This is a genomic window from Caulobacter sp. 05T431 (assembly GCF_056665975.1).
The window spans coordinates 219,674-273,552 of the sequence record NZ_JBFTKU010000002.1; the positions used below are offsets into that span (position 1 = coordinate 219,674).

Consider the following 53,879-nt stretch of genomic DNA (forward strand, 5'->3'; position numbering starts at 1 on the left):
TCGGGATCGATGGCCACCACGAAGCCGGAGTTGGCGTTGCGCTCGTTGCGCGAATACTGGCTCATGCCGTTGGTGACGACACGGTTCGGCTCCGACGTCGCCGCCACCACCGTGCCGCCCGGGCACATGCAGAAGCTGTAGACCGTCCGCCCGTTGCTGCAGTGGTGCGACAGGCTGTAGTCGGCCGCGCCCAGGTCCGGATGGCCGGCGCAGGCGCCGAAGCGGGCCTTGTCCATCCACGACTGCGGATGCTCGATCCGCACCCCGATCGAGAACGGCTTGGCCTCGATGTGGACGCCCCGGTCGTACAGGGTCTGGAAGGTGTCGCGCGAGGAGTGGCCGACGGCCAACACCACGTGCTCGGCCGCGATGTAGTCGCCGCCCGCGATGTGCAGGCCCTTCAGCCGCCGCGTCCCGTCGGCGGCGGTCTCGATGTCGAAGTCCTCGACCCGGTGCTGCCAGCGGTATTCGCCGCCCAGGCTCTCGATCAGGGCGCGGATGTTCTCGACCATGTGCACCAGGCGGAAGGTGCCGATGTGCGGGTGGGCCTCGGTCAGGATCTCCTCGGGCGCGCCGGCCGCGACGAACTCCTCCAGCACCTTGCGGCCCAGATGGCGCGGGTCCTTGATCTGGCTGTAGAGCTTGCCGTCCGAGAAGGTGCCCGCGCCGCCCTCGCCGAACTGGACGTTCGACTCCGGGTTCAGCTCACTCTTGCGCCACAGGCCCCAGGTGTCCTTCGTGCGCTCGCGCACCACCTTGCCCCGGTCCAGGATGATCGGCTTGAAGCCCATCTGCGCCAGGATCAGCCCGGCGAACAGCCCGCAGGGACCCGCGCCGATGACTACGGGACGCGGACCGTCGAAACCTTCCGGCGCCTTGGCCACCAGCCGATAGTCGGTGTCCGGCCGCGGCCGCACCTGGCTGTCCTTGGCGAAGCGCTCCAGCACGGCCGCCTCGTCGCGCAGCTCGACGTCGACCGTATAGACCATCAGGATCGCCGCCTTCTTCCGCGCATCATGGGCGCGGCGGGCGATGGTCCAGCCGATCAGGTCGCGCTCGGGAATGCCCAGGCGCTTGCAGATCGCGGGCCCGATGTCTTCGAGCGGGTGGTCGAGGGGCAGGCTAAGGTTCGAGAGGCGCAGCATGGCGCTAACTCAGCTCCCTCGGATCAATCCTCGTCCATCTTCAGCGCGGCGATGAAGGCTTCCTGCGGGATCTCGACCTTGCCGAACTGGCGCATCCGCTTCTTGCCGGCCTTTTGCTTGTCCAGCAGCTTGCGCTTGCGGCTGGCGTCGCCGCCGTAGCACTTGGCGGTCACGTCCTTGCGCAGGGCCCGCACGGTCTCGCGGGCGATGATCCGGCCGCCGATGGCCGCCTGGATCGGGATGACGAACATGTGCTGGGGGATGAGTTCCTTCATCTTCTCGCACATGCCCCGGCCGCGGCTTTCGGCGCGGTCGCGGTGGACCAGCATCGACAGGGCGTCGACCGGCTCGGCGTTGACCAGGATCGACATCTTCACCAGGTCGCCGACGCGGTAGTCCTCCAGCTGGTAGTCGAAGCTGGCGTAACCCTTGGAGATCGACTTCAGGCGATCGTAGAAGTCGAACACAACCTCGTTCAGCGGCAGGTCGTAGATGATCATGGCGCGGCTGCCGACGTAGGAGAGCTCGCGCTGCACGCCGCGACGGTCCTGGCAGAGCTTGATGATGCCGCCCAGGTATTCGTCCGGGGTGAAGATCGTGGCCTTGATCCAGGGCTCGGCGATGCTCTCGATCTGCATCACGTCGGGCAGGTCGGCCGGATTGTGCAGCTCCATATGGGAGCCGTCGCGCATGTTGATCTTGTAGACCACCGACGGGGCGGTCGCGATCAGGTCGAGGTCGAACTCGCGGCTGAGGCGCTCCTGGATGATCTCCAGGTGCAGCAGGCCCAGGAACCCGCAGCGGAAGCCGAAGCCCAGGGCGGCGCTGCTTTCCATCTCGTAGGTGAAGCTGGCGTCGTTCAGGCGCAGCTTGCCGACGGCGGCGCGCAGGTCCTCGAAGTCGGCGGCGTCGACCGGGAAGAGGCCGCAGAACACGACCGGGACGACTTCCTTGAACCCCTTGAGGGCTTCGGAGATGGGCTTCTTCTCGTCGGTGATGGTGTCGCCGACGGCGGCGTCGGCCACTTCCTTGATCGAGGCGGTGAAGAAGCCGACCTCGCCCGGGCCCAGCTCGGCCACGTCGGTGGCCTTGGGCGTGAAGACGCCGACCTTGTCCAGCTTGTGGGTGGCGCCGGTCTGCATCATGCGGACCTGCTGGCCGGCCTTCAGCGTGCCGTCGAAGATGCGCACCAGCACGACCACGCCCAGATAGGCGTCGTACCAGGCGTCGACCAGCAGGGCCTTCAGCGGGGCGTTGCGGTCGCCCTTGGGGGCGGGCAGGCGGGTGACGATGGCTTCCAGCACGTCGGGGATGCCGAGGCCGGTCTTGGCCGAGCATTCGACGGCGTCCGAGGCGTCCAGGCCGATGACCTCCTCGATCTGGGCCTTCACGCGGTCGACGTCGGCGGCCGGCAGGTCGACCTTGTTGAGGACCGGGACGATCTCGTGATTGTTGTCGATGGCCTGGTAGACGTTGGCGAGGGTCTGGGCTTCCACGCCCTGCGAGGCGTCGACGACCAGGATCGAGCCTTCGCAGGCGGCCAGCGAACGCGACACCTCGTAGGCGAAGTCGACGTGACCGGGGGTGTCCATCAGGTTCAGGACATAGGTCTCGCCGTCATCGGCCTTGTAGTTCAGGCGCACGGTCTGCGCCTTGATGGTGATGCCGCGCTCCTTCTCGATGTCCATGTTGTCCAGCACCTGGGCGCTCATCTCGCGCGCGGTCAGGCCGCCGGTGGTCTGGATCAGACGGTCGGAGAGGGTGCTCTTGCCGTGGTCAATGTGGGCCACGATTGAGAAATTGCGGATCTTGTCGAGAGGCGTCGAAGTCATGGGCGTGCGTCTAGCACATTTGCGGCCATTCGCGAGGGTCGTTGCGAAGTCCCTCCCCCTGTGGGGGAGGCGGCCGGAGGCCGGTGGGGGGAGTTTTGGGATCGACGATGCGGAACCCGGCCGTCATCCGATCACTTCCCCCTCCGTCGCCCTGCGGGCGACACCTCCCCCACAGGGGGAGGGATGGTTAACTCGCCATTAAGTTCCAGGCCGCAAACCCGACTCAAAGGGTTGAGACAGTCAAGGCTGTCAGAATCGCGAGAGAAAACATGGACCGCCGCAAGCTGATCCTTTCGGGCATCGCCACCGCCGGGCTGAGCGCCTGCGCCAGCACCGCCCAGGAGCAACCGGGCGCTCCGCCGGCCAAGTCGCAGTACGACACCGGCCGGGCCCAGACCTATTCGGCCGACGAGATGATCCGCAGCGGCTCGGACTTCCTGGGCGTGACCGCCGAGAGCATCGGCGCGGTGATCGAGCGCGCCTTCCGCGACAACGGCCAGCCCACCGGCTACGTCGCCGGCGAGGAGGGCTCGGGCGCCATCGGCGTGGGCCTGCGCTACGGCCGGGGCCTGCTGTACATGAAGGGCCGCGACACCCAGGAGGTGTTCTGGCAGGGCCCGTCGGTGGGCTGGGACTGGGGCGGCAACGCCAGCCGGGTCTTCACCCTGTGCTATAACCTGCAGTATCCGGACGCCATCTTCCGCCGCTTCCCGGGCGTCGAGGGGTCGGCCTACCTCGTGGGCGGCCTGGGCGTGAACTACCAGAAGGCCGACACCATCACCCTGGCCCCGATCCGCGCCGGCGTGGGCCTGCGCCTGGGCGCCAATGTCGGCTACCTGGCCTACAGCCGGCAACGGAACATCCTCCCCTTCTAGTCGTCGAGCTTCCTCCGCCCCCCATGGGGGCGGACAGACCGCGAGGCGGTCAGGTGGGGGCAAGGGTGTGTGATCCCGCGCCTGGACCTAGCGCTTGGATTCGCGCGAGTTCCCCCGCAATATCAATCCCAACGAGACTGAGTCCGCCCGGAGCGGTCCGTCGGTCGACGGCCGACCCTTCGCCCTCGGCGCGCTCGCCCGCAGGGAAGCGCCATGTTCGAGCGGCTGAAGCGTACCTGGTTCGTCTGGCTGCTGCTGGCGCTGGTCTGCGCCGTCTTCCTGCCCCGGCTGATCGACGCCCGGACCCGGTCGACCGCCCCGCCCACCGCCCAGATCGCCGCCGCCTCGCGCTTCGTCGTCCACGACCCCAGCGGCGCGACCATCGGCTGGCTGAACATCAAGTACCCCCGCACGATCCGCGAGAACGAGGAGGGGGTGCTGGAGGCCGAGTACACCACCGGCGACACCCACTGGACCAGCGCGGCCAAGGGCGGGTCGGGCGACGTCTACGACAAGGCCTATGACGACGCCTACGGCGGCGTCCAGCCGCCGGCCGGGATGAAGGTCGAGCTCAGCGGCGCCGACCTGGCCCTGACCCCCGCTCCGAGCCACGAGTTCGACGTCCAGCGCATCGCCGCCACCGGCGTCGAGCGGGTGAAATGGATCGTCTCGCCCAAGGCCGAGGGCGACCACGTGCTGCTGGTGCGGTTCAACGTCAGCCCGGCCACGTTCAAGGCCATCCCGATCTCGGCCAACGGCCAGCCGCAGGGGGCGGACCCGCAGATCCTGCTGCCGGTCAAGGTGTTCACGATCTACGGCGTGCCCAAGGCCACGGTGCTGATCGCCAAGGGCGGGGCGGGGCTGGTCTCGTTCCTGCTGACCCTGCCGGCGGCCTTCGTGCTGTTCGAACGGTTCGTGAAGAAGAAGCCGAAGGCGCGGCGGAAGAAGGTGGCATGATCCTTCTCCCCCTGCGGGAGAAGGTGTCGGCGAAGCCGACGGATGAGGGGTCTCTCAAAACTTCAGCCGTGCCAGGCTGACTCTTCCATCAACCCCTCACCCGACCCGCTTCGCGGGCCACCCTCTCCCGCAAGGGGAGAGGGATTACGCCGCCGTCACCGTCACGCTCTGCGTCACCATCGTCGCCTTGCCGAAGATCGTCAGGAACGCCACGTCGGCGGCGTCGCGGCCGTAGGCGATGCGGACCAGGCCGTCGATGGGGGCCAGGCCCGTCGGGTCCAGCAGGCGCCAGCGGCCGCCGATGAAGACCTCGACCACGGCGTGGAAGTCGGGCGGCTCCAGGGTCAGGGCGTAGACGCTGGCCACCCGGGCGGGGATGTCGCTGGCCCGGCACAGGGTGATGGCCAGGTGGGCGAAGTCGCGGCAAACGCCCGCCCGCTGGACATAGGTCTCCAGCGCGGTGGTGCGGGCGTCGCTGCAGCCGATCCGGTATTCCACATGGCCGGCGATCCAGGCGGCGACGGCGGCCACGCGCGCGCCGCCGCGCAAGGCGCCGAACTTCTGGTCGGCGATGGTCTCGAAGGTGTCGGACGGGCAGTAACGGCTGCCGCGCAGATAGGGCAGGGTGTCGATCGGCAGCTCGGCGATGGGATGCTGGCCGACGTCGACCAGGGCCATGTCGCGGTGGTCGATCTCGACGACGGCGTCATAGGCGATCGCCAGCCGGCCCTGGTGGGCGAAGGCCACGCGGCGCTCGCCCGAGACCGAGTCGTCGCGGCGGGTGACCTGGACCGGCGGGTCGAAGACAAGACGCTCCTCGACCACTGTCTGGTCGTCGGCCACGGCGGCCTCGATCTGCAGCAGGGATTCCACGCGTTCGGGGAAGTCGTAGTCCAGCCGCGTCTCGACACGTACGCGCATGGTCGTCTCCCGGCGGGCCAGCCGGCACAACGGCTGGCGGGCGACGAAGGTTCAGTGCCGGGTCACCTTGCCGGAAATCCAGTCCATCGTGGCCATCAGCACGCCGGAAACGATGAACGCCACGTGGATCCCGACCAGCCAGCCCAGCCGGATCTGGTCGAACTCCACATCGGGGTCCTCGCTCATCTTCAGGCACAGCTTGAGCACCGAAACGGCGGAGATCGCGGCGACCGACGCGATCAGCTTCATCTTCATGCCCGAATAGTCGACCCGGCCCATCCAGCTGGGCCGGTCGCCGGAGTTGGTCTCGATCTGCGAGACGAAGTTCTCGTAGCCGGCCAGGATGACGATCAGCAGCAGGTTGCCGGTCAGGGACAGGTCGATCAGCGACAGGGCCAGGATGATCGCGAACTCGGGCTTGGAGCCCAGGGCCTTGGGCAGGTCGTGGGCCAGCTCCCGGAAGAAGACGACGACCAGCAGGCCCAGCATGAAAACCAGGCCCAGATAGATCGGGACCATCAGCCACCGCGAGGCGAACAGCCCCTTTTCCAGCGTGTGCTCGAACGACCGCTTTTCCAGGGGCATGTGCGATCTCCAGCCTTCGTCCAGCGGCGCGTTTGCTGGACGTACTCCGGAGCCAAGCGGCCTGAGCGTCAATCAGGGGAACCCCTGAGTTTCCGGGCGGTCGGCGCCAGGCTCAGCGCTGGCGCGTGCGCCGAAGGGCGAGGGTCTTGCGCAGGAACTTCACGCCCTGCCAGACCAGGAAGACGCTGAGGGTCAGCAGCCAGGCGTTCTCGCTCCACGATCCCCGCGGTTCGGGCGGCAGGGACGCCACCTCATGACTCCAATCAGGATGGCCGGCGACGGTCGTCCAGACCAGGAAGATCGGAAAGGCGCAGCCCAGCAGGACGACCATCGCCGTTCAGGAGGCTCGCGCTGATGTCTTCGAGGCTGGCGGACGGCGTGTCGGGTTCAACCATGGATCGACCCTCGCACGCGCGGGCCCAAGCGCCACCTTGATGCGACGACGTCTAGCCGCCCCACACCTGCTTCAGCCGCAGGTCGCGACCGCAGCCCATGCGGTAGGCGTGGTATTCGATCGAATGGTTCCGGGCGTAGTCGCGGTGATAGGCCTCGGCCGGCCAGAAGGTCTTCAGGTCCAGGATTTGGGCCTTCATCGTGCCGGTCTTCAGGCGCTTGGCCGCCTCGGCGCGCGACTTCTCGGCGATCGGGCGCTGTTCGGGGGTGACGAAGACGGCGGGACGGTACGAGGGGCCGCGGTCGCAGAACTGGCCGCCGTCGTCGGTGGGGTCGACCAGCTTCCAGTACTTGTACAGCAGGAAGCCGTAGTCGAGCTTGGCCGGGTCGTAGGTGACGCGCACCGACTCGTAATGGCCCGAGGTCTCGCTGGTCACGTCGCGATAGGTGGGCCGGTCGACATGGCCGCCGGTGTAGCCGCTCTCGACCTTCAGCACGCCGGGGATGCCGCGCATGTCGTTCTCCATGCACCAGAAACAGCCGCCGGCGAAGACGGCGGTGGCGGGCGGGGCGGGCTTGCCGGCCGCCAGCACGTCGGCGGGCAGCAGGATGGCGCCGAAACTGGCGATCAGGACGAGCAGGCGGCGGATCATGGGGGGACTCCGGGGAGGACGTACCTCTGGATACGGATGGCGCGGCCTAAAGGTTACACCCTAGCGCCAGCCGAATCCGACGCCGCGCACCGACGGGCAGGCCGAGAGGCGCGCGGCCAGGGTCTGGGCCCGCTCGTCGCCCTGGTCGTCCAGCTCCAGCCGGATCGACAGGCCCGCCCCGTCCGGCTGGGCGGTCAGGGCGCGCAGCCGGGTCTGCTGGACGTTGGCCACGCCCAGCACCCGCATCAGGGCGTCGGGCGTGTCGTCGGCGATCACCAGGAAAAGGCGGCGTTTGTCGCCCTCCGGTTTGGCGGCCTCCGCCAGGCTCACGGCCGCACCCACTGATGCTCGACGCTGGCCGAGGTGACGCCCGGCCAGGCGGCCAGGTCGCGGGCCAGCAGGCGGGCGGCCTGGTCGCTGAGGTGGCGGACGCGCAGGCTGCCTTCGACGATCTGGCCGACCGGCTTCATCGACAGGGCGCACAGCTCGGCGCCGCTGTCGGCCAGGCCCTGGCGGACGGCTTCCAGCGCCGAGGGCGCGTCCTGGGCGGCCAGCAGCAGCTGGTGGACGGTGACGCCCTCGTGGTCGGAGTGGAAGGCGGGTGGGGAAGGCAGGTAGCTCATGGGTTTTCAGGGTCCTTTGGGTGTGAGGGAGGACCGAAGACCGCACAGCAAAAACCCCGCTCCTGGTGGGAAGCGGGGCTTTGCGGATCTTGCGATCTTTCGGCTTGTTGGTCGTCTAGTCGACCGCGCGCCTGTGCTGCCCCGTTCGCACACGAACGGTTTTAATCTTGGCCTGCATCATAATGGCGCGCGCGCACGAGATCGCGACGCCGGCGGTGAGGCCGGTGGCGATCAGAACGTTCATGGCCAGCTGCGAGAGCATGATGGCGCGGAAACTCCGTGTGCGATTACACAGGTAGCGTGGGCTTGGGGCGAGCGCAAGGCTTTGCCGGGCCTGGCGGCGTTCGGCCGCGCTTAACGGCCTGTTTTCCTTAAATCGGGCTGCGGCGCCTAAAAGACATGCACCGCGGTCCGTTTCCCCTTGAACGAAGAAGGGGCCGCACGGCTTTCGCCGGTGCGACCCCTCATCCGTCAGCCTCCGGCTGACACCTTCTCCCGCAGGGGGAGAAGGACGCTAGCCTCGCAGCTTGCCGCCGGCCTTCTCGACCGCCGCGACGATCTTGGCCGACAGGGCCTCGATCTCGGCTTCGGTCAGGGTCTTGTCGCGCGGCTGGACCACCACCTCGAGGGCGACCGACTTGGAGCCGTCCGGCACGCCGGGGCCCTCGTAGACGTCGAACACCCGCACAGCGTCGATCAGCGCCTTGTCGGCGCCGGCCGCGGCCTTGACCAGGTCGCCCGCCGCCTTGGCCTTGTCGGCCACGAAGGCGAAGTCGCGGGTCAGGGGCATCAGGGGCGAGGGCGAGAACGCCGGACGCGACTTGATGGCCTTCTTCTTCGGCTCGGGCACGGCTTCCAGCGTGATCTCGAAGCCGTAGACCGGACCGGCCACGTCCAGGGCCTTGAGGACCGCCGGATGCAGCTCGCCGAACTCGGCCAGCACCGCCTTGGGGCCCAGCTGCAGGCGGGCCGAGCGGCCGGGGTGCCACCACGACGAGGCTGAACCCTGGGCGGTCTGCAGCGAGGCGACCGGCGCGCCGATCTCCTCCAGCAGGGCCAGCAGGTCGGCCTTGACGTCGAACACGTTCTCGGCCGGCGCCTTGTCCCAGCCGCGCGGGGCGTGAGGGGCCAGGATGGCGGCGACGGCGGTCTTCTGGTCCTGCGGGCGGTCGCCGAAGAAGACCGGGCCGATCTCGAACAGGGCGATGTCCGGGAAGCCTTGGCGGGCGTTGCGGCCGGCCGCGTCGATCAGGTTGGGCAGCAGCGACGGGCGCATGCAGTCCAGCTCCGAGGCGATCGGATTGGCCAGCACCAGCACGTCCTGGCCGCCGCCGAACAGCTCGGCCGTCTTGCGGCTGGTGAAGCTGTAGGTCAGGGCCTCGGCGTAGCCGCCGGCCGCCAGGGCGCGGCGCGCCGTGCGGGCGCGGGCCTGCTTGGCGGTCAGCACGCCGCCGACGGCGCGCGGGACCTCGGGCAGGGGCGTCGAGGGCAGCGCGCCATAGCCGGCGATGCGGGCGACCTCTTCCACCAGGTCGGCCTTGCCTTCCACGTCGCGGCGGAAGGTGGGCGGGGTCACGCAGACCACGCTCTCGGCGTTGGTGGCGAAGGCCGCGGTCGAGACGTCCTTGGGCGGCTCGATCGTGAAGCCCAGGTCCGTCAGGATCTTCAACGACCGCTCGGGGGCGATCTCCAGGCCCGACAGCTGGCCGACATAGGCCGGGTCGAACAGGATCGGGCCGGGCGCGGCCGGGGCCTCGCCGGCGACGACGACGTCCGACGGCTGGCCGCCGCACAGCTCCAGGATCAGCTTGGTGGCCAGCTCCAGGCCCGGCACGACCGAGCCGGTGTCGACCGTGCGGGCGAAGCGGTACTGGGCGTCGCTGGCGATGCCGGTGGCGCGGCCGGTCTGGGCGGTGCGGATCGGCTCGAACCAGGCGCATTCGACGAAGACGTCGACGGTCTCGTCCGAGCAGCCGGTGCTCTCGCCGCCCATCACGCCGCCCAGGCCGATCGGCCGTTCGCCGGCGGCGTCGGCGATCACGCTCATCTCGGGGGTCAGCTCGTAGGTCTTGCCGTCCAGGGCGATCAGGTGCTCGTCGCCGTTGACGCCGTGATGGCCCAGGCGCGCCTCGATCACCGTCCCGACCAGCTTGGCCGCGTCATAGACGTGCAGCGGCCGGGCGCGGTCGTACGAGATCAGGTTGGTGACGTCGACCAGGGCGTTGATCGGGCGCAGGCCGATGGCCTTCAGCCGATCCTGCAGCCACTTCGGCGAGGGGCCGTTCTTGACGCCCTTGATCAGGCGGCCGGCGAAAACCGGGCAGGCGTCGCCGTCGACCTTGATCGCGATCGGGCAGGGGAAGGTCCCCGGCACGGGCGCGATCGACAGGTCCTTCAGCGTGCCCACGCCGGCCGCGGCCAGGTCGCGGGCGATGCCCGCCACGCCCAGCCAGTCGGGGCGATTGGGGGTGACCTCGAAGTCGATGACGGCTTCCAGGCCCAGGGCCTGGGCGGCGGGGGTCCCGACGGCCAGGTCGTTGGAGAGCTCCAGGATGCCCTCGGAGCCGTCGTCGGCCTCGAGCTCGGAGCCCGAGCACAGCATGCCGTTGGACACCACGCCGCGCACCGGCTTCTCGACCAGGGTCACGCCCAGGCCCGGCACATAGGCGCCGATCGGGGCGTAGACGGTGGTCAGGCCCGGACGGGCGTTGGGCGCGCCGCAGACGATCTCCTTGCGGCCATCGACGGTGTCGACCTGGCAGACGCGCAGGCGGTCGGCGTTGGGATGCTGCACGGCCTCGACGATCTTGGCCACGGTGAAGGCGGCCAGCTTCGACGCCGGATCGGTGACGTGTTCGACCTCGAGGCCGGCCATGGTCATGGCGGCGACGACGTCGGTGGCGGACGCCTCGGTGTCGAGGTGGTCCTTGAGCCAGGAGAGGGTGAATTTCATGGGTCTACCGGTTCTTCAGATACTTGCGGGTCGCGCTCACGATCGTGTCGGCGCAGACGGGCAGGGTGGCTTCGGTGCAGGCGGCCTCGCCGACGAGCGGCGCGGCTCCCGCGCGGGAGATCGCATAGGGCGCGGTGACGTGGAGCGCGGCGTCGGAGCGGAGGTGATTGGTGATCTCCACCTTGACGGCGCCTTCGCCGGACCGCGCCAGACTAAAGTCCGGCGCGTCGCCGAAAGCCTTTTCCAGCGCGTCGAAGGCGCGCAGGGTCAGGCCGTCGTCGCCCGTCCGCCAGAGCTCGACCGGCACGGCGGCCGCGGCCTGGCCGGCGGCGGTCAGGCCGATGGCGCAAGCCCAGGCCATGGCGACGACCGAGGACATCACCGGGATTCCAGCGCCATCAACTGATCAAGGAATTGGTCGGGTCCGGTGAAGCCCAGGCCGAAGAACTCGCAGTTGATGAATTGGCAGTCCTCGACGGGGATCGTGCCGACGACAGAGGTGGGGCCGGCGGGACGCAGCACGAGGTTGCGCACGTCGCCGCCGTTGGGACCGAAGTTGGTGGCGTCGAAATTGACCTTGTCGAGCACCAGCATCACCGCCGGACCCTCGATCCGGCAGTTGCGGAACGTGCGGCCGGTGATGGTCCGCTGGCCCGCCGCGAAGTTGGCGCGGTACAGGTCGAAGAGCGACAGGTCGAGGTTCTCGAACACTTTGGCCAGGGCGTCGGTCGGGATGCGGCCAGGGCGGCCGCCGGGTTGGAAGCTCTGGGTCATCAGCTCAGTCCCGAGGCGGCGTTGGGGGCGGCGAAGGCGCTGAAGCCGTAGTGGCTCAGCCAGCGGCTGTCGGACGCCCACATGTCGCGCAGGTCGGGCATGCCGTACTTCAGCATCCCCAGGCGGTCGACGCCCATCCCGAAGGCGAAGCCTTGGTACTCGTCCGGATCGATGCCGCAGGCGCGCAGCACGTTCGGATGGACCATGCCGCAGCCCAGGATTTCGAGCCACGACGTGCCCTGGCCGATCTTGATCTCGCCGCCCGAGCGGTCGCACTGCACGTCCATCTCGGCCGAGGGCTCGGTGAACGGGAAGTGGTGCGGCCGGAACTGGGTGGTCACCGCGTCGGTCTCGAAGAACCGCGCCAGGAAGGTCTCCAGGGTCCACTTCAGGTGACCCATGTGGATGCCCTTGTCGATCACCAGACCCTCGACCTGGTGGAACACCGGCGTGTGGGTGGCGTCGTTGTCGACGCGATAGGTGCGGCCCGGGGCGATGATCCGGATCGGCGGCTTCTGCGACACCATGGTCCGCACCTGCACGGGGCTGGTGTGGGTGCGCAGCAGCATGCGCTCGCCGTCCTCCTTCGTGTTGAAGAAGAAGGTGTCGTGCATCTCCCGCGCCGGGTGCTTGGGCGGGAAGTTCAGGGCCGTGAAGTTGTGGAAGTCGTCCTCGATGTCGGGGCCCTCGGCCACGGCGAAGCCCATCTCGGCGAAGATGGCGATCATCTCGTCCATGGTCTGCATGGTCGGGTGGACGCTGCCGCGGCGGCGATACGGGGCCGGCAGGGTCAGGTCCAGGGTCTCGCTGGCCAGGCGCGCGTCGAGGGCGGCGGTTTCCAGCGCGGCCTTCTTGTCGTTCAGCGCCGTCTGCACGCGGTCGCGCAGGACGTTGATGGCCGCGCCGCGCTCCTTGCGCTCTTCCGGGCTCATCGACCCGAGGGTCTTCAGGAGGCCCGAGATCGAGCCGGTCTTGCCCAGGGCGGAGACGCGCACGGCGTCGAGGGCGGCGAGATCGCCGGCGGCGGCCACCTGGGCCAGCACATCGGCTTCGAGAGTGGTGAGATCGGTCATGACGGGGTTCCGTCTAGGCGGTTTTGGGGCTTTCCGAAACCCTCTCCCCTTGCGGGAGAGGGTGGCGGGCGAAGCCCGACGGGTGAGGGGTCTCTCAGAACTGTCCGGCAAGGCCTTTCGACCCCTCATCCGGCCCTTCGGGCCACGTTCTCCCGCAAGGGGAGAAGGACAGGGATCAGACAGCAAAAAGCCCCCCGGCTCGCACCGGGGGGGCTCTTACAGATCGCAATCGGGACGAACCCGATAGAAGACCTTAAGCGGCCAGGGCGGCGCGGACCTTGTCAGCGATGGCCTTGAACGCGACCGGGTCGTTGCCCGCGATGTCCGAGAGGACCTTACGGTCGATCACGATACCCGCCACGTCCAGGCCGTGGATAAACTGCGAGTAGGTGAAGCCCTCGGTGCGAGCGCCGGCGTTGATGCGTTGGATCCACAGCGAACGGAAGGCGCGCTTGCGCACCTTGCGGTCGCGATAGGCGTACTGGCCGGCCTTGTCGACCGCGGCCTTGGCCGTGCGGATGGTGTTCTTGCGGCGGCCGTAGAAGCCCTTCGCCTGTTCAAGAACCTTCTTGTGCTTGGCGTGGGCGGTGACGCCACGTTTAACGCGAGCCATGTGTCAGCGCTCCTCTTAAAGGCCGTAGGGCAGGTACGAACGGATGGTCTTGGCGTCAGCCTCGCTCATCACCTTCGTTCCGCGGTTTTGGCGGATGTACTTGCCGTTGTGGCCGATCAGACGGTGGCGCTTGCCGGCGACGCCGGCTTTGAGCTTGCCCGTGGCGGTGATCTTGAAGCGCTTCTTAGCGCCCGACTTCGTCTTCAACTTAGGCATTTCGCGTCGGAGCGTTTAACGGCCCCGTCCTCTGGATAGCATGACGAACCGCCATGGCATGCCAAACTGGCCAGGCGGTTCCGGAAAGGCGGGGTTAGTACGGGAAAGGGGCGGAGAAGGCAAGCGCCGTCTCCGCCCCTCGCGTAGGTCCGCCGTCGGACTAGTTCGGCGGGTTGTTCTTCTCGAGGAAGGTGACGGTCGCGGCCAGCATCTGCTGCCGCGTCGCCTCGCGCGACAGCCAATGGTCTTCGTCGCGCAGGTCGACGAATTCGACCGGCTTGCCGGCCTTCTCCAGGGCGCGTCGCATGCCCGTGCTCTGCTCGTAGCGCACGACGGTGTCTTCCTTCCCGTGGATCAGCAGCACCGGGCCGTCGGCTTCGGCGGCGTGGCGTTCGGGCGAGCGCTCGTCCAGCTTGGGATCGGAGACGGAGGTGGCCCCGAAAATGCGCTTGTAGTAGCGGATCGTCGGGTTCTCCTCGCCGGCGCGAAGCTGCTTGAACGTCAGGAATTGGCGCAGATCGCCGATGCCGGCCACCGACACGGCGCAGCGATAGACGCCCTTGTCCATGGTAATACCGGCAAGGGCGGCGTAACCGCCGTAGCTGCCGCCAACGATGCAGACGCGCTTGGGATCGATCAGGCCCTTTCCAGCCAGGAAGCGCACGCCGTCCGACAGATCTGTCTGCATCTTGCCGCCCCACTCGCCATCGCTGGCTCGGATGAAGCGCTGGCCGCGTCCCGTGGAGCCGCGGAAATTGGGCTGCAGCACCGCATAGCCCCGCGACGCCAGGGCTTGGGCCCACCAGTCGAACCCGGCTTCGTCGCGCGCTTGAGGTCCCCCGTGGGGCAAGACGATCAGAGGCAGGTCCTTGGCCGCCTTGCCCGCAGGCAGGGTGAGGTAGCCTTCGATCATCAGGCCATCGGCGGCCGCGTATTTGATCGCCCGCACCTCGGCCACGTCGGTTCCCGCGAGACCGGGATAGGCCGAACCGATCTTGCTCAGCTTCTTGGCGGAGAGGTCCAGCAGGTAGTAGCCGCCGGGCTCGCCAGTGCCTTCGACGAAAGTGACGATCTTGCCGTAGTCAGGCGTATGCGATTGCAACGTCAGCTGACGGCCGGGGAAGACGCTGGTGATCGTCGCCCAGGCGGCGGCCAGGCGAGGTTCGTCGAAGTGATACTGCCTGAAGCCGGTGTCGACGACCGTGCCGATGACGTGGTTCGCATTGTCGGTCATGACGTTGAACGGCTGGTCGGGCCCGTACAGCTCGCCCAGCTTGCCGTCGGCGATCGACACGTTGGCCAGGCGATACTCGGTCGTCTTCTCGTCCTGAATCCACATCACGACGGACTTCTCGTCCAGCGACAGGCCGATCATGCCCGGGCCGTCGAGCGGCGCGGTGACGACATAGGCGTCGACCCACTTGCCGTCCTTGCGCAGTTCCATCGACCAGCGCGAGGTCTCGCGGTGATAGCGTGTGCGGGCCACCACCGTGCCGTCGGTCTTGAACAGATAGTCGTTGGTCTCGAAGTCGCCCATCTGGACCATCGCGGCGATGCCGGTGTCGAGATCGACGCGGTAGAGGTCGAAGCGACCCAATTGCCACGACTTGGCTTCCTCGCCCGCGTAGAACTGGGTGAAGACCGTCGGCTTGCCGTCGACCACGCCGCCGATCGGGTCGGAGCTCAGGACGTTGTTGATCGTCTCGTAGGAGCGCTTGGGAATCTGGACCGAGGCGCCTGTCTTGATGTTGATGCTGGTGGCCTGGAACTGCTCGCCCACATAGGTGACGTATTCGATGGCCTGGGTGCGCGACACCTCGGCCACCACGTGGAGCGGATCGGCCCACATGATCCCGCGCATCTTGACCGTGCCGAAGTCCACGCTCTGGATTTCGCCGCCGTTCAGCGGCTGGATGACGACCCGGCTTTTCCCGCCTTCGTGGGCGATATAGGCCAGGTTGGCGCCGTCGCTCGAGATCTCGACGTCGGTGATGGCCGGCAGGCGGCCGTAAGCGTCGAGCGAGGCGCCCAGGGCGGCGCCCGACGAAACCAGCGCGGCCAGGGCGGCGCCGGCGAACAACTTCAACATGAACTTCCCCAACTCAATGTTGAGAGGGTTAGCGTCCCAAGGCGAAGCTGTCGAGACTCAGGCCGCGGCCTTGACGCGATGCTCGATGGTCAGGGCGAAGGCGACGGCCGGCAGCATCAGCACCGCGCCCAGCCAGTAGGGACCGCCGATCGCCAGGCCGAACAGGGGTCCGGCGATCATCGGACCGGTCATCCGGGCCAGCGAGCCGGCGGCCATGTTCAGGCCCAGCATGGCGCCCTGCTTGTCGGGCGGGGTGGCGCGCGAGATCAGGGCGGCCACGCAGGGGAAGACCAGCGACTGGCCGAAGGCGGTGCAGCCGACGGCCAGGGGCACGAAGGCGGCGGTCGGCACGAACGGGGTCAGGGCCAGGCTCAGCGCGATGATCCCCAACCCCGTGGTCAGCACCTTGGCCTCGCCGAACCGGCGGGCGAGGCGTCCGGTGATCAGCCCCTGGCCGACCGAGGCGATCACCCCGATCACCGCGAAGCACAGGCCCACCTGGCGCGGTCCCCAGTCGAAGCGGGCCTGGGTCCACAGGCCGAAGACCGACTCCATGCCGGCGAAGGCGGCGGTCGAGACCAGGGTGACCAGCAGCACGCGCGACAGCACCGGGTGGGCGGCGGCGGCGGCCAGGTGGTCGCGGCGGCGGACCACCGGCGCGTCCTTGTGGCTGGGGGCGCGGCTCTCGACCACGAACAGGAACACGCCCAGCGAGGCGATCGCCGCCAGGGCCGCGGCGGTCAGCAGCGGGATCTGGAAGGCCAGGCGGCCGGTGTCGGAATGGCCCAGCAGCCGGGCGACGTCCGGCAGGAACGCGCCCAGCACCGGGCCGCACACGAAGCCCATGCCGAAGGCCGAGCCTAGCAGGCCCATGCGCCCGGCCCGCTTCTCGGGCGGGGTGACGTCGGCCATGTAGCCCTGGATGGTCGAGATGTTGCCGCCGCCGAAGCCGCTGAGCAGACGCACCAGGAAGGCCACGCCTATGGTCGGGGCGAAGGCCAGGGCCACATAGGACAGGGTGTTGGCCAGGATGGTGACGATCAGCACCGGACGGCGGCCGATGCGGTCCGAGAGCCGTCCCCAGAACGGCTCGGCCAGGAACTGGCCCAGCGAGTAGGCCGCGAACATGGCCGTCACCTGCCACGGGCTGGCGTTCAGCGACTTGGCGTAGAAGGGCAGCAGCGGGATCACCAGCCCGAAGCCGACCAGGTTGATGAACACCACCAGCAGCAGCACGTAGAGCGCGCGCGGACTGGCGTCCGCCGTGGTCTTGAGGCCGGCGGGGGCGGTCGGGGCGTCGGGGGCGGAAACCGTGGTCATCAGGCCGCGCGGTTTACGCCTCATCGCGCGTCCTGGCGACCGCTATCTGAAATTTCAGAGGCGGCGTGCGCGGCGCAAAGAAAAACGCCCCGGCCTTGGGGACCGGGGCGTTTTCTCGAGAGCATGTCCGGTGCGCTTAGCGCGGCGCCAGGATCATGATCATCTGGCGGCCTTCCATGCGGGGCTCGTATTCGACCTTGGCGACCTCGTCGAAGTCGGCCTTGACCTTGAGCAGCAGCTTCATGCCCAGTTCCGGGTGCGCCATTTCACGGCCGCGGAAGCGCAGGGTCACCTTGACCTTGTCGCCCTCCTCGAAGAACCGGTGCATCGACTTGGCCTTCACGTCATAGTCGTGAATGTCGATGTTGGGGCGCAGCTTGATTTCCTTGAGCTCGACGATCTTCTGCCGCTTGCGAGCCTCGTTCTTCTTCTTCTGCTCCTGGAACTTGAACTTGCCGTAGTCCAGGATCTTGCAGACGGGAGGGTTCGCGTTGGGAACGATCTCGACCAGGTCCAGGCCAGCTTCCTCTGCCGCTTCCAGAGCGGCGGAAATCGGCATCTCGCCTTGCTTCTCGCCGTTCTGGTCGATCAGCAGGACGCGGGGGACCCGAATGTCTTCGTTGATACGCGGACCATCCTTGACGGGCGGCGTTTGCATAGGACGGCGAATAGGGCGGCTCCGGTGTTGTTAAAGGGCGCTGTGTATTAAAGCGGTATCGTTGAATGAGTTCGCGCGGAGTCCGGGGGACGCCGCGTTCGCAAGTGATATATGACGAAGGAGTCCCGCGCTATCAAGGCGCATGCGCGACAGAACCCGCCTTTTAACGGGCCGGGCGCTTTAAAAGGGACCAGGGGAGCGGAACGCTGGGGTCGGGTCGACCTCCATCCCCAATCCTGGCCCGTTCCACGCCTTCATGAGCACCCCGACTTCCGCCGCCCGCCACACCCCGATCGAGGACGTCCACGCCCTGCTGATCGGCTCCAGCTTCATCGCCGTGGGCCTGACCCTGCTGAAGGCGGCCGGCCTGTCCACCGGCGGGGTGGCCGGCATCGCCCTGATCGTCTCCTACGCCACCCACTGGCCGGTCGGGGTGCTGTTCCTGCTGATCAACATCCCGTTCTACGTCCTGGCCCAGCGCACCATGGGCTGGACGTTCACGGCCAAGACCCTGGTCACCAACCTGCTGCTGGCGGGCCTGGCCCTGGGGCTGCCCAAATGGCTGCGCGTGACCGACGTCGACCCGGTCTTCGCCGCCGTCTTCGGCGGCACGATCATCGGCATGGGCATCCTGGCCCTGGCCCGCCACAAGTCCAGCGTCGGCGGCATCGGGGCCCTGGCCCTGTGGCTCTACGAGAAGCGCGGGATCAGCGCCGGCAAGGTGCAGATGGGGTCGGACTGCCTGATCCTGGCCTGCGCCTTCGCGGTGCTAAGCTGGGACAAGCTGCTGCTGTCGATCCTCTCCGCCGTCGCCTTGAGCATCGTGATCATCGCGAACCACAAACCTGGTCGTTACGAAGGCTATTGAGGCGCGCCCCCGCCTCCCGGTGAAGCTCCCTGTTAAGCTTGGTTAATTTCGTGTAAAGGTGACGCTTTAATCGCCGAGTTTGGGCGCGACCTTGGTCTGATCGAGCGCTGCACGTCGGAAGCCTGCGCGCTTGGTCCTTTGGGGGCTACGAACGTGCGAAAGATCCATCTCCTCATTGCGTCCGCGTGCCTGGTCCTGGGCGCGGCCACGGCCTATGCGGGCCAGTCCGGCCGCGGGCGCCACGCCGAGCCCAGCGTCGGCGACCAGGCCCTGGCCATGATGGCCAAGGGCAACAACTGGCTGGGCACCAATGTCTTCAAGCGCCTGGCGGCCAAGGACAACTCGCCCTTGAACCGCTTCAACCTGGCGACCGGCTACCAGCGCACCGGACGCCTGCAGCAGGCCGAAAGCATCTATCGCGACCTGCTTGTCGAGGGGCGGAACACCTCCGTCGTCGCCACGCCGTCAAAGAACGCGCCGGGCGTGCGGGTCTTCAACCTGGCCGAGGAGGCCGCCTCGCGGCTGCTGTATTTCGACTGGCTGAAGTCGGAGAACGGGCGGCGGGCGATGGCGGCGCGGTCGGGCCAGGGCGCGCCCTCGGCGGAAGCCTTCGGCGCCGAGGCCTCGGTCACGGTCGGCGGGCCCACCTACGGCGACGTGTCCGACGAAAAGGCCATGGCGCTGGACAGCCAGTCGGGGCAGGGCGCGACCGAGTAGCTCGACCCCGTTGCGGCGCGGCGCGTAGGTCGCGCCGCTAAGGCTTATCGCGGGCGATCTACACTTGCGATCACTTGCACATATCGGTGTTCCAAAGGCGAGAAATGCAACCTCAAAAGGATTGCATTTCAACCTGAGGGTTAATCTGGCGCCTATCGCAGGGTTCCCTTCGGCATTATTAACAAGGTGTGAAACTATTCAGCGCCTCGCGCGCTCCTCCAGCCTCGCCAAGTATCCACGCGTCGGAAGCCTGTGGACTTGGAATTTTGGGGAGAGCGCACGTGCGAAAACTTCACGCTATTCTTGTGTCCGCATGCGTAGGCCTTGGCGGCACGGCCGCCTATGCGCAACAGACGCCCGTCAATCCAGCGGCCCAGGCGGCCGTCGAGGCGAAAAGTCTCGGCGAAATGTCCCCGGTCGAGGCCGTGGGCCTGATGGCCAAGGGCGACAACTGGACCGGTACCAACGTCCTCAAGGCCAAGCTGGCCAGGAACGACACGCCGCTCAACCGGTTCAACCTGGCGACCGGCTATCAGCGCACGGGCCGCATCGATCAGGCCGAGGTTCTCTACCGGGACCTGTTGAAGAGGGGGCGGACCACCAACGCCGTCGGGACGCCGCCCGCCGGACCCGCGGCCGGCGCGCAGCGGATGTTCAACCTGGCCGACGAGTCCGCGTCGCGGCTGCTCTACATTTCCTGGCTCAAGTCCGGACAGACGTCGAACGCGCCCGCCTCGGCCGATACCTTTGCCACCGACACCTCGGCCAGGGTCGGCGGGCCGACCCACGGCGATGTGACCGACGAACAGGCCTTGGCGCTGGATCGCCTGGCGCACGAGGCGTCGCACTGACGCCAGGGGCTACTGCGGCAGCAGGGCGATCGCCGCGCTGGCCACGGTGCTGACCGGCAGGGCCTTCAGGTCCGGCGAGCGGATCACCGCCACGTGGCCGCGCGGCCCGCACAGCTCGGGGTCCGAGGCGTCGGAGAACAGGGCGATGGTCGGCGCGCCGGCGGCCGCCAGCAGGTGGGTCGGGCCGGTGTCGTTGCCCACGGCCAGGGCCGCTTTGGCGCCCAGCACGGCCAGCTGGGCGAAGTCGGTGCGGCCGGTCAGGTCGCGGGCCTGGCCCACGGCCTTCTGGATTTGGCGGGCCATGGCGCTTTCCTGCGGGCCGCCGATGATCACGATGTCCAGTCCGCGCGCCTTCAGCAGCGCCGCCAGCTGGGCGTAACTCTCGACCGGCCAGCGCTTCTCGGGCCGATGGGCCGAGCCGCCCGGCACCAGCAGCACGTAGGGCCGCGGGGCGGGGGCGCCGGCCACGGGGCGCGGTTCCTTGATGCGGCGCAGGATCCATGACAGGTCCGGCGCGGGCGCGCCGCCGGGCTCGGTCGGGGCGTCGGGCCAGATGCCGGCCTGCTTCAGCTGGTCGGCCTGCCGCTCCAGCGTGTGCATGTGGTAGCGGGCCTTGCCGCGCTGGGGCAGCGAGCAGCCCGCCGCGATCCCCGACCATTGCGGCGGGAACGGGCGCAGGGCCTGGAAGTACCAGTTTGTGCGGCTGTTGGTCTGCAGGTCGTAGACGCGGTCGTAGCGGGCCTTGCGCAGCCGGCCGAGCAGGGCGGTCAGGTCGCCGAAGTCGCTGGGACGCCCGTCGGTCTCGACGCTGTTGAAATACGGCGACAGCTTGGCCAGGGCCTCGAAGGGCGGGGTGGTCAGCAGGGTGATCTTGGCGCGCGGGTGGGCCTCGCGGATCTTCTTCATCGCCGCCAAGGCCAGAACGAAATCGCCGAGGGCGCCCAGCTTGATGACCAGGACCTTCTTGATTTCCTTGCTCAACTTTTCGTCTCCAGAACGCGTGCGTAGACCTTGAGCGTTGCTTCGACCATCGCGTCAACAGAATACAATTTTCGGGCGCGGGCGCGGGCGGCCATGCCCATGACCTGGCGGCGCGCCGCCCCCGCCTCGCAGGCGTTGGAGAGGGCTTCGGCCCAGGCCTCGGCGTCGCCCGGCGTGACCAGCCAACCGGTCTCGCCGGCGACCACCGTCTCGCGCGCCGCGCCGTGATCGGCGGCCAGCACCGGCTTGCCCATCACCTGCGGCTCGACCGCCGTGCGGCCGAAGGCCTCGGGCTCCAGCGAGGGGGCGATGGCCAGGTCGGCGACCAGATAGGCCGCCGGCATGTCGTCGCAATGGCCCACCAGCTTAACGCTGTCCTGCAGCCCGGCCTGGGCGATCATGTGCTCCAGCTCGGCGCGGTAGGTCTTGCGGCCCTGGTCGTCGCCGACCAGCAGCAGCAGCACGCGGGTGTCGGACACCGCCTTAAGCCGCGTCACCGCCTCGATGACCAGGGCCTGGCCCTTCCAGCGGGTCAGGCGGCCGGCCAGCAGCACCTTCAGCCGGCGGTCCTCGGGCGACACGCCCCAGGCCTCGCGCAGGGCCTTGACCCGTTCGGCCGAGACCAGGCCGGGCTCGAAGCGGGTCAGGTCGACGCCGCGCGGGATGGCCACTACGCGGTCGGGCGAGATCCCATGCTCGGCGATCACGTGGGCGCGGGTGTATTCGGAATTGGCGATCACCAGGTCGCCCTTGGTCATCACCGCATTGTACCAGCGCTTGAGGCTGGACTTGGCGTTGTAGACCCCATGATAGGTGGCCACGAACGGGACCTTGGTGGCGTGCGCCGCCCACAGGGCGCTGAAGGCCGGGGCGCGCGAGCGGGCGTGGACCAGGCTGACCTTCTCGCGGCGGATCAGGTCGATCATCCGTGCGGCGTTGCCCAGCATGATCAGCGGGTTCTTGGACTGGGCCGGCATCTGGGCCAGGCGGCCGCCGTCGGCCTCGAGCCGCGCGGCCATGCGGCCGCCCTTGGTGGCGACCAGGGCCTTGCCGCCCTGGGCGATCACGCCGTGGGCCACGTCGATCGTCGTCTGCTCGGCGCCGCCGGTTTCCAGTTCCGGAGTCACCTGCAGAAGAGTGAAATCGTCGGGGAGGATGGACACGCGTTGCTCTAACCGGGTTAGGGGGTCGTAGTTATCGAAATGAACAAGGCCGCGCCATGACCGATTCCCTTCAGCACCTCGTTCGCAACGACAATCTGCGGTTGGCGTACCGCGTCGTCCACGGTGTCCATCCCAAGGTTGTGTGGCTGGGCGGATTCCACTCCGATATGACGGGGACCAAGGCCCAGGTCCTGGCCGACCAGGCCAAGGCGACCGGCGGCGGCTATCTGCGGTTCGACTACTTCGGCCACGGCGAATCCGACGGCGCCTTCGAGGACGGGACGATCAGCCGCTGGCGCGAGGACGTCCTGGCGGTGATCGACGACCTGACCGAGGGGCCGCTGGTGCTGGTGGGCTCGTCGATGGGCGGCTGGCTGGCCTGCCTGGCGGCGATCGCCCGGCCCGACCGGGTCAAGGCCCTGGTGCTGATCGCCCCCGCGCCCGACTTCACCGAGAAGCTGATGGAGCCGGAGCTGTCGGACGAGGCGAGGGCGGCCATCGCCCGCGACGGCCGCTGGATCCGGCCCTCCGAATACGACGACGGCGGCTATGCGATCACCCGCGCTCTGCTGGAGGACGGGGCGCGGTGGTCGATCCTGCCGGGACCGGTGCCGATCGAGGTCCCCGTGCGGGTGCTGCAGGGCGGGGCCGACCCCGACGTGCCCTGGACCCACGCCCTGGAGCTGGCCAACGGCCTGACCTCCGACGACGTGGTCTTCACCCTGATCAAGGACGGCGACCATCGGCTGTCGCGGCCGCAGGACCTGGAGCGGCTGGTCGCGGCCGTGGCCGAGGCGCGCGTCCTGGCCGAGCCGGTCGACGACGACCCCGTCGCCCGCCGCCTGGCCCGCGCCGCCCGCGCCCGCGCGGCGGGTCAGGCGCCAGCCACCGCCTGGGCGGCCGCCGACATGGGGCCGGACGAGGACTAGGGCGCTTGATCGCAGGGCGGCGTCTGTCGCAGACTGCAGCCGGAGCGTGTGGCTCCTCGGGGGATTTTCGAATGATGAAACGCGCGACCTGCGCCGCCTTGGCCCTGGCGCTGACCGCCGCCGCGCCGGCTCGAGCCGAAGCGCCCGAGACCACGACCGACCTGAAATGCCTGGTGTTCGCCATGAGCATGGCCGGCAATTCTGATCCGAACAAAGCCGCCGTGGGCACGATGGCGGCCCTCTACTTCCTGGGCCGGATCGACGGGCGCGAGCCGAAGCTGGACCTCGAAAAGCGCCTCGCCGCGCCGGACCTGCAGATCAAGCCGGCCGATCTGCCGACCCTGGGCGCGACTTGCGGCGGCATGCTGACGACCCGCGGGAACGACCTGACGACCATGGGACAGCACTTCCAGGCCGCCGGGAAATAGGACGACTCAGCCGCCCGCCGCCAGGATCGCCGCCAGGCCTTCGCGATAGGTCGGGTATTTCGGCCGCCAGCCCAGCTCGGCCTTGGCCAGGGCGTTCGAGACGCGCTTGTTCTCGGCGTAGAAGCGGCGGGTGGCGGGCGACAGGCCCAGTTCATTGAACGGCAGGTCGGGCGGCACGGGCGCGCCCAGCAGGCTGGCGGCGTGCTCCATCACGTCCTGCGGCGGCGCGGGCTCGTCGTCGACCAGGTTGTAGACGCCGCCGGCCCGGGGCCGGTCCAGCGAGGCCAGCAGGCCCGAGACGATGTCGTCCAGGTGGATGCGGCTGAACACCTGGCCCGGCTTGACGATGCGGCGGCCTTCGCCGGCCCGCAGGCGGTCCAGGGCGCTGCGGCCGGGGCCGTAGATGCCCGGCAAGCGGAAGGTGGTCACCGTCAGGCCCATGCCGCGTCCCACCTGGCGCCAGTCGCGCTCGGCGCCGACGCGCCGGGCGCCCTCGACCGACTGGGCCTTCAGGGGCGAGCTCTCGAACACCCAGCGGCCCTCGAAATCGCCGTAGACGCCGGTGGTCGACAGGTAGCCGATCCAGTCGGGGAAGGCCTGGGCCGCGGCCAGGGCGGGGATCGTCGCCTCCAGGCCCGGACAGCCGTCGGCGGTGGGCGGGGCGGTGACCAGCACGGCGTTGACGCCGGTCAGGGCCGCGGTCATGGCGGCGCGGTCCTCGGTGTCGACGGGCTCGATCCCCAGGGCGCGCAGCTGGTCCGCGCGCGCGGCGTCCCGCGCCGTGGCCGCCACGCTCCAGCCCCGGCCGATCAGCGCCCGCGCGAAGGCCTGACCGACATAACCCAATCCGAACACGAACAGACGCAAGGCGCTCAAGTCCCCGAAACGAAGGGGCGAATGAGTGTATGAAACCGAGGTTTGCGCAAGGGCCGATCCTCTCCCGACGGGGGAGGCGCGACACGTTGTCCACAATGACGCGTCCGAACCCGCTTCAGACCGCTTGCCAACCGCAAGGCGCTCTGCCATAAGCCGCCTCCTCGTCGCGGGGCGCTGTTTCAGCCCCCGCCGATGCGGGCGTAGCTCAGTGGTAGAGCACAACCTTGCCAAGGTTGGGGTCGAGAGTTCGAATCTCTTCGCCCGCTCCATTCTCCGGTCCTCCGGCGATGGAACGAGACCCGAAATATCCCGGATGCGGGCGTAGCTCAGTGGTAGAGCACAACCTTGCCAAGGTTGGGGTCGAGAGTTCGAATCTCTTCGCCCGCTCCAATTTCCCCCCAAATTGAAGCGTGACGCATCCGGTGGGCGGCTGTTAGCTCTGCCACGGAACCCCGTTGCGCGCCCCACCGTTCCTGAGCGGTGATCACCTGCGCGGAGCGGGCGGGACTGGGGATGTCGGACAATGATCTGTTTCAAGCTTGAACGAACGCGGGCGGCCCACGTGGCGGCGCTGGCGACCCTGTTGGCGCTGACGGGGGCGGTCCACGCCCAGGCGGCCCAGGCCAAGCCTGAATATCCGACCCGGAAGCCCGCGGCCGAGGCCGGGAGCGCCAAGCCCGCCAAACAGGTGACGCCGCCGGTTTCGTCGACGACGCCCGAAAGCGCCGAGCCCAACCCCGGCGGCTGGACCGAGGTGCGCAAGAAGTCGGTGGACATCGGCACCCAGCCGGTGCGCGACGTCGGCATCATGAAGCGCCAGGTCCCGCCGATCCTGGTCAAGGCGCAGAACGATCCCTACAGCCTCAAGGGCCTGAAGACCTGCAAGCAGCTGGCCGCCGAGGTCAGCGATCTCAACGCGGTGCTGGGCGACGACTTCGTGGTCGGCAACGAGATCAAGGAGAACCGGGCCGGCAAGCTGGCCGAGGCGGGCGGCAAGACGGTGATCAACTCGATCATCCCGTTCCGCAGCCTGGTCCGCGAGGTCACGGGCGCCGCCCCCGCCGACCGCCGGCTGAACGCCGCCCTCGACGCCGGCTACGCCCGCCGGGGTTTCCTACGCGGCGTGCACGCCAACCGCCGCTGCAAGACGCCGTTCTAGGTCGAGCTTCTAGTCCCTGGCGATTCCTGATCTAACCTCGTGGTGAACCTGCGGGGAGTTTCCATGTCCAAGCGCGTCCTTCTGGGCCTCGCCCTGGTTCTGGCCCTGAACGGCGTCGCCGTCGCGGCCGCGCCCAGCGCCGCCGACCAGTTGGCCCAGGCGGTCAAGGCCTACGAGGCGGCCGGGGCGGGCGAGGACGACGGCGAGGGCGGGGCGGACGACGCCTCGCGCTTCAAGTTCCCGCCGGTGGGGCCCAAGGCCGACGCCGATCGCAAGGCCTTGCTGACCTCGGCCCGCCAGGCGCTGGACGGCGTCGACCTGGCCGCGCTGAAGCCCGACCAGCGCCTGACCCACGCCATCCTGAAATGGAGCCTGGACGAGCGGCTGGAGGGCCTGTCGTTCGACGAGGCGCGGATGCCGTTCAGCACCGACGGCGGCTTCGACGTCATCCTGCTGTACCGCGCCAACGGCATGCACCTGAAGTCCGAGGACGAGGCCAGGCAGTGGATCGCCCTGCTGGCCCAGACGCCCGACTGGTACGCCGCCAACATCGCCAACGCCTGGCGCGGGGTGGCGACCGGCTTCGTCCAGGCCGTGCCGACCGCCCAGGCGGTGCTGGACCGCGCCCGCCGCACCGCCGCCACGCCCCTGGCCGACGAGCCGCTGCTGGCCCCGCTGCGCGACCTGCCGACCGCCATCCCCGCCGACCGCCGGGCCGCCCTGCTGGCCGCCGGGACCAAGGTGATGACCGACAAGGTCGCCCCCGCCCGGGCCGGCTTCGTCACCTTCATGGAGACCGAATACCTGCCGCACGCCGCCAAGAGCCTGGCGGTGTCGGACCTGCCGGACGGCGCGCGCTACTACGCCTTCCTGGTGCGCCGCCACACCACCACCGACATGACCGCCGACCAAGTCCACGCCCTGGGCCAGTCGGAGGTGGCGCGCATCCGGGCGCGCATGGAGGTCGTGATGAAGCAGGCCGGCTTCCAGGGGGACCTGCCGGCCTTCATCGCCTATCTGCGCAAGGACCCCCGCTTCTACGCCACCAGCCGCCAGCAGCTGCTGGAGAAGGCCAGCGAGATCGCCAAGCGGGCCGACGACCAGCTGCCCGCCCACTTCGGGACCCTGCCGCGCCTGACCTATGGCGTGCGCCCGGTGCCGGCCAGCATCGAGCAGGGCTACACCACCGGCCGCTATTTCGGGGGCGATCCCAAGACCGGCCGCGCGGGCGGGCTGATGATCAACACCTCGGCCCTGGACCAGCGACCGCTGTACGAGCTGCCGGCTCTGGTGCTGCACGAGGGCGCGCCCGGCCACCACATCCAGACCGCCCTGGCCCAGGAGCAGACCGGCGTCCCGGACTTCCGCAAGACCGTCTATTTCAACGCCTACGGCGAGGGCTGGGGCCTCTATTCCGAGTGGCTGGGCGAGGAGATGGGGATCTATCGCGACCCCTACGAGCTGTTCGGCCGGCTGTCCTACGAGATGTGGCGCGCCTGCCGGCTGGTGGCCGACACCGGCCTGCACGCCAAGCACTGGACCCTGGACCAGGCCAAGGCCTGCTTCGTCGAGAACACCGCCCTGTCGCCCACCAATATCGACGTCGAGGTGGCCCGCTACGTCTCCTGGCCGGGCCAGGCCCTGGCCTACAAGGTGGGCGAGCTGAAGATCCTGGAGCTGCGCAAGCGGGCCGAGGCGGCGCTGGGCGACCGGTTCGACGAACGGGCCTTCCACGACGCGGTGCTGCTGAACGGCTCGCTGCCGTTGGCGGTGCTGGAGGCCAAGATCGACGCCTGGATCGCGGAGCGGAAGAAGAGGTAAGCTGTATTAGTTTATCTGCTTGGTGCCTGAGGTTTTCGCCTCGGCGGTGAGCGAAGTCTCGAGCGCTTCTCGGCTCTGATCCAATGCGTCAACGACAAGGGCCATATTCTCGGTGGCAGATTTCAAGATCTTCTTATTTTCATCCCTGTTTCCAGCCTTCATGGTTTGGGCCAATTCTTCAAGTTCACTTAAAGCTGTAGCCATGAGTGCCACATATCTGCTGAAGCAAACTATGGATTGTGAAGAATGTTTTAAGTGTTCCGTGAACGTGGACGCTGTGGTGAATTCGGCTTTCAAGCTGTGGAAATACATTCTAGCGTCGCCGTAGCTCGGTGGAATGCCCTCCTTTAAAACTCGACCGACAGATCGTATCCGTCCTTCGATAAAATCAGCCATCGCCCGTATCGCATTGCGAGAGATTTCGGCGTCTTCATCTCTTTGGCGTTCGCTGGCAGCCCTCACGGCAGCCGCTTGATGCTCGATGTAGAGAAATCCGAATGCGATAGCACCTATCGAGCCTACGGCTTGCACCCAGGCTGCGGTAACATCGCTCCAAAAACTATTGGCAAGACCTAGGCCCAGAACGAATCCAAGAGATAAGCATATGCCACCGACAGTTAGGATGGTGCTTCGGCCGATCTTCAACGGTTTTGCCAACTGCCCCTCCCACAAGCCTGAGTTCGCAGGGTGAACTATGGCTTAGGAGCAAGGTGGAAGCTATTACCCTGGCAAACGAGGGGACCCCGTCACATGGCCAAGATCACCGTCCTGGGCGAATGCATGGTCGAGCTGTCGCCGGAGGGCGAGGGCCTGCATCGGATGGGGTTCGCGGGCGATACCTTCAACACCGCCGTCTACATGGCCCGGCTGGGTGACGACGTCGCCTACTGCACCGCCCTGGGCAAGGGAGACCCGTTCAGCGACGGCGCCCTGGCCGCCATGCGCCGCGAGGGGCTGGACACCCGGCTGGTGCGCGAGGCCGAGAACCGACTGCCGGGCCTGTACGCCATCGTGCTGGACGAGAACGGCGAGCGGAAGTTCCACTACTGGCGCGAGCGGGCGCCCATCCGCGACCTGTTCTCGCAGCACACCGCCGACCAGCTGATCGCCGCCGCCAAGGCCAGCGACCTGGTCTATCTGTCGGGCGTGACCCTGGCGGTGATCGGCGACATCGGCCGCGCGCGGCTGAAGGACATCCTGGCCTACGTGCACTCGCTGGGCGTGGCCGTGGCCCTGGACTTCAACTACCGCCCGGCCCTGTGGGCCTCGCCCGAGGCGGCGCGTGAAGCCCTGGACGGCGTCGTGCCCGCCTGCCGCTTCGTCTCGCTGAGCAGCGAGGACAGCCGCCCGCTCTACGGCCGCGAGGCCGAGGATCTGGCGGCCGAGTGGGCGACCGCCGGCGCCGAGGTGGTGGCGCGCGACGAGAGCCACGCGGTCAACGTCCACACCCCTGAAGGCCGCATGGCCACCCCGGCGCCGGCCCGGGTCAAGGCGCTGGACACCACCGGCGCGGGCGACAGTTTCAACGCCGCCTACCTGTCCTCGCGCCTGGCCGGACTGCCCGTCGAGACCGCCGTGGCGCGCGGCCACGACCTGGCCGCGGCGGTGGTGACTCGCAAGGGCGCGATCATCCCGGCGGCCTCGATGCCCGTTTGGCCGCGGGGATAGAGCGGGGTCAGGTCCAGCGCAATCAAAGGTTTATATTCCTACTGGACGCGCGTAATAGGAAAGTTATCCTCACCCCTGGAATATCGACCTAGGATTCGGGTCGAAGGCGTCACGGGGACGCCGTTCGCAGGGGGAAGCCGATGCTGGCTCAAGCTCTCGAGGATCTCTGGGCCATCTCGCCCGACCCGCGCCGCGACAAACTGACGGCGGCCTTCATCACCCACACGGTGGCCCTGGCCACCGGCGTCGCGCCCAGCGACATCGCCTCGACGGGGCGGACCAGCAAGGCGGCGGCGCGGGCGCGGCAGATCGCCATCTACCTGGCGCACGTCAATTTCAACTGGCCGCTGATCCGGGTGGCCTTCGCGTTCAACCGTGACCGCACCACCTGCGGCCACGCCTGCCACCGCATCGAGGACATGCGCGAGAACGCCGACTTCGACGCGCGGATGAGCGTGCTGGAGGCCTGCATCAAGCAGGCGCCGGACGCCATTCCGGAGCTGACCGAACTGGGGCCGGAGCGGTGAGCGGCGCGGCGACGGAGGCGGCGTTCCAGCGGATGCTGGAGGCCGAGCGCCTGGCCGGCCGGGCCGAGCGGCTGCTGCGGCGGCCGGGCGCGCTGATCGAGGTCAAGGGCCTGGGCTACGTGGTCCGGTTCGGCCCGCGCCGGGCGGCCATGCTGACGGTGGACGAGGCGGCGTTCCGCGTGCTGGCCCGCGACGGGGCCCTGGCCGCGCGGCGCGAGGGCGGCTGGCGGCTGGTCAAGCCGCTGGCCCCGCCGACCCCGCCGCCGGGCCGTCCGGGGGTGATCGAGGGAGAGCGGGTGGTGATCGAGGGCAGCGACCAGCACGTGGTGCTGAAGGCCAATCTGGGCGAGTCGCCCCTGGCCTGGCTGGCCCGGCGCGGCGGGCTGGAGGATGTGGAACTGCTGGCCGGCGAGCGGCTGCGCGAGGACTTCCAGAAGGCCGGCTCGATCGGTCGCCTGACCATGGACTGGGACGCCCAGCCGCGCGGCGACGGCGGCGGCCAGCGACTGGAGCCGGCCCTGAGGGCCCGGGCGGCCAAGGACCGCATCGCCGCGGCCCTGGCGGCGGTCGGGCCGGGCCTGCGCGAGATGCTGGAGCGGGTGTGCCTGGCCGAGACCGCCCTGCAGGTGGCGGAGCGAGAACTGGGCCTGCCGAGGCGGGCGGGCAAGACGGTGCTGAAGCTGGCGCTGCAGCGGCTGGCGATGCACTACCGGATGGCCTAGGGGCGGAGGAGGGGACACACACTCGCCCTCTGCGCCCGGCCATCCTGGCTCAGGCCTTGCCGCGAGTGTGTGTCCCCCAAGTCGGTCGCTAATGCTTCATCATGTGCTTGATGTCGCGCATCTGGTCGTGGCCGGACTTGACCGAGGTCCAGGCCTTCTCGATCGCGGCGCGGGTCTGGGCGTCGACGTCGGTGTCCTGCAGGGCCTTCTCGAACTTGGCCTTGATGAAGTCCTCGCCGGACTCGACCTCGCTGACGATGGCCTCGTCGCCCTTGGTCAGGCTGTCCTTCAGGTTGACGAAGGCGCGGTGGGCGGCGGCCAGGATGGTGCCGTCGTCCTTGGCCTGGCCGCCCAGGCGGCGGACCTCGTCCTGCAGGTCGGAAGCCACCGAGCGGCGCTCTTGGGCGCGCTGGGTGAACAGGGTCTTGAAGCGGGCGCCGTCGGCGTCCTTGGCGGCTTCGGCATAGCCGTCGGCGCTGTCGATGGTGGTCTCGACCAGGCTGTTGATCAGCTTGATGTGGTCTTCGTTGGTATGGGCCATGAGGGGCTCTCCTTGAATGGGGGCGAGTTGCGTGGGGAGGCCTAACGCGGCGCGGGCTCGGAAGGTTCGAAGCGCGACTTCAGCGTCGAGGCCTGCGCGCCCAGGAAGCCCCAGGCGGTGGTGGCGGCGGCCAGGGTCGGACCGCGCGTGCGGCGGTTGATCAGCAGGGCGGCCACGGCGCCGGCGCCCACCAGGGCCAGGGCCAGCGGCACCTTGCGGCCCGCCAGGATGATCCGGCCCTGGGCGTCGGGCTTCAGGGCGTAGTCGGCCGGCGGCTGGACCGCGTAGGGATCGGCGGTCTTGTGGAACAGGCCCGAGACCTTGTCGGCGAGACTGGACAAAAGGCCCTGGCGAGCGGCGGCGGGCGTGCCGTAGGAGGCGTCGTAGGCGGCCATGGAGAGGCTCCTTGGAGAAGAGGAGCCTCGATAACGCGGGGCCGGCGGGGATGATCCCGTCGGCCTTGCGCAGATCGCGGTCGCGGCTATGGTCAAGGTTGTTGAGGGCGGCGCGCGATGCATAGCTGGTGGTTCGCGGTGGTTGTCGCGCTGGGCGTGCTTCAGATCGCCTTGGTCTTCATCAGGCCCGCATCGGACATTCCGCGCATCAAGCGCGACTACGAAGCCAATGGCGCGCGCGTGTCACGGGTCTCGCCGGCCGGCTTCGACCTGGCCCTCTTCAGCTTCAGACGCGACTACTATTACCGGAAGTATCGGATCGTCGTGGACGATCCCTTCACGGGCCGGTCGACCTATCTGGTCGGCGTGGCGGCGTCCTGGTTCTCCGACAAGCTCAAGCGTTACGACTAGGGCGCGGAGTCAGACGTCCGGCGTTTCGGGGCGCGGCATCACCGCGCCCACGTGTTCGATGCCCAGTTCCTTGGCCCGGGCCGCCTGGCGGTGGCGCTCGGCGTAGCGGGCCTTGGCTTCGTCGTCGCGGGCGTCGTGACAGGCGGGGCAGGAGACGCCCTCGACATAGTGCTCGCTGGCTCGGTCCTCGGGGCTGACCGGCATGCGGCAGCCCCGGCACAGGGCGTGGGTCCCAGGCTCAAGGCCGTGGCCGACCGCCACCCGCTCGTCGAACACGAAGCACTCGCCGCGCCACAGGCTGGCGTCGGCCGGCGTGGTCTCCAGATAGTTCAGGATGCCGCCCTTCAGGTGGAAGACGTCCTCGACGCCCTCGCTCTTGAGGAACGCCGTCGACTTCTCGCAGCGGATGCCGCCGGTGCAGAACATCGCCACCTTGGGCGGCGGGACGGCCGGGTCCCAGGTCTCGCGGAAGGCGCGGAACCAGGCGGGGAAGTCGCTGAAGCTGGCGGTGGCCGGATCGATCGCGCCCTCGAACGTGCCGATGGCGGTCTCGTAGGCGTTGCGGGTGTCGATCACCACCACGTCGTCGCGGGCGATCAGGGCGTTCCAGTCGGCGGGCTCGACATAGGTCCCGGCGTTGGCGGCGGGGTCCAGGTCGCCGGCCCCCAGGGTGACGATCTCGCGCTTGATCCGCACCTTCATGCGATGGAACGGCAGGGTCTCGGCCGTGGCGAACTTCAGCTCCAGCGTGTCGCAGCCGGGCAGGGCGCGGATGTGGTCCAGCACCTGGTCGATGGCTTCGGGCGTGCCGGCGATGGTGCCGTTGATCCCCTCGCGGGCCAGCAGCAGCGTGCCCTTCACGCCCAGGCCGCAGCACAGCTTCGACAACGGCCGCATGATCGTCAGCGGGTCGGCGAAGGTGGTGAAGCGGTAGAGGGCGGCGACGCGGAAGCTCATGGCCTGGGCTGATAGGCGCTGGCGCCCAAATCCTCAAGGACGGCTTCTCAAGCGTCAGTGGAACTATCGCCAAACACGGCGGTTACATCGGCATGAGCATCCTGATCGTCGTCCTCGTCGCCCTCATCCTGCTTGGCCTGGCGCTCTATGCGGTCCAACGCAGCCCCATTCCGTCGCCGGTCAACTGGCTGATCCAGCTGGTGCTGATCGTGATCGCGATCTGGTTCATCGGGACCCGGGCAGGGTTCTTCTGAAATCGAGTGAGCCAGCGCGTGAGGCTTGCGTGGCGGCCGCGCTGCGGCTAGCCCAATTCCCATTGCAAGCGTTGCCGTGGGGGCGATCATGAAGTCGTGGATTCTGTTGGGGCTAGCGATCACCGCTGTCTCGGGCGCGTGCCACGCGGCGGAGACAGCGCGCGCGGTGAAGCCGTCCGAATGGCGAGCACGGCCCACCGGGGATATGGCTTCCCGGTACTATCCCGATCGCGCCCAACGGATGGAAGTGGGCGGCCGAGCGGTCGTGGACTGTCGCGTCACCCCCGAAGGCAAGCTGGAAGACTGCAAGGTGCTTTCCGAAAGCCCCATGGAATACGGGTTCGGAGAAGCGGCGCTCCGGCTTACCCAATTCATGGAATTGGCTCCGCCGAGCCAGAAGGACGTGCGCAAGGGCAGGCTGCGCAGGACAATACCGGTGGGTTTCGCGGTCCCGCGTTCCTAGCGGCGGCGCCTTATCCCGCCAGCGCTCCGGCGTCGCGCTGGATCCGGGCCACCATCGCCTTCAGCCCGTTCGACCGCTGCGACGACAACGCCTCCGACAGACCCAGCCGGGCCATGGCCGCCGCCGCGTCGAAATCGACGATGTCCCGCGCCGGGCGGCCCGAATAGAGCCGCATCAGGATGGCGATCAGGCCGCTGACGATGTGGGCGTCGCTGTCGCCCCGGAACAGAATCGTGCCGTCGGCCTGCGGCTCGGTCACCAGCCACACCTGGCTGGCGCAGCCGCGCACCTTGTTGGCGTCGGAATGCTCGGCCTCGCTCAGCGGGGCCAGCTCCTTGCCCAGCTCGATCACGTAGCGATAGCGCTCTTCCCAGTCGCCGAGCAGTTCGAACTCGTCGGCCAGTTCGTCGAGGGCGGCGTCGATGGGGCGTTGCATGGCGGGGACTTAATGCCCCACGGCCGAAAGGGGAAGGCCTAAGGCCGCGCCCTGGCCAGCGAATGCCGCGCCGAGGCTTCCGGCAAGGTGACGATGGCGGTGAAGCCGTGGCCCGGGGTCGACTTCAGGCGAAGGCTGCCGTCCATGGCCCGGGTCAGCAGGTCGACGATCGGCAGGCCCAGGCCCGCGCCTTCCGACTCCCGGGTCAGGGTGGCGCCGCCCTGTTCGAACGGGCGGATCAGGCGCGGCAGGTCGGCCGGGTCGACGCCCTCGCCGTGGTCGCGGATCTGGATCTCGACCTGGCCGCCGCCCGTCTGCTGGGCCTCGATCACCACCAGCCCGCCCTGCGGCGAGTGGGTGAGGGCGTTCTGCAGCAGGTTGGTCAGGATGGTGCGCAGGCCGCGGCCGTCGGCGCGCAGGCAGGGCAGGGTCCCGACCTCGGGCGCGACGATGCTGACCCCACGCGTTGCGGCCTCGCTGCGCAGCTGCAGGATCACGTCCTCGACCGCGTCGTCCAGGCTCTCCTCGCCCAGGTCCAGGTCGGTGACGTGGCCTTCCAGGCGGGCGATCTCGACGATCTGGTTGACCAGCCGCAGCAGCTTCAGGCCGCTCTCGTGCACCAGGGTGGCGTATTCCTTGTACTGCGGCGCGCCCAGGGGGCCGTACAGCTCGCAGGACAGGATCTCGGAAAAGCCGATCACCGCGTTCAGCGGGGTGCGCAGCTCGTGGCTGACCATGCGCAGGAACGAGCGTTTCTGGTCGTCCAGGGCCTGCTTGCGCCGCGCGCGCGCCGCCGCCCGCCGGAAGGCGGTGGTCTGCGACATCAGGCCGGTGTCGGCGCCGGCGCTTTCGCGCGGCGTCTCGGCATGGCCCGACGCGTCGGTGATCGCCGGAGGTGGCGGCATGAGGACTCCCGGACCTTCTGTCCGTAACTTCGATGGGCCAGAATGAACCAAGGCGCTTACGAATCCGTTTCCGTCCACAAGAAGCTCTGGCGTTAACGATCCCGTGCAGATTGTGCGGCCTTGGGAGACTCCCCCGCCCGCGTTAAGCTTTGACGACGAAGACTCACCGAAAGGGATTCTCGCGGCCTTGCCCATCGACGGCGCCCCGCTCCAGACCGGCTCCAGGCCGGGTCAGGCCTCGTCTTCGACGGGAGCCTTCGGCGCGGCGCATCTGTGGCGGCTGGGCTGGCTGGCGACCGTGATCTTCGCGACCGGCGCGGCGGCCTTCACGCCCGGCGTGGTCGGCTTCCCGGTCTGGATGGCCCTGGCGGCCGGCGCAGTCCCGGCCCTGGCGGCCCTGGCCGTCGGCGATCGGCGCGACGAGCGCCTGCAATCCCTGATCCTGGTCCTGTGGGCCACCTGCGGCGCGGGCGCGGCGGTGGTGACCGGCGGCGTCTCGGGCGCGATGAGCGCCTGGATCCTGGCCCCGGTGGCGGCCGCCTCGACCCTGTCGTCGCCGCGACGCCTGGCGGAGGGGGCCAGCCTCTCCCTGATCGGCGGCGCCGTGGCCGCCCTGACCCAGCTCTCGGGCCTGGCCCCGCCCGCGCCGACCGGACCGCTGGCCTTCATCCTGGGCTTCCTGTCGGTGGCCACCGTCGGGGTGGGCCTGGCCTCGGGCCTGATCCTCACCCACCGCCGGGCGGGCGAGCGCGACACCCGCAATGTGGGCGAGCTGAACACCCTGCAGACCCTGGTCGACGGCGCGCCGCAGCTGCTGCTGGTCGTGGCCAGCAACGGCCGCGTCAGGACCGTGCGCGGGGCCGCCCCGCGCGGCGTGGCCACCTCCAACCTCGTCAGCGAGGGCCTGGCCTCGGCCGCCGTGGCCGGCGACCGCCAGAAGGTCAGCGCCGCCCTGGCCTCGGCCCTGGACGGCGGCGAGGCCAGCGTCGCCTTCGCCCCGCTGCTGGACCCCACCCGCACCGTCTGCCTGGACCTGCGCCAGGTTTCGCCCGACCTGCTGGTCGGCGTCATGCGCGACGCCACGATCGAGCGGGCCCGCGAGACCGCCCTGCAGCAGGCCCGCGCCGAGGCCGAAGGCCTGGCCGCCGGCCGCGCCCGCTTCCTGGCCAATATGAGCCACGAGCTGCGCACGCCGCTGAACGCCATCATGGGCTTCTCCGACATCATGCGCGCGCGGATGTTCGGCCCGCTGACCGACCGCTACGGCGAATACGCCGAGCTGATCCACGAAAGCGGCCGTCACCTGCTGGACCTGATCAACGACGTGCTGGACATGTCCAAGATCGAGGCCGAGCGCTTCGAGCTGCAGCGCGGCGAGTTCGACGCCCGCGAGGCGGTGACCGCGGCCATGCGCCTGCTGCGCGTCCAGGCCGACGCGGCCGGGGTGCAGCTGCGCGGCGTGCTGCCGCCGGGCGAGTTGGAGGTCGACGCCGACCGCCGGGCCCTCAAGCAGATCGTGCTGAACCTGGTGTCCAACGCCCTGAAGTTCACCCCGCGCGGCGGCCAGGTGACGGTCACGGCCGACGGTCACGACGGCGAATTCGAGCTGGTGGTCGCCGACACCGGCGTCGGCATCAGCCCCGAGGACCTCGAGCGCCTGGGCCGTCCCTACGAACAGGCCGGCGGCGTCGACCAGCGCGCCAAGGGCACGGGCCTGGGCCTGTCGCTGGTGCGGGCCTTCGCCAAGCTGCACGGCGGCGAGATGAACATCGAAAGCCGCCTGGGCGCGGGGACCAGCGTCTCGGTCCGCATGCCGGTGCTGCTGCGCGCCTCGCGTCCGGCGATGGAGGCCCCGCTGCTGGAGCCCATGTCGCTGCCCGAGGTCGAACCGGACGAGGAACTGGGCCCGAACGTCGTGAAGTTCGCCCCGCCGCGGTAGGCGGCTCACTGACTTGCCCCCACCTGACCGCTTCGCGGTCTGTCCGCCCCCTTAGGGGGCGGAGGACGCGCGCACCTCTTCCCCCTGTGGGGGAAGACGATCGCGAAGCGATCCGTAGGGGGCAAGCGTTAGCCGCTTAGACGCTAACGCAGGAACGCCCGTCCCGCCGCGAAGTCCCCGACCTCCACATACGCTCGCCGCACGGTGTCCACGCCCGTCCGGCTGGTGAACACGAACTCCACCGTCGCCGCCTCGCGCGGGTCGAGCCGGCTCATGGCGTCGGCGGCCTCGCGGGGGAAGCGGAACGACAGGCCGGTCTTGGCGCCGGTCGGCAGCAGGGTGACGGGGGCCGTGTCGCGGGTCTCGGCGGCGAACACCCGGCTGGCGTTGCGCGGGGCGGCGTTGGCGGCCAGGCCCTTGGCGTTGCGGGCGTTCAGGTACGGTCCCTGGGTGCGCAGGGTGTCGCGCAGCACCAGGCGGGCGGCGTAGGGCTGGGCGTCGTCGGCGAAGGTCGCCACGGCCAGCATGTCGTTGGCCCGGCCCGACAGGCCGAAGACCAGCCGGTCGCGCCCGAAGCCGGCGGGCTGCGACAGCCGCCAGACCGGAATCGTCGCCGAGACCGAGCGGTCGGCCTGCCAGGTCGCCCGGTCGCCGGGATAGGTCATCCGCAGCATGGTCGAATAGCCGTCGAAGGCCTGGCGCACGCGGCCGGCGGCGGTCTGCATGTCCTTGGAGGCGCAGGCCGTGGCGCCGGCCTTGGCGCGGGCGCGCTGCTCCACAGCCTGGACCTGGACCTCGCTGGCGCCCGAACGCAGGGTCGCGCCGCGCGCCTGGGCGCGGGCGGCGTCCAGGGCCGAGCCCACGGCGGGCTTGAACAGCCGGCAGCGCGCGTCGGCCGAGGTCATCAGCGTGCGTTCGTAGAGCTGGTCGGCGGCGGTGGCGGCATGGGCCTGGCTCGACGCGCCCAGCCAGGCGGTCGAGACAAAAACTCCTAGCCACCGCGCCGTCATGACCGGCAGAGCCTTTCCCTTTCGAATGAAATTCGAAAGGGGCGAAAAGGCTCTACAGTAGGGGGACGAACGCGCGTAGGCGCGTTCGGCGGTCCTTCTTGACGTCATAATCTCGTATTCTGCGAGAGCGGTTTCAGCAGGCACCCTTAGGGCGCCGAGGTTGCGGTTCGGTTAGCGATGCTTCTTTCGACGGATATCTGGGTCGGGGCGCTGATCCGCCGCGCCGAACTGGGCGGGGCCTTCGCCACGGTGGCGCGCAAGGGCGACCCGCGGGCCGGCGCCGTGCTGGTCAAGGCCGTGGACCGCCGCGCCAACACCGCCAAGCTCTACAGCGAGGCCACGCGCGGCGACGGCGAGCGCTTCTGGATGCAGCCGGTGCGTTCCGACTTCGAGCCGGACCTGGACGCCTATGCCGAGCGCGCCGCGCGGATCGACCCGGACATCTGGGTGATCGAGATCGAGGACCGCGAGGGCCGGCATTTCCTGACCGAGCCGGTGGAGGCGGAGAAGGGGTAAGGGCTTAACGTCCGCCACGCTCTCCAAACCATCGTCATCCCGGGCCTTGTGCCCGGGGCCCCTTTATCCGCCGCAGGTGCTGAGGGGTGGCGCGCGGGCGCGCCAAAGCGCTTCACGTGCGAACTGAACCAGGGGTCCCGGGCACAAGGCCCGGGATGACGGTTCTGTTTGGGAAGCGAAGTCCGGCCCGCTTCGCCCTCACTCCCGCCGGAACGTCGCCACCAGCACGTCTCGCCGCGCCGGAGCGCCCGGCTCCAGCGGGTGGATGGCCGTCACGCCGTGCAGCACGCGGTGGTCGTCCAGGAAGACGGTGTCGCGGGGTTGTTCCAGGGTGAACGCCCCCAGGCGCGCGCCGTCGCCCGAGTAGATGTCGGTGACGCCGCTGGCCACGTTGCAGCGCTCGACCAGCATGACGATCACCCAGTCGACGCCGTCGCGGTGCGCGCCTTCGGGTGTGGGCTGGCCGGCCTCGCCGTCGCCGGCCTCGATGCGGAACTGGTGCAGCTCCACGTGCCAGCGGGCGGGCGGATCGGCCGTCAGGGGATGGAACAGCGCCAGGCCCTGGGCCAGCACGGCCCGGGTCACCGGGTGGTCGGCGACGGCGTCGGTGATCGGCTCGAACCAGCGCTGCACCCCGCCGTTCAGGCTGTTGTAGTCGCGGCTCTGGTAGTGGGGCTGATGCGGCTTGCGCGCGACGCCGCTTTCAGGGGACGCCGAGAACGCCGCGAACCGCCGCCGCCGGTAGCGGCCGCCGTCGGCCATGAAGCGGTCCAGTCCCAGGTCGTTCCAGCTATCGGCGAAGCTGTCCCACCCGGCCACGGCCTCGGGACCCAGCAGGGCGTCGGCCTCGGCCGGGGGCACGCGGCGGAAGCCCGTGTCCCTCAGGTCGGCGGCGATGTCGCGCGCCAGGGCGACGGAGGCGGTCGTGTCGGACGGGATCAAGCTTGGCCTCCGGCGGGACGAGCCTTCCAGATGGGGCGCGAAGGCCGCCGCGCCAAGCCTTCTTCCGTGTCCAGAGGGTTATCCAGGAATCCCAAATCTTACCCCGTTAACCCTGCTCCTAAACCTGACCGAAAGCACGATGCGGCAGGGTGACGCACGTCTCCCCGACGAATCTCATCAGCCGCCGCGAGGCCCCGGCAAGGTTCCTATGCTCTTCCTGCTCAACGACGTCGTTCTCAGCCTCGACGCGGCCGAACTGGCCCCGCCGCTCACCAGCGAACGTTTCGCCAAGGTGTCGCTGAACTATGTCGCCAAGCTGGGCCAGGAACTGTACGCGGCCGAGCCGCTGCTGCACCACAAGGACCTCGAGAAGGCCCAGCGCCTGGCCGCCCTGATCATCGCCAAGCAGCCCACCGTCAACGCGGCCCTGTTCATCGCGCCGTCGCGCGGTTGCCTGGTCGAGCAGGTGCAGGTGCGCTATGCGCAGCTGAGTCCGGAGATCATGGGGGCGCTGTTCTCGCGCCAGAAAGCCGGCATCCTGACCAACCTGGAAGCCGACCGGCACGTGTGGCGGCGTCTGGCGGCCTGACCGCCGCGCGTCATCCCGCGCCCTGGGGGCCTCGTTCCGGCCCGGGTGTTCTGGTCGCCTAGAGGAAGGCGATCAGGCTGAACAGCCAGCTCAGGATCATCGCCACGATCACCAGGCCGGCGAACGCGACGCCGAAGCAGAGGGCGTTGCCTTGAGGGGTGCAGGCGCCGCGCTGATGGCGGGGCTCGTGGACCATAGCCATTGTCGTTTCCTCGCTCGTGGTCGCTCCTCTGACGGAAGCTGTCCACAGTAACGTGAGCATGACTCCAAAACCCCGCACTGACTAGGGTTGTTCCCGGATTTTCAGAAGTTCGGTATGGGCCACGATGTCGCGGCGTCGGGGTGACCCGGAGTCACCCTTGCGCCTGGTAGCGCTCACCGATTAGTTTCGACGTCAAGTTGTGAGGAGGCGTGTTCTTGGGGGGATATCGAGGGGGACGGCGCGGTGCGTCGGCGCTGGCCATGGCCGGCGTGCTGGCGGCCGGAGTCCTGGCGGCGGGGTCGTCGGCGCGGGCCGAATGGCTGCGGGCCGAAAGCGATCACTTCGTGATCTACGGCCGCAGCGAGAAGTCGGTGCGCGAATACGCGACCCAGCTGGAGGACTTCGATTCCCTGCTGCGTCGCCTGCACGGCCGTCCCAAGGACGAGGTCACGCCCCGCAAGCTGCCGGTCTATCTGGTCTCGGGCCTGGGACAGCTGAAGCGCGTGCTGCCCGACGCCAGGGAGGGCATGGCCGGGGTCTATCTGTCGTCGGTGCCCGAGGTCTTCGTGGTGGCGATCCGCGACGGCGGGGGCGAGGCCGACCAGAACAAGGGCGACGACACGGTGCTGCACGAATACGTGCACCACTTCATGCTGCAGTACTATCCCAGCGCCTATCCGGCCTGGCTGGTCGAGGGCTACGCCGAATATTACATGACCGCCGACCTGGCCAAGTCGCGCATGGTGGTGGGCGGGGTGAACAGCGGGCGGGCCTACAGCCTGACCGAGCCGGGCGGCTGGATCCCGATGCAGGACGTGCTTGGCAAGCGCCCCGGCGCCCTGAAGGAGCGCGAGGTCTACGCCTACTACGCCCAGGCCTGGCTGCTGACCCACTACATCCTGTCCGATCCCGAGCGGCACAAGCTGCTGGCGCCGTATCTGGAGGCGGTGCGCGGCGGCGACGATCCGGTGAAGGCCTGGAAGAAGGTCTATGGCGACGAGCCGGATGAGCTGCGCCGCAAGCTGCGGATTTATATGAGCAAGCCGATCCCGGCGGGCGCGCTGACGCGCACGGCGGCGGCGGACCCGGTCATCACCGTGACCCACCTCTCGCCCGGCGCCGACGACCTGCTGCTGGAGGGCCAGCGGCTGAAGCTGGGCGTGGCGAAGGACGATCAGGCCGAGACCCTGCGCGACATCCGCGCGGCCGCCGCCAAGCGGCCGAGCGACCGGTTCAGCCAGCTGGTCCTGGCCCGGGCCGAGACGACGTTCGGCGACCGCAAAGCCGGCGAGACGATCCTGAACGCGCTGCTGACCGCCAATCCCAAGGACGAGGAAGCCCTGATCGCCCTGGGCGAAAGCCGCCTGGCCGCCGGGGAGGACGACCCGGCCCAGCGCGAGGCCGACTTCGCCCAGGCCGGCAAGCTGTTCGCCCGGGCCTTCAAGATCAATCCGGACAATCCCGAGACCCTGCACGGCTATGTCGAGGCCCACAGCCTGGAGCCGATGACCGACGCCCTGGCCGACATCCGGGTGCGGGCGGTGGTCCTGGCGCCCCAGGTCGGCCATCTGCGCCTGGACGCCGCCCACGCCCTGATCGAGGTCAAGGACACGGCCATGGCCAAGCTGGTGCTGACGCCGCTGGCCAGCAATCCGCACGGCGGCGGCGAGGTCGAGGCGGCCCAGGCCCTGCTCAAGACCATCGATCCCAAGGCCGCCGACTCCGAGAAGGCGCTGGCGCCGGCGCCCTAGGACTGTTCTCAAAATTCAGCTTCGTTTAGCGTGACGGCTTGGTTCGGGGGTGTTTGTCGTGAAGTTTTCTGGGTGCGCCCGCATCGTGTCGGGTGTTGTGCTGCTGGCCGCCGCCCTGGCCGGCCCGGCCTGGGCGGGCGAGACCTGGACCAAGGCCGAGACCCGCCATTTCATCGTCTACAGCGACGGCGACGTCAGCGCCCTGCGCAAGTCGGCCGAAACCCTCGAGTCGTTCGATGACCTGTTCTGGACCCTGTACGGCCTCGAGCCGCCCAGCGAGCCCGAAGCCAAGCTGAAGGTCTACATGGTGGGCAGCGTCGGCGACCTGCGTCGGGTCTCGCCGGACATCGGGCCCAATGTCGCGGGCTTTTACCTGGCCTCGCCCGACGAGACCTTCGCCGTGTCGCTCCGGGGCGCGGGCCAGACGGTGCTGCAGCACGAATATGTCCACCACCTGATGCTGCGGCACTTTCCGGCGGTCTATCCGGCCTGGTTCGTCGAGGGCTACGCCGAGTACCTGATGACCGCCGACATCAAGGGCAAGAGCGCCGACGTCGGCAAACCCGACGAGGGACGTCAGTACGACCTGACGAACAACAAGTGGCTGCCTTGGGCGGACGTGCTGAGCGAAGAGGTTTCGGGCATTTCCGAAACCAAGCGCTTCCAGTTCTACGCCCAGGCCTGGCTGCTGACGCACTATTTCCTTAGCGAGCCGGCGCGTATGCCGCAGTTCCAGGCTTATATCGCCGCGATCTCGAACGGCGAGAAGTCGGTCGACGCCATGACCAAGGCCACCGGCCTGACGCCCCAGGCGTTCGACAAGACGCTGCGTCTCTACTACGCCGGCCGGGCTCACTACCGCGAGATCGACCGCTCCAAGCGCCCCAAGCCCGAGGTCGTCGTCACGCCGATGCCGCCCTCGGCCGAGCTGATGCTCGAGGACCTGGACGTGCGCACGGGCGTGCCCGACGACTCCAAGGTCGCGCTGCTGGCCGACATCCGCGCCCGGGCAGCCCGCTATCCCGGCGACGCCTTCGCCCAGGTCGCGCTGGCCCGCGCCGAAATCGTGCTGGGCGATCCCACCGTCGGCGCGGCCATCCTCAAGAAGCGGCTGGCCGCCGATCCGCGCGACGTCGAGGCCCTGGCGCTGGAGGCCCAGCGCCTGGTGGCGGCCGGCGACGCCGACCCCGCCCACCAGCAGGCCGACTACGACCAGGCCGGGGCGCTGCTGGCCCAGGCCTTCAAGCTGGACCCGACGCGCTACCAGACCCTCTACGCCTTCGCCGAGACCCGCCGGCTTGACCCGCACTATCCGTCGGACAACGCCCTCCAGGCGCTGCTGATCTCGTTCAAGCAGGCGCCGCAGGTGGCGACGATCCGCCTGGAAACGGCGCGCGCCCTGATCGCGCGCGGCAAGAAGGCCGAGGCCAAGGCCCTGCTGCAGCCCCTGGTCAATGATCCCCACGGCGGCGGCGCCGCCGAGGCGGCCAAGGCCCAGCTCAAGTCCATCGAAGAGGGTGACAAGGCGGCCTCGGGGAGCTAACCCCCGGGGATGAGCACCTCCCTCGCCCTCGAGGCCGCCCGTCGGCGCACCTTCGCCATCATCAGCCACCCCGACGCCGGCAAGACCACCCTGACCGAGAACCTGCTGCTGGCCGGCGGGGCCATCCGCGCGGCCGGCGCCGTGCGCGCCCGCGGCCAGGCCCGCCGCACCCAGTCCGACTGGATGAAGATCGAGCGCGAGCGCGGGATCTCGGTGTCGGCCAGCGTCATGACGTTCGACCACGACGGCCTGATGTTCAACCTGCTGGACACCCCGGGCCACGAGGACTTCTCGGAAGACACCTACCGCACCCTGACCGCCGCCGACGCGGCCATCATGGTGCTGGACGCCGCCAAGGGCATCGAGCCCCAGACCCTGAAGCTGTTCGAGGTGTGCCGCCTGCGCGACATCCCGATCATCACCTTCATCAACAAGATGGACCGCGAGGCCCAGGACCCGTTCGAACTGCTGGACGAGGTCTCGTCGAAGCTGGCCCTGGACCCCGCGCCGCTCTACTGGCCGGCCGGCTCGGGCGGGCGCTTCAAGGGCATGCTGGACCTGCGCGGCCAGAAGTTCATCCCCTACGCCAAGAAGAGCTCGACCGACGAGGAGGGCCATCCCGATGCGGTGGCCCTGAAGTCGAACGCCGTGGTGCAGTACCTCGACCCCGAGGAACTGGCCGAGGTGGAGGAGGGCGCCATGCTGGTGTCCGAGGCCGCCAAGCCGTTCGACGTGCAGTCGTTCCTGGAAGGCCACATGACGCCGGTGTTCTTCGGCTCGGCCCTGCGCCATTTCGGCGTCAACGAGCTGCTGGCCGGCATCGGCAGCTACGCCCCCGCGCCGCATCCGGCCAAGGTCAGCAAGGGCGGCGTCGACACCCACGTGGCCCCCGGCGACAGCGAGGTCTCGGGCTTCGTGTTCAAGGTCCAGGCCAACATGGACCCCAATCACCGCGACCGGATCGCCTTCCTGCGCCTGACCAGCGGCCGCTTCACGCGCGGCATGAAGCTGAAGGCCCAGAACACCGGCAAGGCCATGAGCGTCAACGCGCCGATCATGTTCTTCGCCAGCGACCGCGAACTGGCCGAGGACGCCTTCGCCGGCGACGTGATCGGCATTCCCAACCACGGCGTGCTGCGCGTGGGCGACAGCCTGTCGGAGAGCGGGACCCTGCGCTTCGCCGGCCTGCCCAACTTCGCCCCGGAAATCCTGCGCCGCGTGCGCGTGAAGGACCCGCTGAAGGCCAAGCACCTGAAGAAGGCGCTGGAGGGCCTGGCCGAGGAGGGGGTGACCCAGCTGTTCCGCCCTATGATCGGCAGCTCCGACTTCATCGTCGGCGCCGTGGGCCAGCTGCAGTTCGAGGTCATGGCCGACCGCCTGGGCAACGAATACGCCCTGGACGTGATCTTCGAAGCCGCCCCCTACGCCGAGGCCCGCTGGATCAGCGGCGACCGCGCCGACGTCGAGGACTTCACCAACAAGCACCGCTCGGCCATGGCCCACGACATCGACGAACAGCCGGTGTTCCTGGGGAAGTCGTCCTGGGAGATCGGCTATGTGGCCGAACGCTTCCCGAAGGTGCGGTTCGAGCGGACGAAGGAGCGGGGGTAGGGGGGCAGTCGTCTGACCCCGTTTCTTCAGCCTTCGGCCTGCCGTCTCAAGATGCCTGAAATGGTCAGGATCGTCAGGGACGAGACGATCCAGCCCAGCATCGAATAGCTGGCCAGGGCGGCGCGCCAGGGCCAGGCGTCGGCCCGCGTGGTCACCGCGCACTTGCTCTCCTGGCGCAGGTCCAGCGCCGGCACGAACACGTCCAGGGCATAGACGATGGGCTCGATCTGCGCCCCGCAGTCCAGCTCGCTGGTCGTCGCGCCGCTGCCGCCGGGCGCGTCGAAGCGGGCTTCCTTGTCGACCGCGACCGGATTGACGGGCATGGCGTCGACGACCAGGACCGACGGGATTGCCGTCGGCAGACGAGAGACGAAGGGCGCGACGGGCGGAGGCTTGTGGGGATCCAGCCCGTTGTCGGCCACGTAGACGCCGATCGAGCCGACCAGGATGAAAGCCAGGAACACGTTGATGGCCCGCACGGGGCTCATGCCGTAGTCGAACAGCAGGCCGTAGCACCAAAGGGCGGGGCGCAGCAGGACGAATGTCTTGAGCTTGCGCTCCAGGTCCAGCCGGGCCCGGGCGATCCGACGGGCTTCGGCATAGAGGCCTTCCCCCCGGAAGTAGCGGGCCAGCCGTTCGTAGGGCTCGGGGCGGTATTCCTCGGGCCGGGGCTTGCGGTCCTTGTACTGTCGCCCCAGCCACTGGATGCGCCCCTCCGCCAGGGTGGGCGCGATCCGCCATTCGCGGAAGCAGACGATGGCGATGGTCAGGGCGAGCGCGGCCAGGCCGTAGAGCGGAAGGGCCGTCCGCTTGGTGTCGAACGCCAGGAGCGCGATCTCGCCCAGGATCAGGACCAGCGGCGCGAAGGTCGCCACCGATTGCGGCAGCCATCGCTGCAGCACCTCTTGAAGCTCGAATATTGGCAGCTTGCGGTCGTCGGGGGGCGAGGGCGAGGGCAGGCGCTCGGCATCGGCCAGGCGACCGTAGGCGAAGCCCTCCATGTCGATCTTGCAGCAGGCGACGCCGCTTCCCCCGGAATCATCCAGCGTGCCCACCCGCGCGAAACTCAGATCGAGCTTGGCCGGGGAAACTGGCCGGGGCGCGAACAGCGCTCGCCAGTCCTGTTCCCTCAGCTTTTGGACGCCGTCCCGGAGGCCCTGAAGGAAGGACAATTTCTTCTTGGACTCAACCGGTGACGCCAGGGCCAGGAGCAGCCGATCCTCGATCTCGGCCTGTTCAAGACTGATGGCGCCGTCCGTGAGGCTGGCTCGGATCTCGAGGTTGCCGCGCACTTTCGCGTGCCCGAAATTCAGCTGCTCGACCTTGACCTGTGGTGGAAGCATGATGTCGACATGCCCGCCAACCTCCAGTTGGGCGGCCCTAAGAAAATGAATGTGGGCCCCCTGCATTTGGAGGTCGCATTCGATTTCGGCTCCAACCAGGTTTGCTCGGCCCAGAACTTCGAACGGCATGGTCGGATCGTGCTGGGACAGGAAGGCGCTGCCCGCGATCTCCGCGCCCTGGATGTTGAAGTCGCCCTTCATCTGGGCGCCGACCATGTAGAGATTACCCGTGATCTGCGCGCCGGCCAGGTTGATGAGGCCGTCGGCTCGCGGTCGCAACGGCCGTTTCCACAGGGCGGCCTTGTCTCTCCAGATGCCGAGCCTGAACTCGCCGCCGGTCACCAGATTGGGAGCGACGATTCCGGATTCCAGAAGCGCGCCATCGGCCTCGAAATTGCGGCCGACCTTGGTGGTGTGCAAATAGATATCGCCCTTGGCCCTGAAGGGCAGGCCCTCCTCCTTGCCGTTGATGCGGCCTTTCCAGCAGCGAAGGAACGCGTCGCCGCCGATGTCGCAGTTGCTGACGATGACTTCGCCCCGCACGTCGGCGCCCGACATGTCGAACGTTCCGCGAATCCGGGCTCCAAGCAGCCATATGTTGCCGTTCGCGGTGAAAGGCTGGGCGTCCTGGCCCTGAGCGTTGAAGGGGCGAAGCGCGAGAATGCCGCCGATATCGCCGCCTTGTCCTTCAAGCGCCGTTCCTTCCGAAGCGGTGATCGTTCCGCCGTCGATCCGCACGTCGCCGCCGACCTGATTGATCTTCACGCCGCCCACCGCCACGAATCCGGGGCGCAGCTCCAGGCAGTCGCGCACGTGGGCGTCGCGAAGATTGAGGGCGAAGCGGGCCAACTGGCCGCCGCGTTCCGCCGGCGTCCGCCCGCCGGCGGCCAGGCGGGCGGACGCGGCGACGATGCTGCCGTCGATCCGCGAACCTTGCAGTTCCACCCAGCAGCACGCCGCGCCTTCACAGCCGGTGCGGGCCGTGGCGGTCTCCGCGGAGAAGACGTCCGACAGGTCAAGGTCGCCATCCAGGCACAGTCCGGGCGCTTCGAGGTGGACGATGGCGCTGCCCTTCAGCGACAGGCGACGCAGCTTGCCGCCGGTCAGGCGAATGGGGCGCGGGATGTGGCAGTTCTCCAGCGCGAGGGGCGGCAGGGGCGCGCCGTCCCACGTGGCGGCGTCGCGCAGGTCCAGATCCTCATCGCCCTGCTCGACGATCGCGCCCACCAGCCGCAAGCCGCCGGGGGTGATCTCGATACGTCGGGGCGCGGCGCCCTCGGTCGTGACCACCGGCAAGCCGAAGAGCAGCCGACGCAGGGCCGCCGGGCGCACGGTCCTGGACGCCTTCGACGTCTTGCCGCTGAGGTCGCAGACCTCCCCCTCGGCCATGGCCGCGGCCAGGGCGCGTTCCGCGCCATTGAGCCTGTAGTTCGCCAATCGCCACCCCCGCGCGTTGCGAGCCTCAGCTTAACTATAAAGTGTATGGCGCGGGAAGCCTCAAATCGCGGGGTTCTCAGGCGGGCGCCGTCTCACAGCGTCGCGTAATATCCCAGGTCGGCCCGATGCCCGCCGCTCCCGACGCCCCCCATCGCCACCGCCTTCCCGTCCATCACCGCCTTGAACGCCGTCTTGAACGCGGCCATCTCCTCGGGCGTCCCCACCGAGACCCGCACGGCGTTGGGCCAGATGGGCCAGGTGCGGCCGATATAGACGTTCTGGGCCTTCATCGCCGCGATCACGCCCTTGCCGTCGCGGCCGGTGTCGATCATGAAGCAGTTGGTCTCGGGCGCACCGATCACCTTGTAATTGTTGGCTTTCAGCCAGGCCAGGGTGTCGCGGCGGGTGTCGCCGATGATCTTCTTGCGCTCGGCGACCAGGCCCTTGTCCTCCAGCGAGGCGCGGGCGGCGGCCGAGCCGGTGATCGGCATGGCGTTCTGGCCGTAGGGCTTCAGCCTGGCCAGCAGGTCGGGCCGCCCCACCGCGAAGCCGCAGCGGATGCCGGCCATGCCGTAGATCTTGGAAAAGGTCCGCAGCACGATCAGGTCCTTGCCGGCGGCCACCAGGTCGAGCGCGTCCTGGGCGTCGGACAGGTGGATATAGGCCTCGTCGACCAGCAGGATCGAGCCGGCGGGCTTGTTGTCCAGCGCCCAGACGATGTCCTGCTTGGCGGTGGTCGTGCCGGTCGGGTTGTTGGGATTGCAGATGTAGATGACGCCGGCGTTCGGATCGGCGGCGACCATCGCTTTGACGTCGTGGGCGTAGTCGGCGGTCAGCGGCACCTTCACGACCTTGGCCTGGCTGGTCTTGGTCGCGTACATGCCCGCCTCGTAGGACGGGTCGGCGGTGACGAAGCTGCGGGTCGGCGAGGTGAAGGCCAGGACGCTGTAGTGCAGCGGTTCGGACGAGCCGGCGTAGACCGCCACGTTCTCGAGCTTCAGCCCGTTCTGGGCGGCGAAGGTCATGGCCAAGAGTTCGGTCTCGCCGTTGCGGTCGTAGCGCCCGCCCAGCGGGGCCATGCGGGCGATGGCGTCGCAGGCGGCCTTGGACGGGCCCAGCGGGTTCTCGTTGGCGTTGATCAGCACCGCGCCGGGCGGTGGGATGTTCGGGCCCTGGCCGTGCAGGGCCAGGCCGGTGGGCGGCGCGCCGGGCTTGGCCGGGTCGGCGGCGCGCGCCAGGGCGGCCTCGGTCAGGATCGGCGTGGCGGCCGCCAGGGCCGCGGCCCGCAGGAAGAACCGGCGACCCATCGTCGGGGCGTTCGCCGGCTGGTCGGATTGACGCTGATCCATGGTGGTTCCCCGCGCATTGTGTGCGCCCGCCTGCCACGGGCTTGTCCAGCACAAGCCCTGGCGTCGGCGAGGGCAAGAGCCGAGCCCGACGTTGCATCGGCTTGCCCGCCGCTTGGGCAAAGGTCGTACCGCGGAAGGCCGCCGGGGCGGCGATTGCCTGAAGTCCCGCCGTTCGCCACGGTTGCTGTGCAGCTTCAATTCTACTTGACCGCGCATCGGCGCGGGCCGACCCTCCTGCGTTCGTCCGCGCGATTGAAGGGTCGTCTGGAGTGATGCGGGATCAGGGCAAGGGCGGGAGCGGCTGGACGGGGCGTCCGGCGGGACGCCTGATCGGCGGCCTGGCCGCGAGCCTGCTGCTGGCGCTGGCCGGGCCGGCCATGGCGTTCCAGTCCAGGACGACGCCGGTGGTCACGACCAGCCCGGCGGCCGTGGGGCCCAAGACCTATGCCGAGTGCGTGCGCGCCTACGCCAACCGGCCGGACGCGGCGACCACCTGCGCGCGCCTGTTCCCGGCCACGGCGCCCGCCGCCTCGACCCCGTCGACCTACACGCCGCCCGCCACCACGCCCGCCTCGACGCCCACGCCCACGGAGACGACCCAGCCGGTCGACATCACGCCCCAGCTGAACAAGCTGATCGACGCCTGGAAGAACCGGCCCAAGACCACGCCCAAGCCGCCCGCCGATCCCCTGGCCGTGATCCCCGACATCCAGGCCAAGTGCGGCGCCTATGCCGGCGCGCCTGAACGGTGGCGGCGCTGCGTCGCCGACGAGTGGCGGACGGCGGGGTTGAAAGGGCAGCCGCCGCTGGTGCTGCAGAACCCTCCCGCCGTCGAGCCGGCGCCATACCAGCCGCCGGTCCAGCCGCCGGTCACCACCCCGCCGCCGGTTGCGCCCCCTCCGGTCGTCCAGTCCGCGCCCCCGGTCCAGACGCCGCCGCCGCTGACGCCGGAGACGGTGGAGCCCGAGCCCATGGTCGCCGCGCCGGTCGCCGTGCCCGAACCGCCGCCGGCCGCGATCGTCCCGCCCCCGCCGGCGCCGCCCCCGGCGGTGGTGCCGCCACCGACGCCCGCGTCTCCGGCGACGCCGATCTGGTTCTGGCTGGCGGCCCTGGTCGCCGCGGCCGGCGCGGGCTTCGGCGTGGCCAAGCTGCTGACCCGGGCGCGGCCGTCGCGCCCCGCCAAGGTCGCCCCCGCGCCGCCCTGTCCGGAGATCGCCCTGGTCGCCGACCCCGGCGTGGTGGTCTTGACGCCCGCCGGTCCGCCCCGGGCCGGCATGGCGGTGTCGCTGCGCTTCGAGCGGGCCGCCGACCGCGACGCCGTGCGGCTGGACTATCCCACGCTGGAGACCACGCCATGACCGATGCGACCGCGAACCCCGCCGTCGCCGGGACCACCTGGCGGGCCCTGTTCGCCGAGGACGGCGGCGATCCGCTGGACGTCCTCAAGGACGCGCCGCCCCTGACCCAGGCCATCTCCGACGCCGCCCACAAGTTCCCCAGCACCTGCTGGGACGACGTCGAGACCGGCTGCCGCGACGAGGTGGGCAAGCTGCTGGACCTGTCGGTGGAGCGGGTGCTGTTCGATGGCTGGATGAAGCTGGAGCGCTTCAAGAAGTGCGTCGAGGAGTCCAAGGCCCGGCCTGACGACGCCTTCTTCCAGGACCTGGACGACCACCAGATCGCCTCCACCCACAAGCCCCGCATCGAGCTGAGCTACGGCGCGGTCAAGGTGGCCGACCTGGACTTCGAGATCGAGCTGGCCCTGAAGATCAAGGGCGTGCGGCTGGAGGTGCGCGGCGGCAAGGTGGTCTGCGCCACGGCCGGCGTGTTCGCGGCCAGCGCCAAGCTGTCGCTGCATGACCAGGTGCTGGTCGAGAAGGGGACGCCGGAGTTCTCGGCCCCGACCAGGATCCGGTTCGCCTGATCGACGTCGCCGTCTTGTCGCCGTGGGCGACCGGCGTTCGCCCTTTTGCCACGCTTGGCTTTTTCGCGTCCCGGGAAGCGGCTAGGACAGGAGCCGCAACCCGGAGACTCCCATGCCCGCCAACGCGCCGCTCGCCATCGGACTGGTCGCCCACGACGACAAGAAGGCGGCGCTGGTCGACTGGGCGGTGGCGCACCAGGCCTTCCTGGCGCGGCACAGGCTGTACGCCACGGGCACCACGGGCGGGCGCATCCTGCAGGCCCTGCCGGACCTGGACCTTACCCGCCTGAAGAGCGGTCCGCTGGGCGGCGACCAGCAACTGGGCGCCCTGCTGGCCGAGGGGCTGCTGGACCTGCTGGTGTTCTTCGTCGACCCGCTGTCGCCCCAGCCGCACGACGTCGACGTCAAGGCGCTGATCCGCATGGCCACCCTGGCCAACATCCCGTTCGCCTGCAATCCGGCGACGGCCGACCTGATCGTGGCGGGACGCTGAGTTGACCAGGCGGGGGACCTGGGCGGCGATCGGCGTCCTGGCGCTGGGGCTGGCCGGCTGCGGTCGCGGCTTCCCAGACGGCTCCCTGAAGGAAGCCCGACTGACCCGGGGCGACTGCTTCTGGGCCTGTCCGGTCTATTCCGTCACGGTGCATGCCGACGGACGCGTCGTCTATGACGGGAGCAAGAACGTGTTGGTCCTGGGGCGGCACGAGGGACGCGCCGCGCCGCGGGACGTGGCGCGGGTGCTGGCGGCGGCCCGCGCGGCCGATTTCTATCGTTTGCGCACCTTCTACTTCGCCCAGATCAGCGACACGCCCATCAACAGCGTGAGGGTCAGGATCGGCTGGCGGACGAAGATGATCTGGGATCGCGGCGGTGAATACGCCTGCATGCCCGCGACGGTGTCGGCCCTCGAGGACGCCATAGACCAGGCGGCGGGGGCGGAGCGCTGGGCGTCGGGCGACGCCTCGACCCTGTCGACCCTGCGCGCGGAAGGCTACGATTTCGGCTCGGCCGACGCCACGCGGATGCTGGACGCGGCCCTGACCTTCGGCGCGCCGGACGACCTGATCCTGGCCCTGATCGAGGGCGGGGCCCTGAAGACCCAGGCGGCCAAGGACAAGGCGTTGGGCGTGGCCGTCGACGGCGGCCGGGCCGCCGTGGTGCGGAGCCTGCTGGGCGCCGGCGCCCGCATCGGCGGTCCCGACCGATCCGGCAAGACGCTGCTGGGTCGGGCCGCCGGCTTCGATCCGCGCGACACGGCGCCGGGGAGGGCGTTCGGCGATGGGGGCGAGACGGTGCGCGCGCTGCTGGCGGCCGGCGCCGACGTCCGCGCGAAGGACACGTTGGGCGCCACGGCCCTGCACTACGCCGCCACCCCGGGCGCGGTGTCGGCGTTGCTGTCCGCCGGGGCCGACAAGGAGGCCCGGGCCGGCGGAGACTCCACGCCGCTGATCTATGGCGCCCTGGGCGAAGACGCCGCGCTGGCGCTGATCGCGGCCGGCGCCAACCCGGATGCGAAGGACGAGGACGGCGAAGGCCTGGCCCATGTCGCCGCGCTCGAGGACTGGCCGCGCGTCCGCGCCTGGCTGGCGGCGCACGGCAAGCCTGTCGAGCCGCCGAACCGGGTGGGCGAAACGATGAAGGCGCATCGCTTCGGCGGGCGCTGCTGAGGGCCTAGCCCGGGAACTTCATCAGGTTGGGCCGGGGGATCGCGGCCTTGAAGGTCCCGCGTGTCTTGGCGGTGTCCAGGCCGAAGTCTGCCCAGGCCTTGAGGAAGCCGGCGACGGGCGTGGCGTCCGACAGCGGCGCCAGGCTGAGCACGGGCCGGGCGGCCAGCAGGGCGCGGGCGGCGGCCCAGGCCTCGGGCTCGGCCGTGGCCCAGGCGCCGTCGGCGGTCACCAGTTCGGCGGCCAGGTCCGGATCGGCGAAGTGCAGGGTGACGGCCGTGTCGGCCGGCAGGTCGGCCACCGCCCCCAGCGCCTCGATCACCCCGGTCAGCACCATCTTGATCCCGGTGGTCCGGCGCTCGCCGCCGGCCGCGCCCGCCAGGCTCCCGTCGGCGTTGCGCCGCACGTGGGCCCAGCCGCCATAGCCGGGATCGGGTTTGCAGAGCGAGGCGGTCCAGAGGTCGACGGAAGCGGTCATGGCCCCTGTTTAGAGCCGGTCCGGAGGGCTGGCCAGAGGGGAGGGCGGCCGCGTGACGAACGGTGTTCTTCCAGGCATGCTCGCGTCGCGCACATCGAGTCGGAGGCCACCATGCTGGATCTCGTTTTGGCCGTCCTGCACCACCTGCTGATCCTGTCGCTGGCCGGGCTGATGATGGCCGGCTTCGTGCTGGTCCGGTCGGGCTTAAGCGGCGGGGCGCTGAAGACCCTGGGCGGGATCGACGCCAGCTACGGCGGCACGGCGGTGCTGATCCTGATCGTAGGCTTCAGCCGGGTCTTCCTGGGCGCCAAGGGGCCGGACTTCTATCTGCACAACCCGGTGTTCTGGGCCAAGATCACCGCCTTCGCCGTCGTGGGGCTGCTGTCGATCGCCCCGACCATCGCCATCCTCAGATGGCGCAAGCAGGCCGCCGCCGACCCGGCCTTCGTCCCGTCCGACGCCGACGTCGCCAAGGTGCGCAAGGTGATGCTGACCGAGCTCCTGGTCTTCGCCCTGATCCCGATCTTCGCCGCCGCCATGGCGCGCGGCTACGGCCTCTAGCGTCATTCGGACCCCGGTCGGGCGAGGGCTCGGCGGCGGGGTTGGAACAGAAGGTAAACGCGATCTTAAAAACTATGGTTAACGTCATTTTCACTTGAGTGAACAATGTTCTAACAAGTGCGGCGACGCTCGCCTCCCGGATTGGAACGGGTAAGCAAGAAGTGTGCCAAATCGGAGCAAAAACAGGGATTTGGCTGGTTTTCGGAACGAAGTGTAAACACGCTCCAAATATTTATGGTTAACGCCATCTTCAGACCTATTAACCGCT

Annotated in this window: 59 protein-coding genes and 2 tRNA genes (1 of these 61 cut by a window edge); 28 read left to right on the top strand and 33 right to left on the bottom strand. The window is 69.1% G+C overall.

The genetic code is table 11. The features are described 5' to 3' along the window. Both AC1U89_RS02745 and lepA read right to left on the bottom strand, forming a co-directional pair. Positions 1–1,145 carry the 5' portion of an NAD(P)/FAD-dependent oxidoreductase gene (locus AC1U89_RS02745; protein ID WP_479898141.1) on the bottom strand. It extends 484 nt beyond the left edge of the window, so only the first 1,145 of its 1,629 coding nucleotides appear in the window; its start codon is at positions 1,143–1,145; its stop codon lies off the left edge, out of view. Between the two features lie 23 nt (positions 1,146–1,168). After that, the gene (gene lepA, locus AC1U89_RS02750) at positions 1,169–2,977 is read right to left on the bottom strand and encodes a translation elongation factor 4 (RefSeq protein WP_479898142.1); all 1,809 of its coding nucleotides are present in this window, start codon (positions 2,975–2,977) and stop codon (positions 1,169–1,171) included. Between the two features lie 269 nt (positions 2,978–3,246). On the opposite strand from lepA, the gene AC1U89_RS02755 reads away from it, so the two are divergent. Continuing rightward, on the top strand, positions 3,247–3,852 hold the full coding sequence (locus AC1U89_RS02755; RefSeq protein ID WP_029913821.1) for a DUF1134 domain-containing protein: 606 nt from the start codon (positions 3,247–3,249) through the stop codon (positions 3,850–3,852). Between the two features lie 213 nt (positions 3,853–4,065). Then, entirely contained in the window at positions 4,066–4,809 is a 744-nt protein-coding gene (locus tag AC1U89_RS02760; RefSeq protein WP_479898143.1) for a hypothetical protein, read from the top strand. Positions 4,810–4,953: 144 nt separating this feature from the next. On the opposite strand, the gene AC1U89_RS02765 is transcribed toward AC1U89_RS02760, so the two are convergent. The 16 genes from AC1U89_RS02765 to infC all read right to left on the bottom strand — a co-directional run bounded on the left by AC1U89_RS02765 (position 4,954) and on the right by infC (position 17,680). Next, positions 4,954–5,730, bottom strand: coding sequence for a transglutaminase-like domain-containing protein (locus AC1U89_RS02765; RefSeq protein WP_479898144.1), 777 nt, complete (start codon positions 5,728–5,730; stop codon positions 4,954–4,956). 51 nt (positions 5,731–5,781) lie between these two features. Then, positions 5,782–6,315: a YqhA family protein gene (locus tag AC1U89_RS02770; RefSeq protein WP_029913812.1), complete on the bottom strand. Its 534-nt coding sequence runs from the start codon at positions 6,313–6,315 to the stop codon at positions 5,782–5,784. Between the two features lie 112 nt (positions 6,316–6,427). Beyond that, positions 6,428–6,646, bottom strand: coding sequence for a hypothetical protein (locus AC1U89_RS02775; protein ID WP_479898145.1), 219 nt, complete (start codon positions 6,644–6,646; stop codon positions 6,428–6,430). Positions 6,647–6,761: 115 nt separating this feature from the next. Further along, complete coding sequence (gene msrA, locus AC1U89_RS02780; protein WP_479898352.1) at positions 6,762–7,358, bottom strand: peptide-methionine (S)-S-oxide reductase MsrA; 597 nt, start codon at positions 7,356–7,358, stop codon at positions 6,762–6,764. Between the two features lie 63 nt (positions 7,359–7,421). After that, a complete protein-coding gene (locus tag AC1U89_RS02785) occupies positions 7,422–7,691 on the bottom strand; it encodes a hypothetical protein (protein ID WP_479898146.1) in 270 nt (89 codons plus the stop codon). Continuing rightward, positions 7,688–7,984, bottom strand: a complete 297-nt coding sequence (locus tag AC1U89_RS02790) for a hypothetical protein (RefSeq protein ID WP_479898147.1) — start codon at positions 7,982–7,984, stop codon at positions 7,688–7,690. The genes AC1U89_RS02785 and AC1U89_RS02790 overlap by 4 nt, the downstream gene beginning before the upstream one ends. Positions 7,985–8,099: 115 nt before the next feature. Continuing rightward, entirely contained in the window at positions 8,100–8,246 is a 147-nt protein-coding gene (locus AC1U89_RS02795; protein WP_197026715.1) for a hypothetical protein, read from the bottom strand. Positions 8,247–8,498: 252 nt separating this feature from the next. Further along, positions 8,499–10,937 (bottom strand): phenylalanine--tRNA ligase subunit beta, encoded by a 2,439-nt coding sequence (gene pheT / locus AC1U89_RS02800; RefSeq protein WP_479898149.1) that lies wholly within the window; start codon positions 10,935–10,937, stop codon positions 8,499–8,501. A gap of 4 nt (positions 10,938–10,941) precedes the next feature. Continuing rightward, the gene (locus AC1U89_RS02805; RefSeq protein ID WP_479898150.1) at positions 10,942–11,316 is read right to left on the bottom strand and encodes a hypothetical protein; all 375 of its coding nucleotides are present in this window, start codon (positions 11,314–11,316) and stop codon (positions 10,942–10,944) included. Further along, positions 11,316–11,711 (bottom strand): hypothetical protein, encoded by a 396-nt coding sequence (locus AC1U89_RS02810; protein ID WP_479898151.1) that lies wholly within the window; start codon positions 11,709–11,711, stop codon positions 11,316–11,318. The genes AC1U89_RS02805 and AC1U89_RS02810 overlap by 1 nt, the downstream gene beginning before the upstream one ends. Next, positions 11,711–12,784: a phenylalanine--tRNA ligase subunit alpha gene (gene pheS / locus AC1U89_RS02815; RefSeq protein ID WP_479898152.1), complete on the bottom strand. Its 1,074-nt coding sequence runs from the start codon at positions 12,782–12,784 to the stop codon at positions 11,711–11,713. Before pheS ends, AC1U89_RS02810 begins: the two co-directional genes overlap by 1 nt. A 253-nt stretch (positions 12,785–13,037) precedes the next feature. After that, on the bottom strand, positions 13,038–13,397 hold the full coding sequence (gene rplT / locus AC1U89_RS02820; protein WP_018061453.1) for a 50S ribosomal protein L20: 360 nt from the start codon (positions 13,395–13,397) through the stop codon (positions 13,038–13,040). Between the two features lie 15 nt (positions 13,398–13,412). Then, complete coding sequence (gene rpmI / locus AC1U89_RS02825; RefSeq protein WP_018061454.1) at positions 13,413–13,613, bottom strand: 50S ribosomal protein L35; 201 nt, start codon at positions 13,611–13,613, stop codon at positions 13,413–13,415. 160 nt (positions 13,614–13,773) lie between these two features. Beyond that, complete coding sequence (locus tag AC1U89_RS02830) at positions 13,774–15,702, bottom strand: alpha/beta hydrolase family protein (protein ID WP_479898154.1); 1,929 nt, start codon at positions 15,700–15,702, stop codon at positions 13,774–13,776. Between the two features lie 57 nt (positions 15,703–15,759). After that, positions 15,760–17,022 carry an MFS transporter gene (locus AC1U89_RS02835; protein WP_479898155.1) on the bottom strand — a complete coding sequence of 421 codons (1,263 nt, stop codon included), beginning with the start codon at positions 17,020–17,022 and terminating at the stop codon, positions 15,760–15,762. A gap of 136 nt (positions 17,023–17,158) precedes the next feature. Next, positions 17,159–17,680: a translation initiation factor IF-3 gene (infC, locus tag AC1U89_RS02840; protein WP_018061458.1), complete on the bottom strand. Its 522-nt coding sequence runs from the start codon at positions 17,678–17,680 to the stop codon at positions 17,159–17,161. Between the two features lie 256 nt (positions 17,681–17,936). Between infC and AC1U89_RS02845 the strand changes: the two genes are divergently transcribed. From AC1U89_RS02845 to AC1U89_RS02855, 3 genes are all read left to right on the top strand, one after another. After that, entirely contained in the window at positions 17,937–18,548 is a 612-nt protein-coding gene (locus AC1U89_RS02845; RefSeq protein WP_479898156.1) for a YitT family protein, read from the top strand. A 153-nt stretch (positions 18,549–18,701) separates the two neighbouring features. Continuing rightward, positions 18,702–19,265 (top strand): hypothetical protein, encoded by a 564-nt coding sequence (locus AC1U89_RS02850; RefSeq protein WP_479898158.1) that lies wholly within the window; start codon positions 18,702–18,704, stop codon positions 19,263–19,265. Positions 19,266–19,546: 281 nt separating this feature from the next. Continuing rightward, the gene (locus AC1U89_RS02855; RefSeq protein WP_479898159.1) at positions 19,547–20,116 is read left to right on the top strand and encodes a hypothetical protein; all 570 of its coding nucleotides are present in this window, start codon (positions 19,547–19,549) and stop codon (positions 20,114–20,116) included. 9 nt (positions 20,117–20,125) lie between these two features. Here AC1U89_RS02855 and AC1U89_RS02860 read toward each other — a convergent pair whose 3' ends face one another. Both AC1U89_RS02860 and AC1U89_RS02865 read right to left on the bottom strand, forming a co-directional pair. Further along, entirely contained in the window at positions 20,126–21,097 is a 972-nt protein-coding gene (locus AC1U89_RS02860) for a glycosyltransferase family 9 protein (protein ID WP_479898160.1), read from the bottom strand. Next, positions 21,094–22,260 carry a glycosyltransferase family 4 protein gene (locus tag AC1U89_RS02865; protein WP_479898161.1) on the bottom strand — a complete coding sequence of 389 codons (1,167 nt, stop codon included), beginning with the start codon at positions 22,258–22,260 and terminating at the stop codon, positions 21,094–21,096. Before AC1U89_RS02865 ends, AC1U89_RS02860 begins: the two co-directional genes overlap by 4 nt. A 56-nt stretch (positions 22,261–22,316) precedes the next feature. On the opposite strand from AC1U89_RS02865, the gene AC1U89_RS02870 reads away from it, so the two are divergent. Together AC1U89_RS02870 and AC1U89_RS02875 are read left to right on the top strand one after the other, a co-directional pair. Continuing rightward, positions 22,317–23,189, top strand: a complete 873-nt coding sequence (locus AC1U89_RS02870; RefSeq protein ID WP_479898162.1) for an alpha/beta hydrolase — start codon at positions 22,317–22,319, stop codon at positions 23,187–23,189. 71 nt (positions 23,190–23,260) lie between these two features. Then, positions 23,261–23,617: a hypothetical protein gene (locus AC1U89_RS02875; RefSeq protein WP_479898163.1), complete on the top strand. Its 357-nt coding sequence runs from the start codon at positions 23,261–23,263 to the stop codon at positions 23,615–23,617. 6 nt (positions 23,618–23,623) lie between these two features. On the opposite strand, the gene AC1U89_RS02880 is transcribed toward AC1U89_RS02875, so the two are convergent. After that, a complete protein-coding gene (locus AC1U89_RS02880) occupies positions 23,624–24,484 on the bottom strand; it encodes an SDR family oxidoreductase (protein ID WP_479898353.1) in 861 nt (286 codons plus the stop codon). 203 nt (positions 24,485–24,687) lie between these two features. Here AC1U89_RS02880 and AC1U89_RS02885 point away from each other — a divergent pair. The 4 genes from AC1U89_RS02885 (at position 24,688) to AC1U89_RS02900 (ending at position 27,473) form a co-directional block, all read left to right on the top strand. Then, positions 24,688–24,762, top strand: a tRNA-Gly gene (locus AC1U89_RS02885). A gap of 46 nt (positions 24,763–24,808) precedes the next feature. Then, positions 24,809–24,883, top strand: a tRNA-Gly gene (locus AC1U89_RS02890). 133 nt (positions 24,884–25,016) lie between these two features. Next, a complete protein-coding gene (locus tag AC1U89_RS02895) occupies positions 25,017–25,652 on the top strand; it encodes a hypothetical protein (protein WP_479898164.1) in 636 nt (211 codons plus the stop codon). Positions 25,653–25,715: 63 nt separating this feature from the next. Further along, the gene (locus AC1U89_RS02900; RefSeq protein WP_479898165.1) at positions 25,716–27,473 is read left to right on the top strand and encodes a DUF885 domain-containing protein; all 1,758 of its coding nucleotides are present in this window, start codon (positions 25,716–25,718) and stop codon (positions 27,471–27,473) included. A 6-nt stretch (positions 27,474–27,479) separates the two neighbouring features. Here AC1U89_RS02900 and AC1U89_RS02905 read toward each other — a convergent pair whose 3' ends face one another. Next, positions 27,480–28,130: a hypothetical protein gene (locus AC1U89_RS02905; protein ID WP_479898166.1), complete on the bottom strand. Its 651-nt coding sequence runs from the start codon at positions 28,128–28,130 to the stop codon at positions 27,480–27,482. 93 nt (positions 28,131–28,223) lie between these two features. On the opposite strand from AC1U89_RS02905, the gene AC1U89_RS02910 reads away from it, so the two are divergent. The 3 genes from AC1U89_RS02910 to AC1U89_RS02920 all read left to right on the top strand — a co-directional run bounded on the left by AC1U89_RS02910 (position 28,224) and on the right by AC1U89_RS02920 (position 30,390). Beyond that, positions 28,224–29,141 carry a sugar kinase gene (locus AC1U89_RS02910; RefSeq protein WP_479898167.1) on the top strand — a complete coding sequence of 306 codons (918 nt, stop codon included), beginning with the start codon at positions 28,224–28,226 and terminating at the stop codon, positions 29,139–29,141. A gap of 140 nt (positions 29,142–29,281) precedes the next feature. Beyond that, positions 29,282–29,668 (top strand): helix-turn-helix domain-containing protein, encoded by a 387-nt coding sequence (locus tag AC1U89_RS02915; RefSeq protein WP_479898168.1) that lies wholly within the window; start codon positions 29,282–29,284, stop codon positions 29,666–29,668. 32 nt (positions 29,669–29,700) lie between these two features. Continuing rightward, the gene (locus AC1U89_RS02920) at positions 29,701–30,390 is read left to right on the top strand and encodes a DUF6456 domain-containing protein (RefSeq protein ID WP_479898354.1); all 690 of its coding nucleotides are present in this window, start codon (positions 29,701–29,703) and stop codon (positions 30,388–30,390) included. Between the two features lie 88 nt (positions 30,391–30,478). Here the strand turns inward: AC1U89_RS02920 and AC1U89_RS02925 are convergent, their stop codons facing one another. Beyond that, positions 30,479–30,931, bottom strand: a complete 453-nt coding sequence (locus tag AC1U89_RS02925) for a PA2169 family four-helix-bundle protein (protein ID WP_479898169.1) — start codon at positions 30,929–30,931, stop codon at positions 30,479–30,481. A 41-nt stretch (positions 30,932–30,972) separates the two neighbouring features. Next, positions 30,973–31,326, bottom strand: coding sequence for a hypothetical protein (locus AC1U89_RS02930; RefSeq protein ID WP_479898170.1), 354 nt, complete (start codon positions 31,324–31,326; stop codon positions 30,973–30,975). Between the two features lie 117 nt (positions 31,327–31,443). Here AC1U89_RS02930 and AC1U89_RS02935 point away from each other — a divergent pair, with 117 nt between their 5' ends. After that, on the top strand, positions 31,444–31,737 hold the full coding sequence (locus AC1U89_RS02935) for a hypothetical protein (RefSeq protein WP_479898171.1): 294 nt from the start codon (positions 31,444–31,446) through the stop codon (positions 31,735–31,737). A gap of 9 nt (positions 31,738–31,746) precedes the next feature. Here the strand turns inward: AC1U89_RS02935 and trhO are convergent, their stop codons facing one another. Further along, on the bottom strand, positions 31,747–32,694 hold the full coding sequence (trhO, locus tag AC1U89_RS02940) for an oxygen-dependent tRNA uridine(34) hydroxylase TrhO (RefSeq protein WP_479898172.1): 948 nt from the start codon (positions 32,692–32,694) through the stop codon (positions 31,747–31,749). Between the two features lie 92 nt (positions 32,695–32,786). Between trhO and AC1U89_RS02945 the strand changes: the two genes are divergently transcribed. Beyond that, a complete protein-coding gene (locus AC1U89_RS02945) occupies positions 32,787–32,948 on the top strand; it encodes a hypothetical protein (protein ID WP_165185581.1) in 162 nt (53 codons plus the stop codon). A gap of 88 nt (positions 32,949–33,036) precedes the next feature. Beyond that, positions 33,037–33,411, top strand: a complete 375-nt coding sequence (locus AC1U89_RS02950) for a TonB family protein (RefSeq protein ID WP_479898173.1) — start codon at positions 33,037–33,039, stop codon at positions 33,409–33,411. Positions 33,412–33,421: 10 nt separating this feature from the next. On the opposite strand, the gene AC1U89_RS02955 is transcribed toward AC1U89_RS02950, so the two are convergent. Both AC1U89_RS02955 and AC1U89_RS02960 read right to left on the bottom strand, forming a co-directional pair. Then, positions 33,422–33,847 (bottom strand): SufE family protein, encoded by a 426-nt coding sequence (locus AC1U89_RS02955; RefSeq protein WP_479898174.1) that lies wholly within the window; start codon positions 33,845–33,847, stop codon positions 33,422–33,424. 38 nt (positions 33,848–33,885) lie between these two features. Then, positions 33,886–34,752 (bottom strand): sensor histidine kinase, encoded by an 867-nt coding sequence (locus AC1U89_RS02960; protein ID WP_479898175.1) that lies wholly within the window; start codon positions 34,750–34,752, stop codon positions 33,886–33,888. A gap of 187 nt (positions 34,753–34,939) precedes the next feature. Between AC1U89_RS02960 and divJ the strand changes: the two genes are divergently transcribed. Continuing rightward, positions 34,940–36,691: a cell cycle sensor histidine kinase DivJ gene (divJ, locus tag AC1U89_RS02965; RefSeq protein WP_479898176.1), complete on the top strand. Its 1,752-nt coding sequence runs from the start codon at positions 34,940–34,942 to the stop codon at positions 36,689–36,691. 143 nt (positions 36,692–36,834) lie between these two features. Here the strand turns inward: divJ and AC1U89_RS02970 are convergent, their stop codons facing one another. Beyond that, entirely contained in the window at positions 36,835–37,701 is an 867-nt protein-coding gene (locus tag AC1U89_RS02970) for a hypothetical protein (RefSeq protein WP_479898177.1), read from the bottom strand. A gap of 177 nt (positions 37,702–37,878) precedes the next feature. On the opposite strand from AC1U89_RS02970, the gene AC1U89_RS02975 reads away from it, so the two are divergent. Beyond that, the gene (locus AC1U89_RS02975; protein WP_479898178.1) at positions 37,879–38,217 is read left to right on the top strand and encodes a DUF1491 family protein; all 339 of its coding nucleotides are present in this window, start codon (positions 37,879–37,881) and stop codon (positions 38,215–38,217) included. A 198-nt stretch (positions 38,218–38,415) separates the two neighbouring features. On the opposite strand, the gene AC1U89_RS02980 is transcribed toward AC1U89_RS02975, so the two are convergent. After that, positions 38,416–39,159 carry a 2OG-Fe dioxygenase family protein gene (locus tag AC1U89_RS02980; RefSeq protein ID WP_479898179.1) on the bottom strand — a complete coding sequence of 248 codons (744 nt, stop codon included), beginning with the start codon at positions 39,157–39,159 and terminating at the stop codon, positions 38,416–38,418. Between the two features lie 208 nt (positions 39,160–39,367). Between AC1U89_RS02980 and AC1U89_RS02985 the strand changes: the two genes are divergently transcribed. After that, complete coding sequence (locus AC1U89_RS02985; RefSeq protein WP_479898180.1) at positions 39,368–39,748, top strand: hypothetical protein; 381 nt, start codon at positions 39,368–39,370, stop codon at positions 39,746–39,748. 58 nt (positions 39,749–39,806) lie between these two features. On the opposite strand, the gene AC1U89_RS02990 is transcribed toward AC1U89_RS02985, so the two are convergent. Next, on the bottom strand, positions 39,807–39,950 hold the full coding sequence (locus AC1U89_RS02990; protein WP_479898181.1) for a hypothetical protein: 144 nt from the start codon (positions 39,948–39,950) through the stop codon (positions 39,807–39,809). A 260-nt stretch (positions 39,951–40,210) separates the two neighbouring features. Here AC1U89_RS02990 and AC1U89_RS02995 point away from each other — a divergent pair, with 260 nt between their 5' ends. From AC1U89_RS02995 to AC1U89_RS03005, 3 genes are read left to right on the top strand one after another with little or no spacing between them, the layout of a single operon-like run. Further along, the gene (locus tag AC1U89_RS02995; RefSeq protein ID WP_479898182.1) at positions 40,211–41,701 is read left to right on the top strand and encodes a DUF1570 domain-containing protein; all 1,491 of its coding nucleotides are present in this window, start codon (positions 40,211–40,213) and stop codon (positions 41,699–41,701) included. A 58-nt stretch (positions 41,702–41,759) separates the two neighbouring features. Continuing rightward, positions 41,760–43,244, top strand: a complete 1,485-nt coding sequence (locus AC1U89_RS03000) for a DUF1570 domain-containing protein (RefSeq protein ID WP_479898183.1) — start codon at positions 41,760–41,762, stop codon at positions 43,242–43,244. Between the two features lie 9 nt (positions 43,245–43,253). Next, on the top strand, positions 43,254–44,855 hold the full coding sequence (locus tag AC1U89_RS03005; protein WP_479898184.1) for a peptide chain release factor 3: 1,602 nt from the start codon (positions 43,254–43,256) through the stop codon (positions 44,853–44,855). A 26-nt stretch (positions 44,856–44,881) separates the two neighbouring features. On the opposite strand, the gene AC1U89_RS03010 is transcribed toward AC1U89_RS03005, so the two are convergent. Next, positions 44,882–47,530 carry a hypothetical protein gene (locus AC1U89_RS03010; protein ID WP_479898186.1) on the bottom strand — a complete coding sequence of 883 codons (2,649 nt, stop codon included), beginning with the start codon at positions 47,528–47,530 and terminating at the stop codon, positions 44,882–44,884. A gap of 197 nt (positions 47,531–47,727) precedes the next feature. Then, positions 47,728–48,984: a pyridoxal phosphate-dependent aminotransferase gene (locus tag AC1U89_RS03015; protein WP_479898188.1), complete on the bottom strand. Its 1,257-nt coding sequence runs from the start codon at positions 48,982–48,984 to the stop codon at positions 47,728–47,730. A gap of 272 nt (positions 48,985–49,256) precedes the next feature. Here AC1U89_RS03015 and AC1U89_RS03020 point away from each other — a divergent pair, with 272 nt between their 5' ends. From AC1U89_RS03020 to AC1U89_RS03035, 4 genes are all read left to right on the top strand, one after another. Further along, on the top strand, positions 49,257–50,342 hold the full coding sequence (locus AC1U89_RS03020; protein WP_479898190.1) for a hypothetical protein: 1,086 nt from the start codon (positions 49,257–49,259) through the stop codon (positions 50,340–50,342). After that, positions 50,339–50,908: a hypothetical protein gene (locus AC1U89_RS03025; RefSeq protein WP_479898191.1), complete on the top strand. Its 570-nt coding sequence runs from the start codon at positions 50,339–50,341 to the stop codon at positions 50,906–50,908. The genes AC1U89_RS03020 and AC1U89_RS03025 overlap by 4 nt, the downstream gene beginning before the upstream one ends. 112 nt (positions 50,909–51,020) lie before the next feature. Next, on the top strand, positions 51,021–51,401 hold the full coding sequence (locus tag AC1U89_RS03030) for a methylglyoxal synthase (protein WP_479898192.1): 381 nt from the start codon (positions 51,021–51,023) through the stop codon (positions 51,399–51,401). 1 nt (position 51,402) lies between these two features. Next, on the top strand, positions 51,403–52,575 hold the full coding sequence (locus tag AC1U89_RS03035) for a DUF6438 domain-containing protein (RefSeq protein ID WP_479898194.1): 1,173 nt from the start codon (positions 51,403–51,405) through the stop codon (positions 52,573–52,575). A gap of 4 nt (positions 52,576–52,579) precedes the next feature. Here AC1U89_RS03035 and AC1U89_RS03040 read toward each other — a convergent pair whose 3' ends face one another. Continuing rightward, the gene (locus AC1U89_RS03040; RefSeq protein WP_479898195.1) at positions 52,580–53,050 is read right to left on the bottom strand and encodes a ribonuclease H family protein; all 471 of its coding nucleotides are present in this window, start codon (positions 53,048–53,050) and stop codon (positions 52,580–52,582) included. Positions 53,051–53,161: 111 nt separating this feature from the next. On the opposite strand from AC1U89_RS03040, the gene AC1U89_RS03045 reads away from it, so the two are divergent. Then, on the top strand, positions 53,162–53,611 hold the full coding sequence (locus AC1U89_RS03045; RefSeq protein ID WP_479898196.1) for a DUF2214 family protein: 450 nt from the start codon (positions 53,162–53,164) through the stop codon (positions 53,609–53,611). Positions 53,612–53,879 lie beyond the last annotated feature (268 nt).

Coding starts and splice junctions, on each gene's coding strand:
- AC1U89_RS02995 (WP_479898182.1), top strand. CDS start 40,211: ATGGCCGGCGTGCTGGCGGCCGGAGTCCTGGCGGCGGGGTCGTCGGCG.
- AC1U89_RS02845 (WP_479898156.1), top strand. CDS start 17,937: ATGAGCACCCCGACTTCCGCCGCCCGCCACACCCCGATCGAGGACGTC.
- AC1U89_RS03020 (WP_479898190.1), top strand. CDS start 49,257: ATGCGGGATCAGGGCAAGGGCGGGAGCGGCTGGACGGGGCGTCCGGCG.
- AC1U89_RS03005 (WP_479898184.1), top strand. CDS start 43,254: ATGAGCACCTCCCTCGCCCTCGAGGCCGCCCGTCGGCGCACCTTCGCC.
- AC1U89_RS02760 (WP_479898143.1), top strand. CDS start 4,066: ATGTTCGAGCGGCTGAAGCGTACCTGGTTCGTCTGGCTGCTGCTGGCG.
- trhO (WP_479898172.1), bottom strand. CDS start 32,694: ATGAGCTTCCGCGTCGCCGCCCTCTACCGCTTCACCACCTTCGCCGAC.
- AC1U89_RS03040 (WP_479898195.1), bottom strand. CDS start 53,050: ATGACCGCTTCCGTCGACCTCTGGACCGCCTCGCTCTGCAAACCCGAT.
- AC1U89_RS02920 (WP_479898354.1), top strand. CDS start 29,701: ATGCTGGAGGCCGAGCGCCTGGCCGGCCGGGCCGAGCGGCTGCTGCGG.
- pheT (WP_479898149.1), bottom strand. CDS start 10,937: ATGAAATTCACCCTCTCCTGGCTCAAGGACCACCTCGACACCGAGGCG.
- AC1U89_RS02955 (WP_479898174.1), bottom strand. CDS start 33,847: ATGCAACGCCCCATCGACGCCGCCCTCGACGAACTGGCCGACGAGTTC.
- AC1U89_RS03045 (WP_479898196.1), top strand. CDS start 53,162: ATGCTGGATCTCGTTTTGGCCGTCCTGCACCACCTGCTGATCCTGTCG.
- AC1U89_RS03030 (WP_479898192.1), top strand. CDS start 51,021: ATGCCCGCCAACGCGCCGCTCGCCATCGGACTGGTCGCCCACGACGAC.
- rpmI (WP_018061454.1), bottom strand. CDS start 13,613: ATGCCTAAGTTGAAGACGAAGTCGGGCGCTAAGAAGCGCTTCAAGATC.
- pheS (WP_479898152.1), bottom strand. CDS start 12,784: ATGACCGATCTCACCACTCTCGAAGCCGATGTGCTGGCCCAGGTGGCC.
- AC1U89_RS02790 (WP_479898147.1), bottom strand. CDS start 7,984: ATGAGCTACCTGCCTTCCCCACCCGCCTTCCACTCCGACCACGAGGGC.
- infC (WP_018061458.1), bottom strand. CDS start 17,680: ATGCAAACGCCGCCCGTCAAGGATGGTCCGCGTATCAACGAAGACATT.
- AC1U89_RS02925 (WP_479898169.1), bottom strand. CDS start 30,931: ATGGCCCATACCAACGAAGACCACATCAAGCTGATCAACAGCCTGGTC.
- lepA (WP_479898142.1), bottom strand. CDS start 2,977: ATGACTTCGACGCCTCTCGACAAGATCCGCAATTTCTCAATCGTGGCC.
- AC1U89_RS02770 (WP_029913812.1), bottom strand. CDS start 6,315: ATGCCCCTGGAAAAGCGGTCGTTCGAGCACACGCTGGAAAAGGGGCTG.
- AC1U89_RS02990 (WP_479898181.1), bottom strand. CDS start 39,950: ATGGCTATGGTCCACGAGCCCCGCCATCAGCGCGGCGCCTGCACCCCT.
- AC1U89_RS02795 (WP_197026715.1), bottom strand. CDS start 8,246: ATGCTCTCGCAGCTGGCCATGAACGTTCTGATCGCCACCGGCCTCACC.
- AC1U89_RS02875 (WP_479898163.1), top strand. CDS start 23,261: ATGATGAAACGCGCGACCTGCGCCGCCTTGGCCCTGGCGCTGACCGCC.
- AC1U89_RS02935 (WP_479898171.1), top strand. CDS start 31,444: ATGCATAGCTGGTGGTTCGCGGTGGTTGTCGCGCTGGGCGTGCTTCAG.
- AC1U89_RS02775 (WP_479898145.1), bottom strand. CDS start 6,646: ATGGTCGTCCTGCTGGGCTGCGCCTTTCCGATCTTCCTGGTCTGGACG.
- AC1U89_RS02870 (WP_479898162.1), top strand. CDS start 22,317: ATGACCGATTCCCTTCAGCACCTCGTTCGCAACGACAATCTGCGGTTG.
- AC1U89_RS03015 (WP_479898188.1), bottom strand. CDS start 48,984: ATGGATCAGCGTCAATCCGACCAGCCGGCGAACGCCCCGACGATGGGT.
- AC1U89_RS02895 (WP_479898164.1), top strand. CDS start 25,017: ATGATCTGTTTCAAGCTTGAACGAACGCGGGCGGCCCACGTGGCGGCG.
- AC1U89_RS02985 (WP_479898180.1), top strand. CDS start 39,368: ATGCTCTTCCTGCTCAACGACGTCGTTCTCAGCCTCGACGCGGCCGAA.
- AC1U89_RS02960 (WP_479898175.1), bottom strand. CDS start 34,752: ATGCCGCCACCTCCGGCGATCACCGACGCGTCGGGCCATGCCGAGACG.
- AC1U89_RS02835 (WP_479898155.1), bottom strand. CDS start 17,022: ATGACCACGGTTTCCGCCCCCGACGCCCCGACCGCCCCCGCCGGCCTC.
- AC1U89_RS02945 (WP_165185581.1), top strand. CDS start 32,787: ATGAGCATCCTGATCGTCGTCCTCGTCGCCCTCATCCTGCTTGGCCTG.
- AC1U89_RS02950 (WP_479898173.1), top strand. CDS start 33,037: ATGAAGTCGTGGATTCTGTTGGGGCTAGCGATCACCGCTGTCTCGGGC.
- AC1U89_RS02970 (WP_479898177.1), bottom strand. CDS start 37,701: ATGACGGCGCGGTGGCTAGGAGTTTTTGTCTCGACCGCCTGGCTGGGC.
- AC1U89_RS02900 (WP_479898165.1), top strand. CDS start 25,716: ATGTCCAAGCGCGTCCTTCTGGGCCTCGCCCTGGTTCTGGCCCTGAAC.
- AC1U89_RS02915 (WP_479898168.1), top strand. CDS start 29,282: ATGCTGGCTCAAGCTCTCGAGGATCTCTGGGCCATCTCGCCCGACCCG.
- AC1U89_RS02930 (WP_479898170.1), bottom strand. CDS start 31,326: ATGGCCGCCTACGACGCCTCCTACGGCACGCCCGCCGCCGCTCGCCAG.
- AC1U89_RS02810 (WP_479898151.1), bottom strand. CDS start 11,711: ATGACCCAGAGCTTCCAACCCGGCGGCCGCCCTGGCCGCATCCCGACC.
- AC1U89_RS02765 (WP_479898144.1), bottom strand. CDS start 5,730: ATGCGCGTACGTGTCGAGACGCGGCTGGACTACGACTTCCCCGAACGC.
- AC1U89_RS02975 (WP_479898178.1), top strand. CDS start 37,879: ATGCTTCTTTCGACGGATATCTGGGTCGGGGCGCTGATCCGCCGCGCC.
- AC1U89_RS02805 (WP_479898150.1), bottom strand. CDS start 11,316: ATGTCCTCGGTCGTCGCCATGGCCTGGGCTTGCGCCATCGGCCTGACC.
- AC1U89_RS02755 (WP_029913821.1), top strand. CDS start 3,247: ATGGACCGCCGCAAGCTGATCCTTTCGGGCATCGCCACCGCCGGGCTG.
- AC1U89_RS03025 (WP_479898191.1), top strand. CDS start 50,339: ATGACCGATGCGACCGCGAACCCCGCCGTCGCCGGGACCACCTGGCGG.
- AC1U89_RS02910 (WP_479898167.1), top strand. CDS start 28,224: ATGGCCAAGATCACCGTCCTGGGCGAATGCATGGTCGAGCTGTCGCCG.
- AC1U89_RS02830 (WP_479898154.1), bottom strand. CDS start 15,702: ATGTTGAAGTTGTTCGCCGGCGCCGCCCTGGCCGCGCTGGTTTCGTCG.
- rplT (WP_018061453.1), bottom strand. CDS start 13,397: ATGGCTCGCGTTAAACGTGGCGTCACCGCCCACGCCAAGCACAAGAAG.